The following is a 54,705-nucleotide window of genomic DNA, read 5'->3' as shown; positions in this document are numbered from 1 at the left end:
CTGGACTTATCCAGCGTGGACACGCAAATCCCTATCCGTGATGAACGTATGAAAGCGATGCTGTTCAAGGTGTCGGACTTCCCCAAAGCAATGCTGGAAGGCGAGGTTGACATTACCGGGCTGGCGGATCTTAAGCCGGGAGAAACCCTGACTCAGCAAGTGTCTCTTAAGCTCAATCTTCATGGTGCTATCAATCCGGTGAATGCGGATTTACGAATTACACGTCTGGTTGACGGCACGCTGATGGTCAGCAGCCAGAGCCCGATTATCATTGATGCTAAAGCATTCGGCTTAGAAAAGGGAATTACCGCGTTACAAGAAGTCGCGAATTTGAATGGAATATTGCCAAGTGTCCCAGTCTTTGTGAATCTGGCATTTGTGCCTGAATCATAACCCTCTGAATTATTTTGACCTTGGCGGTCACGCTCATTATGCTCTGCCATATTCACATTGAATACAGGGAGTGGTTATGAAGAGCGTGACGGTCAATGGTAAGCAAATTCAGCCGGGAAAAGTGATCTGCATAGGGCGAAATTATGCCGCCCATATAGAAGAGCTAGGTAATGAAATACCCGAGGAGATGGTCATTTTCATGAAGCCTAACACGGCGATTGGCGATGAATTACACGCGACTCATGGTGGTGAAGTGCTGCATTATGAAGCCGAGATTGCGTATCTCTATCATGGCGGCCAGTTCAGCGCAGCCGCTCTTGGGTTGGATCTTACCAAGCGTGATTTGCAGTCTAAGCTGAAAGCTAAAGGCTTGCCGTGGGAGCGCAGCAAGGTGTTTGAAGGAGCCGCATTGTTCAGTGAGTTTGTCGCTTTGCCTGATTCGGATTCCCCGCTTGGATTATCGCTGCACATAGATGACACCCTGGTTCAGAAGAGCGACACAACATTCATGCTTTACTCACCGGAAGTTATCCTGGCTGAAGTGCAGAAGGTCATTCCGCTTGAGGATGGCGACGTGGTAATGACCGGGACACCCGAAGGAGTTGGTCAGGTGATAGCCGGGCAAGACTTTCTTGGTGCATTAACCTGTAATGAGGAAGAGCTGGTCAGTTTTGGCTGGACAGCAAAGGACTGACACCTATTTCAGCTGAAGACAAGTTAACACAAAGCGGTACGCATCCATGTTCGAAAAACGTGATTTAGTCAAACTGGCCAATATGAAAATGCCATTTGGTAAGTACAGTGGTCGGGTACTTATCGATTTACCTGAACCTTATCTGCTTTGGTTTGCCAAGCAGGGTTTCCCGGATGGCGAGCTTGGTCGATTGCTGGCGATAACGCTTGAAATGAAAATTGAAGGGTTAGAAGAGGTTATCAGGCCATTGAAAGGTTTTCGCCTGGATGCTCAGGCTTGATCAACATCAGCTATCAGAAATTAACAGGGAGCCGTCTGGCTCCCTGTTGTGTTTACTGGCTCAGAAAGGCGTAGCCTGCCACAAAAGCATTTTCCTGAAACTGGCGCAATCCTGTGCCGCGGAAATCTACTGACAACGGGCTTCTTTTCAGCTTTTCTTTGATATCGGCATTGCTGATAAAAGTGACATCCAGATCGTCAATCAGCTGAATAGCGGTTTCCATTTTGAAGCTTTCAGCGCTTCCCGCGTGCTTGCCACGTGTTTCACGGGTTTTAATGACGATGTGCTCCACCTGGTAGTCTTCGACCAGTTTTTTGAAGCTTTTCTGAAATTGACGCATCTGTTGGTTGTCAAAGGCATCGCTTAGCACCAGTTTCTGCGATCGGCAGTCAGGAATTGAAAACATCCCTTGTTTCAGTGACAGCAGACAAAGGTTAGCTTCTTTACCTTTCAGCTCAACGGCAAAAATTTTCATGGTATATCTCGAATAATGACTATGGCGGCTATTGTAAGCCAAGATAAGACAGGCTGTCAGTGATAATCACTGCGAGAAGCTGAATTTTTACCGGGTTTCGCTGTGTAGCATTTGGGTGAAACAAGAGAAAGGTTAAGGGGTTTAACATTTTTTAAACAATCTTTTCTGCTTGCGTATAAATGTGCTTATACTTTTCATATCAAGCTGTTGACTGTGTTAAGGGATATAAGATGAGATTCAGACTTACGCCCCCTTTAGTGTTTTTAATTACCCTGGCTGCAATGTATTTGCTGGCTCAGTATTTTCCGGTATGGCGTTTCAGTTTTCCCGGCAAGATTTTATTAGAATGGGTGTTCAGTTTATTGGCTGTTGGTTTCGGGCTGGCAGGTATCATGGCTTTTGCCCGCGCGAAGACGGCACTAAGCCCTCGAAAAACAACACGGCTGGTGACGTCTGGCGTCTATCGGATATCAAGAAATCCGATTTACCTGGGGTTGCTATTGTTACTGATAGCGGTTTTTCTTAATTTGTCAGCCTTTTCCAGCCTGATAATGATTCCTGTGTTTGCCATTTACATGAATTATGTGCAGATTGCGGCAGAGGAAAGGGTACTGAAACACGCTTTTGGCCAGCAATATCAGGAGTATTGCCAGCATGTCAGGCGATGGTGCTGATAAGGCATCTGGTCATAAAACAGGGAGCTATGCGCTCCCTGTTTTGGTTCTGGTGACTAACAATCCGCAATGGAATGCTTAGGCATTAACGGCTGGCCGGCAAAGCGAATACCGCGCCAACCATATTTCATGAATGTCCGTATATTCATATGATCTGTGCCATCAGGGTTATTCAGTACAGCATCAAAATAGTGGTGTCCAAAACAGGCAAGTGTTTCCTGTTCAGAGAGTTTGTGTTGCTGGGCAAAGGCGAAAATACGGCACGAGCCTTCATTGCTGCCCGCTTCGTTGGCAAGCGTTTCATTGCCCAGACCGTTGCTGAATGCTGTCGGCCTGTAATCGTAGTGCTGGTCAATGACACTCAGAACGTTGTCGAAGATAACGCTCGTGGGTGATTCCTTGATGGTTGCGAGCAGCGTATCCATGCTGTTCTCCTGCTTCAGTTATATGGGGGGAAAACGGGGGGAATCCCCCCGTATCAGCCCTGCATAACCGGCATCATGCGTCGGATATGCAAAAGCTATTAGTGAATTCAGGTTTATTGTTGTATTGCTTAACGTTTACCTGATTTTTTGGACTGTTGTCTTAGCGCGTCGTCCAGCTCTTCCGGGTACAGGATAATGCCTTCCTGCTCCAGGTTTGGAAACACGACAATCGCCAGTTCGTCGTCTTCCAAGCCTGGCGTCCAGCGGCTGTGCCATTTATTAATTGAAATCGATTCAGGCTTGCATTCGGCCCAGTCTCCTGTCGCCCAGGCTTGTGCGAACTCCTGATTTGGCCAAATTGGCACACAGTCTTCATCCTCGCTGTTTAACATGACACAGCCGTGTTCGTCGGTCAGAATCCAGATCTGCCCCTGACTGGTCACTTCTTTCAGCAGGTATTGACATCTTTTTTCCGCATCGTACTGCAAAATAGTGTCAATTTGTTCGGTGGATAAAGGGGTGGTGGACATAGTTGGACCCTGTTTTCGGATGTTGATTATTATGATCAGTTGACTTGGCGGAGCTATTGGCAACATTCAGAAAAACGGCCCTATCGATCGCCCAGAATCAACTGCTCTAAGCATAGTGGAAAGCGGGATGGGAAGAAAGGGGGGGAAGGCCTGGCGAAAAAAATGCCAGTAGAGACTGGCATTTCTGATGAGAAGTCTGAAGTTATTTCAGCGTATAAGGTATCCGGACTGTCAATTGGAAATCAGGGGCATCAGCCGTTAACCCCGCTGCTGCGCCTACGTTGATGGTGGTTTCTCTGTTTACGGCATAGTTGGCACCGAACGAAATAGTATCCAGTTGCAGTAATTTCGCATCGTCAGGATACCCTCCGTTCACTTTCGATTTCAGTATGGTTTTGTGGTTCAGGCCAATGCTGAATGAGAATTTGGGGTTGACGGCAAAACCCATACCTGCACCCAGTGAGATGGTGTCCCCCAAGTCAATGGTATTGATTTGCGTACTTGGGGCTTCATCCGTAGCAGGAATTTGAATGCTGACGTCATCTTTAATGTTCCAGATATAGCTGGCATTAAGAAACAGCACGGCAGGGTCAAGCGGCATGATCATAGTGACGCCCGGTTCTATGCTTGGAAAGCCTGAGCCTGTAGGTAACTCTTTGAAATCATTGGTGCTATCAATAGGTACATCATAGGGTGAGCTCCCTGTGGTACTTTTGAAGCGAAGACTACCTATCCAATAGGGAGCTTCGAGCATATTGAACTGGTACTTAAATGCTGCTTCTATATCACCCAGATCGTTACCTTCAACTGTTTTAGTGGTGGGACTGTTGGAAGGTCCATTGATATCCCGCTCAGAAATGGAATCGTTACGGTAAACCCAGGGAATTCTGGCTTCGACTTCTAACCGGTTGGTGATCCCGTAACGCCCGGTGAGGCCAAAGGTCATGGTGGTTCTGTCAATATCACTGGCCCGTATCAGGCCAACAATGAGTGATGGCAGTACGGTATAACCTACCACCGAGACGGTATTGGAGGAGTTCTGGGTATAGGTTAAGGAAGAATCAAGAACGAAAGACCCTTTCGGTGTCAGTACCCCTGGCCTTTCCAGAATGTCTGTAACTGTCTGAACCTGACGCGACTTTTGTTGGGTTGTTGTAGATTCCTCTGCAGCAACCGTGGTTGAAAAGATCGCTATCAGCGCTAAAAGGCTGTGTGTGTTAAACTTTCTCACGATATCCTCACTTTGTTTGCAAAGGTCACCCCAAAAATGGCAGTCAGTTGCACTGACTTGTCATAAGAATAGTCAAGCATCCGATAAAAAGTGATCAATAAAAGGTTATTTTTGTCTTACTTCTGAATCCTGATAAAAACAGTATTAATCTCAATACAATTATTAGTAATGAGAATGGTGAATCCATTCTTAGAAATAAGCACGCTCAGACAAGGTGAATAAAGGAATGCGCGTGTTTTTATTGCCATCGTTTTTATTAAAAATAATACAAACTAAAAAGTGGCGAAAACTAGTATTAAGTTATCTCTCGTGGCAACACGGGAGAGCAATAAAATAAAAACTCAACATATTTGGAGTCTTAATCATGCGTAAATCTAATCTCGCGCTGTTAGTGGCAGTCGTAGTTGCATCTCCACTGGCTCTGGCTAGTGGCTATCCTCAAGCACCTAGCTACGGCGGTGGTGGTTACGGTGGTCATAATGGTGGTTATGGTGATAATGATTCATCCATCGTTGATTCATTTAATGATGATATCACTAAGACAGCCACGCTGACTTATGACAGTGATAAAACCATTACAGATAGCTTCAATGAGGACAACGATACGCTGAAAATGAAGGACATCAATAACGATAAAAGCTTTAAGTACACAGATAACAGTGATAACAGCAAAAAGTTCCACTTCGAAAGTAACTTTAAGCACACTGAAACCTGGAAAATCGATATTGATAAAAACTTCTACATGGCGAAATCCGACCTGAAAGGTGAAGTCATTGGTAATGACGTCACATACGGCGGTGCTTGCTGTGATGATAAAGACTGGGGCCATGGTGGTTATGGTAACAGTGGTTACGGTAATGGTGGCAATCACGGCGGTGGTAATGCTGGTTCGCTGACAGTGACCCATGTGAATGATATGTCTGGTGCCTTTGCCGGTGCTTCAGGTATCAGCCTGGCAGGTCAAAACGCCGGTAACAACTCGCTGGTTCAACAAAGTGCTAGCACTAACGCTGTACTTCTGGGCCAATAACACATTAGCTGAGGGGTGTCAGAGACAGCTCTCAGGAGGACGTCATGAGATATTTAACGCTGACCGTAGCTGTACTGTTATCTTGGGGTGCAGTTGCTGATGAGTTGGATATTCTAACAAGTTCCGATACGTTGAGTGATAGTTCAATGTATGAGACTCGAGGTGGGCAGTACGAGCTCAACATTGACTACATGCAAGCCGATTCGGATATGTACGGTGATGTCGTGGGTAATGGCGCGTATGGCAATACAACTGGTAATAACGTAATTGATGGCGGAGCCTTCAGCGGATCATCAGGGGTATTCAACGTAGTCCAAAACACCGGTAATAATGTGTTAATTCAAAATGCGACCGTGGTTAACCTGACATTGAAGTAACACTGTTAGTGTATCTAAGCTGGATTATTTAATCCGGGAATAAAACTAAATGTTAAATTACTAGTAATTGATATTTGGTTTCGCAGGGCTAACATCATTGCTTCAACATCTATAACATTTACCCAGCATGAGATTTATTTAAATCTCATGCGTTATGGGGAACATAATTGGAGTAACATCATGCGTAAATCAAACGTGTTGTTATTAGCAGCGATTATTGCATCGCCTATGGCGTTTGCAAATGGTTATCCAGATGCAGATAATATCGAAGGCAGCTTCAATGATACTGTTGAGAAAACATTGACTGTCGATATCAGCAAATCAAAAGAAATCGATTATTCTTTCAATGAAGATAACGATGATCTTTATATGCGTGATATCGGTAATGATAAATCCAAAACCATTAAAGATAACAGCGATAATTCCTGGGTTGTGAAGAAAGTGTCTGATGTAGAAATCGACAAAACTTTCAAAAAATCATACAGCATGGATAAAGTACTCGCTGATTCGGAAATTGATGGTGAAGTGATTAGAAACGAAGTGACCTATGGCGGCGCTTGCTGTGACGGTAAAGCCGGTACTGTTGATGTTGAACACTATAACACTATGGTCAACTCGTTTAGTGATGCGTCTGGTATCAGCATTGCTGGTCAGAACGCAGGTAATAACTCTATGGTTCAGCAATCTACCAGCACCAACGCTACACTGTCTGGCTCTGCTAGTTACTAACCAAACCGGGCCGTCGCAAGGCGGCCCTTTCATTGTTTTTACCTATGGAGCCTTTCAATAGCCTTGAGAATCTCCGATAGATAAGAATGATTTCCTGCCTGACGACAATAAGAGCGGCGTCAGGTTAATAACAGCGAAGGGTGTGGTGATGAAAATAAAACTGGCAACCCTGGCATTGGCAGGATTAATGGTCAGCACAACCGTGAGTGCTCTGGACTATTTCCCAAGCCGAGGCGCATACAATGTAAAAGTGCAAAGTTATCAGGAGAAGCTCTTTGGTGATGTCATGCGCCAGCAGTACGACTTTAGTTGCGGCTCTGCGGCGGTGGCTTCACTGATGACCTATCACTACGGCATTGAGACCAATGAAAATACGGTATTCAAGTCGATGTTTGCAAATGGTGATCCTGAAAAAATAGAGAAACAGGGATTTTCCATGTTCGATATGAAGGCTTACATGCAGTCTGTTGGCCTGGATGCCAATGGTTATCGTCTTCCGCTTGAGAAATTTAAAACACTCGGGGTGCCCGCCATAACCATTGTCAATTTCGATGGCTATATGCACTTTGTGGTGATTAAAGGTATCAACAGTGAACAGATTATTCTGGGCGATCCGTCGCGTGGCACTATGGTGATGAAGCTCAGTGAATTTAAACCTTATTATCGCGGCTCGGTATTGCTGGTGAAAAATAAAGTGAAAGAGGGGCGCGAAAGTTTCATTACCCAAGAAAACTACAGTGTGTACAACCCTTCACCAGTATCTGATGCTGTCGCAAGGGACTCGCTGTCAACGTTCAGTATTACATTGCCGGGTACAAACGATTACTAAAAGGCAGAGGCTAGTATGAACAAGCTATCTTACTATGTTGTAGCAGCCACCCTGGGAGGTGCTGCTGTCATGGCAAATACTTCCGCGAACGCATTCACCAAGCCATCGAGTTTGTTGGTATTGAATGATTCGGGCATGATTGCCATGACACAATCGGAAATGTCTGCAATACGAGGTGGTTTCTCGGCGGAAGGTTCGCTGATAAGCATCGGGCTGAGTATTATCACGGCCCTTAACGGCGAAGAGATATTACGCTCGCATATTGCCAATTTCACCATCAGCAACGGGATGCTCACCACTACCGCAGGGTCAGCCTATTCAAGTGGCGAAATGCTCACTTTGAAGCAGGTGGGGGATAACAACTCTTTTGAACGGCCCAGTTTATTGCCCAACAGCATCATGCAGGTGGTGCAAAACAGCCTGGATGGCAGCAATATTCGTATTGAGAGAAACATAGACATTGATGCTGATATTAACGGATACATCCAGCATAGTGTAATGAAAAGCCGACTTGAGAATGCGATTTTGCATACAGGGTATTGATAGTTATTTCCTTCCAATTTGTGTTGTTAGTGTCAAGGTACAGCAGGCTGCTGTACCTTTTTTGTATGCAGTTTTATCCAGCCAGGTATACGATCGTAAAAAGTTCCAGAAATGCCTAGAATCTTAAATTGTTGAATATTGGCCTATTATGTTGTGAGAAGACGCTTATTAAGACAATTCTTACTATTGATACCACGCGTATCAGTGGTTTCTTGCCTATATTTTCAATGAACATTAATAATAAATGTGCATTGAAATGAAGGTGACTTCTGATGGTAGGTCAATGTCAAAATAAAGCACTAAATGGCAGACTAGTGGCAATAGGATGTAACTACGAGCCTTGGATAGCGCTTCTCGAACAGTCAGGTTGGAAAACCCAGTGCTGTTATGATTTAAGAACGGTTGATTCAATCCTGGAAGAGTTCAGCCCATGTATTTGTATCGTTGATTTAAGCAATAATGATTTTAGCTTAAACAGCATATCTTTGAGGGCAAATAAAACCAAACAAGTGAGATGGATTGCTCTGATTAAAAAAGAGCAATTGAAAACAGATGCAATATGTCAGTTTATCAATAATTTTTGTGTCGACTATTTCACTGTACCCGTACCAGGCAGCCATCTGCTGGATACTGTTGGTCACCAGCTAGGCATGCTGGATATTGAATCCAGTTCCTGGCATGAGATTACCACCCAGCACGAGATGGGCTTGTTTGGTGAGTCAAAAACGATCAAACAATTACGTGACATGGTTCGTCGTGTGGCGTTAACAGAAGTTAACGTGTTTCTTACCGGGGAGAATGGCACGGGCAAAGAGCTGATAGCCAAATCTGTTCATAACCTGTCCAAACGTAAACATGCCCCCTTTGTGACGATTAATTGCGGGGCACTCAGCAAAGATGATGAAAAGCTGAACTTCCTCAGGCATGTGTCAAAGCCTGATGAGGAAGGCACAGGCTTTAACGGCACCATCATGCTGGATAATGTGGAAGAGTTAACCAAAGAATTTCAGGAATTACTCTTGTCCTTCATTCAGGCTCCTGGCAATGATTCTCTGGACGGCGATTCAGCCTGCGATGTTCGCATTATTGCGGCAACCAGCGCAGATCTGGACGCCTTGGTAGCTAAAGGGGAATTCAGCAAAGAATTGTTTTATCGTCTGAATGTCTTCCACATAAAAGTACCGACCTTGCGAGAGCGTGGTTCTGACATTTTCTTGTTAGCAGAAACCTTTTTGCAGAAGTTTGCCAAGGAATACAGCACCATGGCATCGAGTTTCTCGGAAGACTCCAAGCAACTCTTGCTGCGCTACAGTTGGCCGGGAAATGTCCGTGAGCTGATTAATCAGGTCAAACGGGCAGCGTTGCTGGCGGAGGGGAACGAAGTAAGGGCTGAGCATTTTGATTTGCCCAGCAAGGCTAATTTCAAGCAAAGTTTGCGTAATATTAAGGATGAAGCAGAGAAAGACGTGTTGGTGGCGGTACTGGAAACACACCGGGGTCAGGTTGCTTCGGCAGCCAAAGATTTAGGTGTGTCACGTGCAACCATGTACCGGTTACTGAACAAGCACAATATTGTGCCTGATGTACGTCACTATAACTCGTCGTTTATGCGTGAATAATCCGTAAGCAGGAAGTGAAACACCCCGCACCAAAGTGCGGGGTGTTTGTTTATATACGGTTTGAACGAGATGAGTTCTTAGTGAGACAACAAAATGATTTCGTTGTGCTCATCTGAATCTGTATTGGTGTAGACACACTCTGGCTGGTCAACCATAAGCTCATCCATGGTTGGCACAACGAGTGTTGCCAGGTTGATACTGTCCATTTGTGTTCCTTACTGCTTATCGTTTACTACTAATCATGGTTTCTGTTTTTGTCTGTCAGAAACACTATGTGTTTGAGATGACATTAACATGACAATGCGGCGATGTGCAGAGTCGCTTGGCTATCATTGACTCTTGTTCACAAATTCGTCGCCTATAAATCAATCGCCCACAAATCAGCCCGAGACCTTAGTATCCGCTTTGTTTAAAGGCCGGAGCCCGGTAGCAAAGGGATGTCCAGTACCAGCGGGCAGTGATCCGACAGCGTTAAGCGGCTGACATCTTTTTGGGAAAACGGATACTGATAGACCTTTCCCTGCCTGAGGGCATCAGCAATGTCGGCAGACGCCACAAAGTGATCGATCAAAGCGGTGTATCGCCGGTATTCTGCCTTGCGTTTGGAGCGGTTCAGACGAACATAGCACGAGGCGTTCACGTCTTTTGTCAGCAGATGGACAGAATGACGATCTGAAGAAGGGGCGCTCAGGGAACGATACAACCAGTCACCGCTGTCTGCCATCCGGTGATTAAAGTCGCCACTGATCAAAAACGATTCTTTAGCTGCCAGACGTTGATCAATCCAGTTTTTCAGTACGCCAGCCTGATAGCTCAGGACACGGCAGGACGCAGACTGTCTGTTGATCTTGCTGGTGTAGCAGCCCGATTTTAAATGTACACTCAGCAGATGTATGGGCGTGCCTGACTGAGGATGAACAATCACATACGTTCCGTAGCGAAGGCGGCCTTTTCTGGCTCGTTCGCCTGATTTGGGCGCGGTGCGGATATTCAGACTGGCGATATCTTGCGGGTCACTGACGGGCAGGGATTGCCGGATAGCAAAGCCAGTGTACTGATTGCCGTCTCTGAAGCTTTCGCTGGCTTTGCCGTGCCGGTCGGAAAGGTACAGCGAGTACTGATCTTTGGGCAGGATTCGCTCAACGGCTTCCTTACTGTCTGCTTCCTGAAACGCAATAATGTCCGGTGAGACCCGGCGGATCACATCAGTAAAATAGGCATAATCGGCATCGGTGCGGGGTACCCGGGGCGTGCCAAACCATTCCAGATTCCAGCTCATAACAGTCAGTGATTGCCGTTGTGGCTGTTCGCGGCCAAAAGAGGACAGGCTGTCTGATGCATAGCTGAACATACTGAAAAAACTGACACAGAGGATCAGGATGAACGTCATTCCAACGTCTGGACGAATTCTGTTTACCCTTGTTAACCTTGCCGCCATCAGACGCTCTCCTGCACTGAAATGAAACACATATCAAAGTGTAACCGACATTTAAGCATTCCTGATTCAGATCAAAGCAAAGCTGCGGCATCTGTCGCTTAATGCACAACATATTGTGTCTTGCGCTAAAAACAGTGTGCTTATTTTGTGTTTGTGGGGTGTGTGGTGACAGTGAACAAGGACAGCGACAACAGGCTGGAAGCGATGTTGCAAGATATTCGCGGACTGATGGGACAAACCCATGCTGAACTGCTGAATGAAAACGCGAATAAAGACAGCAGAGTCATTCCTACTCAGCGGGATTTATTGGCGGGGATAGTGGCAAAGCACTATGCTCGTCAATTTTTGTTGCCTCAGGATATTGCCGATGCGCACGACAGTGGCGATCTGCACTTTCATGATCTGGATTATGCCCCTTTCTTCCCCATGTTTAACTGCATGCTGATCGATCTTGAAACCATGCTGACCCAGGGTTTCAAGATGGGGAATGCCGATATCGCAACGCCTCGCTCTATCTTAACGGCAACAGCGGTGACTGCTCAGATCATCGCCCAGGTCGCCAGCCATATTTATGGCGGCACAACGGTGAACCGTATTGATGAAGTATTGGCACCCTATGTCACCAGAAGTTATCAAAAGCACCTGGACATTGCCCGGGAATGGGAGATCCCCGATGCCAGAGCATACGCCCGGCAGAGGACGGAAAAAGAATGCTTTGATGCCTTTCAGTCGCTGGAATATGAAGTGAATACCTTGCATACCGCTAATGGGCAGACGCCTTTTGTCACTTTTGGTTTTGGTCTTGGCACGTCCTGGGAATCACGTCTTATCCAGGAATCCATGCTGAAAAACCGTATTGCCGGCCTGGGAAAAAACAGAAAAACCGCCGTGTTCCCCAAACTGGTGTTTGCCATTAAAGACGGCATCAACCATAAACCGGAGGACGGCAATTATGATATCAAGCAGCTTGCGCTGGCGTGTGCGTCAAAACGCATGTACCCCGATATTCTGAATGTCGAACAGGTAGAATCGGTGACGGGCTCGTTCAAAACGCCCATGGGGTGCCGCAGTTTTCTGGATCGTTTTGAAGCCGATGGCAAGATCGTGCATGAAGGGCGGTGTAATCTGGGCGTCGTCAGCCTGAATTTACCGCGTATTGCGCTGGAAGCCTGTGGCCAGGAAGAGGTCTTCTACCGGTTACTGTCAGTGCGGTTACAGCTCGCCAAAGAAGCACTGGCGTACCGAATATCATCGTTAAACGGTGTGAAAGCCAAAGTGGCGCCCATTTTGTACATGGAAGGCGCCTGCGGCGTACGGCTTGGCCCTGAAGATGATGTCAGCGATTTATTCCGCCACGGCCGGGCATCAATTTCGCTGGGCTATATTGGCTTACATGAAACAGTCAATGCACTGTATGGCAGTGATGTGCATATTTTTGATAGCCAGAACAGGCAGGAAAAAGCGCTGGCCATCGTTCGTTTTCTGCGACAAGCCGTGGACAGCTGGAAGCAGGAAACCGGTTACGGATTCAGTTTGTATGCCACACCCAGTGAAAACCTGTGCAGCCGTTTTTGCGCGCTGGACAGAAAACAGTTTGGTGAAGTGAAAGAAGTGACAGATAAAGGTTACTACACCAACAGTTTTCATCTGGATGTCGAAAAGAAAGTGAATCCTTACGACAAAATTGACTTTGAAATGGCTTACCCCGCAGTGTCCAGCGGGGGATTCATCTGCTACGGCGAGTATCCGAATCTGCAGCATAACCTGGAAGCGCTTGAGAATGTGTGGGATTACAGCTATGCCCGGGTACCTTATTACGGGACAAATACCCCTATCGATGAATGCTACGAGTGTGGCTTTTCGGGGGAGTTTTGCTGCACCAGCAAGGGGTTTACCTGCCCTGCATGCGGCAATGGAGAGCCTGCCAGAGTGTCTGTTATTCGACGGGTCTGCGGTTATCTTGGCAGCCCGGATGCCCGGCCTTTCAATACCGGAAAGCAGGAAGAAGTCCGTCGTCGTGTCAAACATATGTAACGCCGGGAGTGAGAGTGAACTTTCATCAATACTATAACTGCGATGTGGTCAACGGCTCGGGCACACGCTGTACCTTGTTTGTCTCAGGTTGTGAGCACCAGTGCCGGGGTTGCTATAACCAAGCGACCTGGCCGGTTAGCAGCGGCAGGTATTTCGATCAGAAAATGGAAGATGCCATCATCGCTGATTTGCAGGACACGCGTATTTTACGCCGGGGCTTGTCGCTGTCTGGTGGCGATCCGCTTCATCCGGCTAATCTGGGCAGCATCAGTCAATTAGTGAAACGGGTCAGACAGGAATGCCCGGATAAAGATATCTGGCTGTGGACCGGGTATCTGATGGAAAACCTGACCGCAGAGCAAAGGCGGGTGACATCTTATATTGACGTAATGATTGATGGCCCGTTTATTCAGGCACTACATCATGCGTCACTTATCTGGCGGGGCAGCAGCAACCAGCGGGTATTGCGCAAAGCCGGGCCGTCAGGTGTATGGGTAGAAATGAATAATTATCAACAGTTAGGATATTAACCCATTCAATTTTCATGGGTTTTACTGATAACTGCTAAAGTTATCCACTGTTTCTGTGTATAACTGTGGGAAAACATAGTGCATGAATGATACAGAGGTGGATAAACCCATGGTTAAAACACCGACCAGTGCTGGGCTTAGCGGGGAAATTTCGATACACTTCGCCACCCGATACAAACCAAGAACGACTCGAGTCCTGCTATGTCACGAACAATTATTTACACCTATAAGGATCAGGAAAAGCACATCAGTTTTTCCTACAGCCAGTTTCGCTCCATTCATGAGGCGGTTGCCGCCGCAGAAGGAATTGATTTAACAGGGTATCTGAAAATGGAACAGCAGGTAGAAGCTGTGTCCAGCGGCGAGAAGGCAGTAAGAGATTTTCGTGACAGCCATTTCCGTAAGCTGGGGTTCGGCAAAATAACGCTGGCACCGAAACAACATCGCGGAATTGGTGAAAAATAATTTATCTTTTTGCTGTACGCAATTGCAGTAAGCGGTAAATCCACCAACCTGCCAGAGCGGCCAACAAATGCTTGATGCTGTGGCCGCTGATCCACCCTTCAGTCAGCATAAATATACCTGTGTCTTGCAGCTCCGCAATCTTGGCGAATCCATATGTCACCAGTGCCGCCAGATAATATCTGCTACCGGGGCGCCTTTCTTTATACAGCATCAGAATCAGTGGCAAATGCACAATGGGCAGCAACTGAATCAGAATATACGCACTTAAATCCGCTGCATCTCCCTGAGTGGTCGTCATCAAATACCAGTACACAACGGCAAGCAGCCCGTAGACATTCAATGGGAACAGCAATCGCTGTCCTAACCTCGGCGAAATGTACTCGCTTAAAACAATGCAATACAAGTTAACAAAAGCCAGGCTGATCGGAATGCGATCTAACATTAACCCGAACGGATCGGGCGAGAGATGGTAAAACGCTGAGCCAAGGCTGGTGGCTAACAGGGCCTGAAAAAACAGAAAATACGCGCTGGATATTTCAGGTTCGATAACCTGATCAGCCTGTCGCGACGGGATCTGGCTAAGTAGCCTGATACCCAGCAACCCGACCACGGCAAACGGCAGGTTGGACATGACGTTGGTGAAGTTGTTGATACCCAATCGCTGGTGGTTATCGGCATAATCGTAGAAACTGGCTGGCTGGGTAATCGGTGCCCAGTACAGGGTCACAACAATGAGCAACAGTGCTGACCCAATCAACAGCCCCGCTTTTCGTTGATCCGAACCAGGCATGACAGTCAATGGCTGCTACTTTTTCATCGCAATGAAAGTATGAATGTGCCATTGGCGCTTTTCGCCCGTCAGCTGCGAAGAGACTTCATGGCGTTGCTGCCAGGACACGACGTAGAACTGGCTGAACAGCCGCTCCAGCTCAGGCTTGCTGTGCGTCATTATCTTGTCTGAAAAGTCGGAATCATCACCATTCATGCCCAGAAAGTGACCACAGAAGATGCCCCCCGGATTGACGCACTGTACAATTTTCTGCCATACACCATAAAAATCGGCGCGCGGACAGAAGAACAAAGATGCACTGGCATTCACCAGATGGGCTTTAGGGAAGCGGTATTCGCTGAAAGAGCAGTGCTGCAGATCCAGTAGCGGGTTGGAGGCAGCAAGAGGGTGCGTGGATAACTGCCTCAGGCTCTCCAGATTACTGTCAAAGGCATACACGCGATAACGCTGTTCTAACAGATAGAAGGTATCTCTGCCATGGCCGCACCCGCAGTCAACCGCCACTTTCCCTCTGAGTCGCTCACCCAGTAATTGATGCGCTTCAACCAAGTGCGTACGGGGCGCTTGCAGAGAGGATGGAAAAAGATAGGTTTGCCAGTCTATTGTGGCCATGTATACCTCGATAATGCTCACTTCGTGGTCATTTCAAGTATAAGCGGTGCGTGCTGAAGCCAGCGTTCAATAGTTAGACACAGCGACAATCTCTGTTCATCCTTTGCTTGCGAATTCTCAGACCAGTAATCAATGGCCCTGGCAGACGGACAGAGGTAAAGCCGTTGTGCCGCATCAAGAATTTGATCTTACATTGCGCACAAACTTTGCTACTATTTGCGCCAACAAGCCCGCGAACCAGCGAGCCCCCACTCAAGAGAGAAATCATCATGACGAAATTAACTGCAGACGTACAGGCGAATGCTGAATTGTTCTTCACTGAGTCTAAAGAGACGCATGTGGTGTACGGCCTGTGTAATGAAGAAGGGGATTGGTTGTCAGTTGACTCAAGCGAGTTTGAAGAGTCGGAAGTCATGCCGTTCTGGTCCACTGAAGCGGATGCAAAATTTCATTGTGTGGAAGAATGGGCTGAATTTCAGCCATCTCAGCTGCCGTTAGACGTGTTTGTGCAGGACTGGATGATCACACTTTCTGAAGAAGGAGTACTGGTTGGTCTGAACTGGAACCAGGAACTGGAAGGTGCTGAAATGGAGCCGCAGGAAGTGGCTAAACAGTACCTGTAATCCCCTTCGAATATACAGTGAAAACCGCCGGCAGGCGGTTTTTTTGGCGCTATTTTTTATAAAAGCAGGCGATTTATGGATTCAAAACGTTATCAGGCCGGGCTGGCGAGGCTCAACGAACTCGACCCGGATGCAGAGCAGCATTTGAAGGAAACCTTTCAGGCAATTTGTCCAGAGCTGGCCGATTTTATTATCAGCTTTCCGTTTGGTGACGTGCTTTCCAGAGACGGGCTGGATTTCCAGACCCGCGAGCTGGCGACCATTTCGGCGTTAACGGCGATGGGCAACTGCCAGCCGCAACTGGCCAGTCATATCAAAGGGGCACTCCATATTGGCTGCCAGCCTCAGCAGATTGTCGAAGTGATATTGCAGATGGCCGTCTATGCCGGTTTTCCGGCCGCGATTAACGGCATGACAGTGGCAAAAAGCGTGTTTCAGGAGTCAGGCATCATTCACACTGAGCTGAGCGACTAAGCAGAAGCAGCCTGAAACCAGTTTGAATTCGCTCATTGTAAGATCATGTTTTTAAAGATAATGAAATCGAAGCGTCATTAAGATTACGCCCAGTTGTAACACTATGCGCTCAGTATGTGTGCCCGTTCATACATAAAAACTGATAATGCACTTAACTGGGGAAGTCTGATGAGCAAGGCAACATTTGATCCAACATGTTATAACAAAAGTGGCAATGAAACGTTTCAACAGGTGCTTGATAAGCACCTTTCCCGCCGTACCGCACTGAAAAGCACGCTTGGTCTGGGTGCGCTGACTGCCTTGAGCACTTTTGGTCTGGCCGGCTGTGGCAGCGACAGTAACTCTGGTAAATCTAACGGCGGCTCGGGGACAAATCCTGAAGTGCCAAACCGAAGCACAGCTGTGCTGAATTTTGATTCCATTCCCGGCTCTTTACTGGACGCCGTAGCAGTACCGGCCGGTTATTCCGCCCAGGTGTTGGTGCCCTGGGGCACACCTCTGAATAATAAAGCCAGCGCCTGGGATAACACAGGCAATAACTCGGCAGAGGACCAGGCAAATGCGATGGGGATGCATCATGACGGCATGCACTTTTTCCCGCTTAACGACGCCGCCGATGACGGTTTACTGTGTATCAATCATGAGTACATCGATTCGAATGCGCTGCACCCTCACGGCCCGAGTAAAGATTCTGGCACCAATCTGCGCACCAGTGCTGAAGAAATCCGCAAAGAGATCAACGCTCACGGCGTCAGTGTGGTTCGCGTAAAATTGAATGGGAATCAGTGGGCGATTGTCGATAACGATCCGCTTAACCGACGTTTTACGGCGGCTACTGTGATGGATATGGCAGGCCCGCTGGCGTACACCTCTTACCTCGAAACCCGCTTTTCACCCGATGGCAGCCAGACCCGTGGCACACTGAACAACTGCGGTAACGGCTATACCCCCTGGGGCACCTATCTGACGTGTGAAGAGAACTGGCCGGGTTATTTTGTCAATAAAGGTACCAAGACCGAAGAGCAGAATCGCATCGGTGTATCAGGCTCGGCTACACGTTATGGCTGGGATGATCTGGCCGGTGATGCCGATGAGCGCCTTGATGAATTCACGCGTTTTAATGTTACACCAACCGCAGCAAGTGCCGCCGCCGATTACCGCAACGAAGCCAATGGTTTTGGTTATATCGTTGAAATCGATCCGTACAGCCAGAATGCCCGTGCGGTAAAACGTACCGCTTTGGGCCGTTTCCGTCATGAAGGCTGCGCCTTCGGCAAGCTGGAGGAAGGAAAGCCGATTGTTTTTTACTCGGGGCATGACTCTAAATTCGAATACATCTACAAATTTGTCTCTGACGCGGTATGGGACCCGGCAGATGCTAATCCGTCAAACCGCCGCGCTGCGGGCGATAAGTATATGGATCACGGCACCCTGTATGTGGCGAAGTTTTCAGAAGACGGTGCAGGTAGCTGGTTACCACTGACGATGAACAGCCCGACTACAGGCGGTGGTGTGCTCGGCGATACGTTCGATTCATTGGCCGCTATTTTGCTCAATACCGCCGGGGCGGCTGATCTTGTGGGTGCAACGCCAATGGATAGACCGGAATGGGCTTCGATAGATCCCTTCACCGGTACTGTGTATATGACGTTGACCAACAATTCGAGCCGCACAGAAGCCAACGTCGCAAACCCGCGCCTGAACAACTACTTTGGTCATATTATCCGCTGGGACGAAGGCAGCGATGTGACCTCGTTCAGCTGGGACATTTTCCTGTTTGGCTCACCCGCCAGTGCAGACGCCGACACTAATCTGTCTGGCCTGACTGATCTCAATATGTTTGCCAGCCCGGATGGCCTGGCATTTGATGAGCGCGGTATCCTGTGGGTGCAGACGGATAACGGCGCGGCGGATGTCACCAGTTACACCAATGATCAGATGCTGGCGATTGTACCCTCAGCTATGGTGGACAGTCAGGGTCAGCAGCAAGCGGTCACCGGCGCAAACCAAAGCCAGCTGAAACGTTTTTTTGTCGGCCCTAACGGTTGTGAAGTGACGGGCTTTGCTATCAGTCCTGACTATAAGTCTGTCTTTATTAATATTCAGCATCCGGACAATTGGCCGTATTCTGATAACGCGACGATAGAAACCCCGTCGGGCCAGACGGTTCGCCCTCGTGCCGCCACTGTAGTGATTCGTCGTAATGATGGCGGAGAGATTGGCATTTGATGTCACGGTGTCCTAACCCTTTATCAACCCGCAGTCTGACTGCGGGTTTTTCGTTGTGATTTCTTTTGATTTCTTTCTTTCAATCTCTTCCCTTTGATACATTTTTTCGCGACTTTCCCTGACGAAGATTCCATTAAAATTCACCCTGATGCATAATAGATCTCTGATTTTTAAAGGATGTTTTGAAGTGTCTTCCAGATTGGCCGGGGTCACCGTCAGGATTGATAGCGAATGAGAAATGCAGGTGTGAAGGTTGTTCTGCTGCTTGTTATGACTGTGGTATCTGTCGCTGTTAAGGCTGCGCCATCACAGCCGCCGGGATGTGTGATCCTGTTGCATGGTCTTGCCAGAACAGCAAACGCGATGGATACCATGACAAAGGCACTGGAGCTGGCAGGGTATCAGACTGTGAATATGGATTACCCGTCGACAACGGCAAGTATTGAGTCCCTTGCGGCGTCCGTCATTCCAGCAGCTCTGTCTCAGTGCCAGCACATTGAACCGGTTCATTTTGTTACACACTCAATGGGCGGCATCTTAGTCCGGCAGTATCTGTCGGCAAATCGCATAGCAGGCCTTGGCAGGGTCGTGATGCTCGCTCCGCCTAACAAAGGCAGTGAAATTGTGGATGCCATGCGTGATTTAACACTGTATCAGTGGATTTACGGCCCGGCGGGACAACAGTTGGGCACGGATAAGGTCAGTGTGCCTAATACGCTCGGACCAGTTCAGTTTGAGCTGGGCGTGATTGCCGGCAATTACAGTATCAGCCTGCTGACCTCCTGGCTGTTGCCTTTGCCTCATGACGGTAAAGTGTCGGTCGTCAGTACCCAGGTCGAGGGGATGAAATCGCATCTGGTCCTGCCGGTCAGCCATACCTTTATCATGAACAATCATGAAGTGATTGCTCAGACCATGGCATTTTTACGTCAGGGCCGCTTTATAGATAATCATTAAAAGATTCAAGGATCGCCCGCATGTTTGTACTACCTACACCACGGCTAGCCTTAACGGATTTCCTGCCGTCAGATACAGATGCGTATCTGGCGATGGCACAAGATGAAAAGTATCAGCGTTTTTACAGTGAACAAGATTGCAATGAGAAGGCTATGCGTGATCTGGTCACTCTGTTTGTTGAGCAGGCCAGAGAACGCCCCCGGGAAAAATATCAGTTAGCGATCCGTCTGGCACAAGGCAAGGAGCCAGTGTCTCCTTTGATCGGTACTGCGGGATTACGCATAGATAACAGCGGTGATGCGTCGGTTGGCTGCGGTTTGCTGCGAGCCTGTCATGGGCAGGGCATTGCTGAAGAAGCAATGATAGGGTTAGTCAACTTTGGTTTTGAAGAGTTAGGTCTTCACCGAGTGTATGCAGAAACGTTGGCGGCCAATAAAGCGGCAATAGCACTTTGTCGTCGTCTTGGTATGATCGAAACCGAACGGCTGCATTCCCACCGTTACTTTAAAGGGCGCTGGTGGGACGCTGTCACTATGGAAATGGATCTTCACCGCTGGAAAAAAACGGGGCTGTCTTTCGCTGCACCCGGATGTGGAAATAGCCTCACCTGAGCGGATTGTGCCGGTGAGGTCTGTATGTTCAGGCTGAGGTTCAGTTTGCCTGAGAGAGGTTGTTATGAAAAAAGTGATACAAGTCGTTGCTGCTCTGGCCATACTGCTGGCTGTTTTCTGGGCAGGTATGCAATTTGAACGTTTTCGCTATGAAGATGTGTGTTTGGATATGGGCGGCGGCAGAAACCCGGGTGATTTCCCGATCTGCGTGATTCAGACTCCTTGATCACGCTTGTCTAGAGACAGTATTTAGCAGGTAAAAGAGTATTTTGATTGTAGGGTAACTAATATGGATGTGATTGAGATTCAGGACGTTTCACCTTTTAAGGCGCAGTTAATTCCGCTGTTGCAAAACTGCGTGGATGACGGTGCTTCAATAGGTTTTTTGCCACCGTTCAGCGATGAGGAAGCCGAGGCTTACTGGCTTGGGGTGGCGAATGACATAGGTGACGGGCGTAAATTGTTTGTGGCCTGTGAAGGGGATGCAGTCATTGGCACAGTGCAGCTTGCTTTGACGTCAAAACGTAACGGGTGCCACAGGGCTGAAGTGGAAAAACTGATGGTTAACACGGCTGCCCGCGGCAAAGGGGTAGGAAAAGCATTGATGACCACAGCTGAATTATGCTGTCAGCAATTGCAGCGCAGCCTGATTGTGCTGGATACCCGGGAAGGGGATGTTGCTTCATCCCTCTATCGTAAGCTGGGCTATACAGAAGCGGGAAGAATCCCTGATTTTGCCCTGAGTGCGTCAGGTCAGTTCGATGCAACGATATTTTTTTATAAACAATTAACGTGTTAAAACCTTGTGGGCTTTAATGCTACAGGCAGCACCGGGAGTGGGTATAACGTTGTCGGTCTGTTGCTGAGCAGCCTTTAACTCTTTGACAGCGAGCGTTTTCTTGCCTGAAAACGGTTCAGGGAATTTGCCTCGAAGGCTTGTTCTGGCCGCAGAGACAGGCATTGTTGATGAACCGCCAAAAAATGTTTACCCCCCTGATTACCTGTGTTGCAACGAGTAGCCAATGGCATTCAGCTAAGACAAGATGATATATTTTGCCTTAGCTGAATGAGAAGTTGTTGAATCGTAGGATCGGTCACTATGCTAGCACCAGAGAACCCCAGAAACGAAGTTGAGCGTTTGCAATGCTTGCGTTCCTTGTCTTTGCTGGATACGGATCGGGAAGAAAGGTTCGACCGGATAACGCGTCTTGCCAGGCGGCTTTTCAATGTGCCGGTTGCAACAGTGACGCTGGTTGGTGATGACAGACAGTGGTTTAAATCCTGCTGCGGTGCTGAACTGATAGAAACCAGCCGGGAAGTGTCATTTTGCGGACACGCAATCCTGGCTGATGGCCCTTTTATTGTTTCTGATGCATCTCAGGATAAACGGTTTCATGATAACCCTTTGGTTTCCGGCCCTCCCCATATCCGCTTTTATGCGGGTGTCTCTTTGGTTTACGACAATAAATACAAGCTGGGCACCTTGTGTATCTTCGACCATCAGCCCCACTCGATGAGCAAAGATGAAATCAGGGATCTGGTTGATCTGGCCAAGATGGCCGAGCAGGAGTTGTCTGCCCTGCATGATGCAACCATTGATGAATTGACTCAGATATCCAACCGCCGCGGTTTCATCAAACTGGCGACCAAGAGCCTGGAAAACAGCCATCTTCATGGCACGCCGTTTTCACTGGCATTTTTCGATCTCAATAAATTCAAAGACATTAATGATCAATTTGGCCACCAGGCCGGTGATAATGCGCTGAAAGATTTTGCCTTGCTGATCAGCCAGAGTTTTCGCTATTCCGATTTATTTGCCAGAGTTGGCGGGGATGAGTTTGTCGTACTGTATTCAGGGATGACGGAAGAGGAAACGCGACAGACTATAGAGCGTTTTCAAAAGACGGTCGATGTGTTCAATACCCGGCAAAACCGCCCGTATCAGTTATCTTTCAGTGCCGGCGTCTACAGCTTGCCGGCAGGTAAAGTGATGAACCTGGACGAGATTCTGGCGAAAGCGGACTCAAGAATGTATCTCAGTAAAATGCAATCCTGATGGCTTTAAAACACCCTCCAGCTGCTGAGGCTGGAGGGTGTTGTGTCCTATAATAATTATTTTTTCAATGTTTTTGGTGCAGCACTGCGGCTACGGATCGCTTTTTGTAATCGCATCCGGCGCTCTGCAGCAGATTGATCCGGATTATTGGTACGGCCTTTGCGATCACGGTATGAGGCTTTGGTGTTCAGTTTCTCAATCAGTGCGTCACGTTTAGCAGGCTCATAACCTTCAAGAATGACCCGGCGAATGCGTTGCTTGATGAGTTTTTCAACTTGCAGCAAGGTCAGTTCTTCTTCGCGGCTGACAAAGGAAATGGCATGGCCTTGCTGACCGGCACGACCGGTACGGCCAATGCGGTGTACATAATCTTCGGCAAGAAATGGCATGTCATAGTTCACAACATGCGGTAAGCCTTGAATATCCAGTCCGCGTGCAGCAACTTCCGTCGCAACCATCACCCGGGCTTTCCCTGTCGTAAACTCTTCCAGCGCACGGCGACGCGCACTTTGTGCTTTATCACCATGACAAAGAACGGCTTTGATACCGTCGAGTTTCAGCTCTGTCACCAGGTCATTGGCGGTTTCTTTGTAATTCACAAACACCAGTACCTGCTGCCAGTTCTTTTTACCAATCAGCTCAGAAAGCAGCTCGCGTTTGCGATCTTCATCAACAGGGTAAACCACATGCGCCACGGTTTCTGCCGTGGAGTTTTCAGGTGTGACAGAAATACGCTTTGGCTTATTTGTGATGTCGCCAGCCAGTTTGTTCATCAGGCTGGAGAATGTGGCAGAGAACAGCATGGTTTGCGGATGGCCCTGAATGCCACTCATAATAGTGCGGATATCGCTAATGAAGCCCATATCTAACATACGGTCAGCTTCGTCAAACACCAGAAATTCCAGGTTCGTTAACGACAGATTACCTAAATCCAGGTGCTCAATTAAGCGGCCTGGTGTTGCAACCAGAATGTCGACGCCACTTTCAAGCTGCTTTTCCTGACTCGACATTTTCTTTCCGCCGAAAACAGCAGCAACACGTAATTCCAGATACTGGCTGTAATCTGAAATATTACGTGCAATCTGCTCTGCCAGTTCACGTGTCGGCGCCAGGATCAGCGCGCGCGTCGTATAACTTTTTCTCGGCTTGGGGGTGTCGGCAATTTTCTGAATGATTGGCAGCGAAAAAGCGGCTGTTTTGCCCGTACCAGTCTGGGCATTTGCCACAATGTCCTCACCACGACGAGCAGCAGGTATCGCTTTTTGCTGAATGGGTGTCATTTTTTCATAACCACATTCATCCAAAGCGCGAACAATTTCCGGAGCAAAATTTTGTGAAGCAAATGACATGTTACATTCCTACAGACGGTATACCGAACGAAACGCTAAGCTGAGGATTCCGTTTGGTATGACTGACCAAAACCACGGATTATAGAGCAATAATCATAGCCTGTGGCAGATGATTTGAGCTTTAGCTGAAAAATTACGCAATAAAGGCGGATATCCGGCCTGAAATAAGCCCGGCTTATTTCAGGAAAGAGGAGAGAGCAGAAGTGGCGGGTTGTCAGTAATAATGATATCGACGCCCCACTGGTAAAATTGTGCAACCAGTTCCGGTTTATTCATGGTCCAGATATGAAGATCCAACCCGGCCTGTTTGATCGTGCTCGCCAGTGTTTCGTTCAGTAACCGATAGTCCATATGGACACTGAACAGTTCAAGTTTCTCTGACAATCCCATCAGATCTTCCGGCACGCTGTCGCAGATCAACCCTCGGCGGATATGAGGCATCACCTGCTGGCAACAGGCGACAGCGTTAACGGAAAAGCTCGACAATATCAGCGATTCCTCAGGGAAACCATTGGCCGCAATGGTGTCTGCAACCTTACTGATCAGTAGCTCGGTGTCTGCTTCATCATGAATCTTGATTTCCAGATTGAGCTTAAGTTGGTATGCACGGCAGGCAGTGAGCGCTTCTTCCAGCGTCAGAATGCGTTCATTGGTAAAGTTGGTGCTAAACCAGCTACCGGCGTCAAGTGCTTTCAATTCAGCCAGATTCAGTTCACGTACATAACCCCGGCCGTTGGTGCAGCGGTTCACTTTTTTGTCGTGAAATATTACCGGGATAAAATCCGCACAGAGTTGGGTATCCATTTCAACCCACTGAACCTGATGTTTAGCGGCTTCCTGCAAGCCTGCCAGGGTGTTTTCAGGAGCCAGCGCAGCGGCTCCGCGATGTCCGGAAATCATGTGTGATCAGTACCATCAAGAAAAATGAGACAGGTAACGACTGTATCTGTGAATATGCCTCAGGATTATAACAGTTCAATGACGGTAAACGTCCAGATATTGTTCAGCGATCCGTTGTCGCTGCCCCCACATAGCTGCCGAGTTTGATGAAATAGTGTTTGCTGCAACGGCTGCACTGGAACTTATGACTATTTTTGTTAATGATTTTATCTAACATCGTTCGGCGAATACGCAGTGGAACACTCTTGCTTTTGCAATGTGGACACATAATCGTGCTTTTTTTCTATGAAATAGTGGGCGTATTGTATTCGACAAATTAATCAATTCAGTGATTTACGTCACAAATCACTATTGCATATGCGGCAGGGTGTAATGCATAAGTTGAATATTGCCTAAATGTCAGTCAAATGAAGGTGAAATCTTGCTTTTGTGTTCGGAGAAGAAAAATGAAAGCTCGGTATGAGTGTGTTACCATTCGCCGACTTTTAACCGTGTAGCCGACGCCGCCACCTTAAGAACTGAGGGATGCAGCGACTTTCCGCTTCGCACGATGACGATAGATTGATGAGGAATTTAGTATGAAACTGACTGTGCTGGATCAGGCATTGTTTGACCACTTGTATCGTGACATTAGAGAGTTTCGTACTACGTTTGATCTGGACATTGAGAATCCATCGACGCTGAATGAGCAAATGGACCAGTTACATACCTCGCTGGCAGTAGAAGAACTGACAGAACTGGCGGAAGCTGATTCTCTGGTTGAGCAGGCCGATGCCATTGTCGACACTGTGTATGTGCTGATGGGACGGCTGGTGCACCTGGGTGACAGCAAGGTTCAGGACAACTTGGGTATCAGTTATATGATTGACCTGTTACTGCAAATTGCCAAACGACTCAATATCGATTTCGTTCCCTGCTGGGACGAAGTGCATGCCAGCAATATGAGCAAGGTGTGCCGTAACGAGCAGGAATTTTCGGAAACACAGGCGTTTTATGCCAAGCAGGGCGTAGAGATTACAGGTAACCAGAAAGGCGATTACATCATTGCTAAATGTGCCAAAGATGTTGAGTTGGAAGACAAAGTCATACGCAAAGGGAAAGTCCTGAAATCTGTGTATTATCGTCCCGCCGATCTGGTGACATTAGTAACTAACTAATTTCTGAGTTTCATCATCGCTTGATCCCTGCCACATAGGCGGGGATTTTTCCGACTACTTTCACTCACTGTCTTCGTACTGACGTACCAGCCCTTTACACTTTTCTTTTTTCTGACGAATTGCTGATTATGCCCCGATCTAATGCCACTGATTCCACCCATGCAGGTTCGCTGTCGCGACAGCTGTTTTCTATGACCTGGCCGATGATGTTCGGTGTACTTTCGTTGATGAGCTTTCAACTGGTCGACAGTGCCTTTATCGGACAATTGGGTGTGTTGCCACTTGCTGCCCAGGGCTTCACGCTACCGATACAGATGATCATTATCGGTCTTCAGGTTGGACTGGGTATTGCCACGACGGCGGTGATCTCACGGGTGCTCGGCAGTGGTGACGAGCGGCGTGCCAAGCAGTTAGGTGGACTGGTTGTTCTGACCGGTGCTCTGATAGTCGTTGTTGTCGGGATTGCCATCTGGTTATTGAGAGGACCAATCCTTTCATTGCTGAGCGCGCCGGATAACGTCCGGCCACTCATTGATGCTTATTGGCCGTACTGGCTGTGCAGTGCCTGGCTGGGTGCCATGGTCTATTTTGCCTACAGTTTGTGCCGGGCCAATGGCAATACAGTGCTACCCGGTATCATGATGGTGGTAACCAGCGTGCTGAACATGGTGTTGGATCCGCTCTTTATTTTCACGCTGGATCTTGGGCTTGTCGGTGCTGCAATGGCAACCATAGTGGCATTTGCCATCGGCATGCTGGTGATGTTTCCTGTTGTTATCAAACGGCATTGGATGTCGTTGAACTGGCAGGGCCTGCATGTCATGGCATCGATAAAAGAGCTCCTGAACATTATGGCGCCCGCCATGCTCAGCCAGCTGATGCCGCCGCTGGCTTCCATGCTGGCAACAAAACTGGTTGCCGGCTTCGGTGCTGCTGCCGTCGCCGCCTGGGCGTTAGGATCCAGACTGGAATTTTTCTCTATTGTGGTAGTGCTGGCGCTCACTATGTCTATGCCGCCTATGGTGGGCCGCTGTCTGGGACAAAAGGACATGGCATCAATCACGGCATTAATCCGGCTGGCGGTGAAATTTATCATGGTCTGGCAGTTTGCGATCGCTGCGATTTTGCTGATGTTGTCTGTATGGCTGCCGTCCGTGTTAAGCAGCGATCCATCCGTCAGCCAGCTTCTTTCTGTTCATCTTCGCTGGGTGCCCGTCAGCCTTGGCCCGCTTGGGGTGTGTATGCTGATGGTTTCGGTGAGTAATGCGCTGGGGATGCCGATGCGGGCATTGGTGATTTCCTGTTTAAGGTTATTTGCCTGTTTTCTTCCGTTGATCTGGCTGGGCGCGCACTTTGGCGGAATAAAAGGCCTGTTTATCGGGGCGATGTTTGGTAATCTTGCCGCCGGATTGATGGCCTGGCTGTGTTTCCAGCAAGGCATGCATAAAGTGGTCGCGAAATTCACACCTGCGACTATGGCAGAGCAGAATTAATACCAATCTGGATAAGTCAGTGTTCAATCAATGCGCAGGAAAAATCGCTCAGAACAAGGCATGGCGTGCAGCTCGCGAGCGGTTCTAACGAGAAAATCCACAAGGCAGTGGTTATCGGTTTTAACCAGCAAGAATGATCAAAGACTTATGTAGGTTGGTATAAGTACAAAAGAAGACTTGGAGAAACAATGAACCGTATTTCCCCGCAGCAAAGGCATCGATTTAAGAGCATCAGTTATCAGGACATTGGGCAGGGTCCGGTGATCCTTCTGGGCCATGCTTACCTGTGGGACAGCACTATGTGGCAACATCAGACAGCAGCGCTCAGTCAGCATTTTCGTTGTATCGTGCCAGATTTCTGGGGGCACGGCGAATCTGATGCCGCGCCGTCCGCCAGCGCGACGCTGGCTGATTATGCCAGTTTGATCAATGAATTACTGGAACACCTTGGCCTGGATCAAGTGGGTGTTGTTGGTCATTCGCTGGGTGGAAGCTGGGCGATTGAACTGGGTGTGCTTGCCCCTGCTAAAGTGAAAGCTCTGGCGCTGCTGGACAGCTTTGCCGGATTAGAGCCTGAAGTGGTTAACCTGAAATATCAGGCGCTGTTACGTGAGGCTGAATCTGCTCAGTGTTTCAGCCAGGCATTTATCGATTTCTTTACCCCTTTGCAGTTCGGCCAGAATGCAGAACGGCGTCAGCCTGAACTGGCTGCGCAGTTTCGTACCCGTTTAGCGCAATATCAGGGCGGTGCGGTCAGTGCGCTGACCCAGGCCGGGCGTATGTGGTTTGGTCGCCGTGACAGTTTTGAAGATGCCGAAAACTTTGCTCTCCCATGCCTGCTGCTAGTGGGGGTGCAAGACAGAGTTCGTTCTGTTCTGGAATCGCACCTGATGCTGGATGGTGTGACAGGAAGCCGTCTTGAGCTGATTGCAGAGGCGGGCCATTTAACACCCCTGGAGCAACCGGAAGAAGTCACAGGCCATTTGCTGCCATTTTTCCGGCACACCATGGAATGACATTAGAATAATTGAGGGAATAAGATGCTAGGGATTGTGATCAGACTTTTTCCGCTGTGGGCTGTGCTGCTATCCGGTTATGCCTATGTGCAACCGGCTTTTTTTGTTGAGTTGAAAGCCGCTATCGTACCTTTGCTGACATTTGTGATGTTAACAATGGGGCTGACGCTGAAAATGACGGATTTTCTGGCGGCAGTACAGAACAAACGAGCGGTGAGTGTCGGTGTACTGCTACAGTTTACCGTCATGCCTCTGGTGGCCATAGTGCTCAGTCTGGCATTGGGGTTTAACCCTGAGCAAACCGTTGGTATGGTGTTGGTGGGCAGCGTTGCCGGTGGTACGGCATCTAATGTGATTTGCTATCTCGCCAAAGGGGATGTTGCGTTATCCATTACCATGACGGCAATGTCGACCTTACTCGGCGTGTTTCTGACACCGCTGCTGACCGGCTCCCTGGCGGGGCTGAGTGTCGAAGTCCCTATGATGGCGATGCTCTCCAGTCTGGTAAAAATGGTCTTGCTACCTGTGCTGGGCGGGGTGCTGATTAATCATTTTGTTGCAGGCTTCACGCGTCGGCTTGCCCCTGTTTTGCCTTTGCTGTCTGTGGTTGCCATTGTCATTATCATTGCGATTGTCGTGGCGCTCAATGCTGAAAGCCTGACGCAAATCGGGCCGGTGATCGCGCTGGCGGTTATTCTCCATAATGGTATTGGCCTGGCTGCCGGGTATTTTTCCTGCCGTCTGTTGGGATTCAATGAGACAGTCTGCCGTACCATTGCCATTGAAGTTGGCCTGCAAAATTCCGGTTTGGCGACGGCGCTGGCGATGAAATTCTTTTCCCCGGTTGCGGCGATACCCGGTACGCTGTTTTCAATCTGGCATAACATTTCAGGTTCAATGCTGGCGGCGTACTGGTCTAAAAAAGCCCCTGCTCAAAGTGTGGATCCGTTAGCAAGCTGAACCGACAGGGAAGAGAAAAAAGCAGTCAGTTATCATCACTGGCTGCTTTTTTCATTAAGCAGCCTTTCTGACTTAATCTGACACAACGCCAAAATGGTTCGTTACAGTGTCACTGATATTCAACGAGAGAAAAGACATGCAATCAACAGTTCGTGCCCTGATGGTTCAGGGGACTACATCTGATGCAGGAAAAAGTGTGCTGGTTGCCGGATTGTGCCGGGTGCTGGCAAGAAAAGGCATTCAGGTCGCGCCGTTCAAACCGCAAAACATGGCACTGAACAGTGCGGTTACCGCTGATGGCGGTGAGATTGGTCGCGCTCAGGCAGTTCAGGCTTTCGCCTGCGGTATTGAGCCAACAGTAGATATGAACCCGGTATTGCTCAAACCGAACACGGACACTGCCGCCCAGGTGATCGTGCAGGGCAGGGCTGTCGAGGACATGGATGCCATTGGCTTTCAGGGTTATAAGCAATTTGTGTTGCCTTCAATTCTGGCATCTTTCGCCCGCCTGCAGCAGCGCTACGACACTGTGGTGATTGAAGGGGCCGGTAGTCCGGCTGAAGTCAATCTGCGCGAAAACGATGTCGCCAATATGGGCTTTGCCGAACCTGCCGATGTGCCGGTTATCATTGTGGCCGACATAGATCGCGGCGGTGTTTTTGCGCATCTGTACGGCACGCTTGCCTTATTGTCTGAGTCGGAGCAGGCCAGAGTAAAAGGCTTTGTCATTAACCGATTTCGCGGCGATATCACCTTATTGCAATCCGGGCTTGACTGGCTGGAGCAGAAAACAGGCAAACCTGTACTGGGTGTATTGCCGTATCTGCATGGCCTGATGCTCGAAGCGGAAGATGCGATTTCTGTTCAACAGGTGGAAAAAGTAGACAAACCCTTGCAGGTTGCGGTGCCTGTATTAACCCGAATCAGTAATCACACCGATTTCGATGCATTGCGGATGCATCCTCAGGTCAATGTTCACCTGACAGGTAAAGGGGAGCCATTGCCTGCTGCCGATCTGATTATTCTGCCCGGTAGCAAAAGCGTGCGCAGCGATTTAGCTTACCTGCGTGAACAGGGCTGGGATAAGCAGATTGCCCGGCACCTTCGCCTTGGCGGCAAGGTCATGGGTATTTGCGGCGGTTACCAGATGCTGGGCGAATGGGTATCCGATCCGCATGGCCTGGAAGGGGAACCGGGTCAAAGTCCGGGTTTAGGTTACTTGCCAATTACGACGGTTTTGGAGCCCGAAAAGCAGCTTAAACGCTCTCAGGGCACATTACGTCTGCCAGGCATGCCGTCGGTTGAGGTCAGTGGTTACGAAATTCACGCCGGGGTGACATCGGGTGTGACGCTGGACTCAGCACCGGTTCATTTGCACACAGACAGCGGGAATCTTGCTGATGGTGCAATCGGTGTTGATGATCAGGTGTTCGGTACTTATTTACACGGCGTGTTTGATAAACCCTCAGCCTGCAGCGCTATTCTGAGCTGGGCCGGTTTATCGGACTGCCAGACGCCAGACATGGAACAAATCAAAGCGGAAAACATTGAACGGCTGGCTGATGAAATCGAAAAGCATCTCGATCTGGCTGCGCTTTGGCCTGAATGGAAGCATTTGTTTCAAAAGGTATAATTTTTTCTGGCAACTCAATCTGCTGCATAATAATTAATAGGCAGAGTATTTTAAGGTGATACAGGAAAAATGCCTGTAAATATCGTCTTACAGGTCTGTGTTGGCGAATGGCATGAAAATCAGGCTGAAAGTATAAGAATAGCGTTTGTCATTCATTTTCAATTAGCGTTTGCACATACAGGATGAAGGCGATAAGTTAAATGCCTGTTGGAGTAGATGATCGGCCTGATACTGACCATATCAGGCCACGATATGTAATTGGAAGTAAGCAGTATGCACAAAACAGACGACGTAAGAATTAAAGAAATTAAAGAATTATTGCCGCCGGTAGCCGTGCTGGAAAAGTTTCCGGCCACTGAAAACGCATCTGAAACTGTCTATGAAGCGCGTAAAGCCATTCATAACATTTTAAATGATGAAGATGATCGCTTGCTGGTAGTGGTTGGCCCTTGCTCCATTCATGATACGAAAGCGGCTATTGAGTATGGAGCCCGCCTGAAAACATTGCGTGACGAACTGAAAGATCGTCTGGAAATTGTTATGCGTGTCTACTTTGAAAAGCCACGTACTACAGTTGGCTGGAAAGGTTTGATTAACGACCCGTATATGGATGACAGCTTTCAGTTAAATGACGGCTTGCGTATGGGTCGTAAACTGCTGCTGGATTTGACCGATATGGGCATGCCGACAGCCGGTGAATTCCTGGACATGATCACACCACAGTACATGGGTGATCTCATCAGTTGGGGCGCAATCGGTGCGCGTACCACTGAGTCCCAGGTTCACCGTGAACTGGCCTCTGGTTTGTCTTGTCCGGTGGGATTTAAAAACGGCACAGACGGCAATATCAAAATTGCCACTGATGCTATCGGTTCCGCCAGTGCGCCACACCATTTCCTTTCCGTAACCAAGTTCGGTCATTCCGCGATTGTATCAACGGCGGGTAATGAAGACTGCCATATCATTCTGCGTGGCGGTAAAGAGCCGAATTATAGCGCGGAGCATGTGAATGCTGTGGTTGATCAACTCGAAAATGCGGGTCATCGTCAGAAAGTGATGATCGACTTCAGCCACGCCAACAGCCTGAAACAGTATAAGCGCCAGGTTCTGGTTGCTGAAGATGTGGGTCAGCAGATTGCCAGCGGTAACAAAGCTATCTTCGGGGTGATGATTGAAAGTCATCTGGTTGAAGGTCGTCAGGATATTGTCGATGGCAAGGTTGCTACTTACGGCCAGAGCATCACGGATGCCTGTATTGGTTGGGAAGACACTGAAAACGTGTTGCGTGAGCTGGCAGATAAAGTCGAACAGCGTCGTCAGAAGTCATGATCTGATATCGGTGCGGCCACTCAGCGCCAGCGATGATTGAAAAAGCGAGAGTCTGACCGGGCTCTCGCTTTTTTTTGTATTCAGGCATGGCGTTTGAGGTGATATCAGCCGCCCTGACCGGGCGGGTACTGTGTGAACATTTCACTGACCTGTTCCTGTATGAAGTTGTCTCTGGCTGTCGGGGTCATGCTTTCTGTCAGTTGACGACGGGAAATAGAACGCCAGATAACTTTATTGGTTTTGTTATCAATTAATTCAACGATCAGCTTGCCATAGGTGTATTCACGGAATCTGACAGGGGCTGAATAGGCAATGCTGCTATAACCGTAACCAACTCCGAATCCGACTGAGGTGCCGTAAGAGTCAAAATCTGTCATTTCCCGGATATAGGGGTGAACCGTGATATCAGCCTTTGGCTCTGCTTCCAGTACCGGTTGCAGACCTTTATATCTTAATTCCCGTTTGATGGTGTCTTCCAGCCGCGCTTTATCAAGACTGACAATCGACGATTTTCCAGGCTCAGCAAACTGGAAGGTCTTGTACTGGCCGAAGTTGACGTTTGCATTGTAGTCAGTGGATACCTTGGCGCTGCACCCGCTCAGCAGAATCAGGACACTGGGAATAAATATCAGTAGTAAAGCTCTCATGCCATCTACCCTCGCTAGCTGATGGGATCGCGGTTGCTTTGAGTATAGCGTTTTGGCGGCTTCTATAATCAATACATCTGAGAGTGACATTTTTCATCCGGGAGCAAGAATGAAAGTCGCAGGTGGTTGTTTTGCTGTGCTAATCATTTTCGTTGCTGCTGGTAGTCGTCTGTTGGCGGAAAACCCTGCGGCACAGGGGGCCGAGACAGACATTGTCAGCCTGTCGGTTCATTTCATCGACCAGACCAGAGTGAGCGATGCCCAGTCAGACAAAGCAGAGCGAGCAGATAAGACAGAGATACCCGGCCTTCTTTTTCATCCGCTAGACGGCTATGTGGAGTATGAGCGTATTTGGTGCCTGTCCGGTGATTTTTCAGTTAAAGGCTACCAAGCGCGCATTCAGGCGTTTTGTCGTCGTCAAAAGGGTCGAATGGAAGGGGAATGGTGCCGGGCAGCAGATGTACCGCTCTTTAGTGCCTCCATTGCCCTGATGGGGGAAACGTGCACCCCGGCAGGTGAAACAGCGGTTGTACATGTTTATCAGCCGCTTACCAGCCCGGACTCTGCCGACTGGCAGCGATTTGCTGATGTCATGGGCTATCAGGCGGTAAAGAAGTAGCTCCTGTGTGGCACCGGGCAGAGTTTCATCATCTGCCAGCTGATTTTATCAATCAGTCAGGTACACTTATCTGGACTGACCAGATAACAAACAAGGATGTAGCATGTCAAACTGGCAACGGCTTTTGGTAACAGAAGAAGAGGGTATTGTTACCGTCTCTTTAAATCGGCCTGAGAAACTGAATGCGCTGGATATCAGGTTATTCAAAGAACTGGATAGCGTCAGCCAGTCTTTGCGTAAGCGAAAAGATATTCGTGCCATTATTTTAACCGGTGAGGGCGGTAACTTCAGCAGTGGCCTGGATGTTAAGAGTGTAGCGACCTCACCGAGCAAGGTGTTGGGAGTGCTCAAAAAATGGATGCCGGGCAATGCCAATCTCGCCCAGCGGGTATCGCGCAACTGGCGCCGTATTCCCGTGCCAGTGATTGCTGCGATAGAAGGGCGTTGTTATGGCGGTGGCATGCAGATAGTGCTGGGGGCCGATTTTCGTTTTGCCACACCGGAATCTGAACTGTCTATCATGGAGATACGCTGGGGCCTGGTGCCAGATATGGCGGGCTTACTGTCACTGCGCGAGTTGGTGGCAAAAGATGTGGCGATGAAGCTCACGATGACCGGCGAAATCGTATCCGGCTCTCGCGCGCAGCAACTTGGCCTGGTCACGGAAATTCATGATAACCCACGCCAAGCCGCGCAAGTGCTGGCTCAGCAGTTCTGTCAGGCGTCGCCAGATGCGATTGCTGCCATCAAATCAACCACAACCAGCAGCTGGTCTCGCAGCGAACGGTATTTGCTGGCCAAAGAAACCATCAGCCAGCTGAGGTTGATTCTGGGGAAGAATTTTCACATCGCCGGATACAGGCAGCGTAACAAAGCGGATAAACCCTATCGGCAACGCCAGTCATTTTGGTAACAAATCCATGGGCTTATCTGTTCAGCAGGCTTATACTTTCTAAAGACCCCGCTGGAGGAGAGCCTGTTGGATCAAAGTGACAAAGACGCCATCTGTTTTATTGGCGCAGTCGTTGTGGTTTGTTTTGTCGTACAGGTTGTCAATGTACTGCTGAATGGCTACCTGCTGGATTTTGGCTTGCTGCCAAGACACCTTAACCATGCGATAGGCCTGTTAGCCTATCCGTTTATCCATGGCTCGTGGGCACACCTATTCAGTAATATGGTGTCATTTTCAGCCCTGGCTTATCTGGTGTCACGTTCAGGGACGGCCAGATTGATCTCTGTCTTTATGATCAGTTGGGCGGTCAGCGGGGCAGGCGTGTGGTTATTTGGCCGCATGCATTACCATATTGGCTTAAGCGGTATTATCTACGGACTCTGGGCGTATCTATTGGTTTATGCCGTGCTCAGACGTAGTATCAAGTCGATGGCGATTGCTTTGATTGTGATGTTTTTTTACGGCCCGATGCTGACGGGGATCATTCCCGCGCATAGCTGGATAAGCTACGAAAGTCATTTGTCCGGTGCGCTGGCCGGTGTGATGGCCGGCTATGTGTTCGCCCGGCGGGATAAAGCCAAAGCCATAGCAAATGTTGAACAATAAGAGGATGACGCATGTTAATTACCTTTCACTCCCAAGCCAGTGCCAACATCACCATGTTTGGCGATGTGGCAAAACAACTGATTCATATGATGGGATACTGCGAAAATATTCCCGGTATCATTGATGTCGATGACGTGCCGCAAGCGTTGTCGAATCTGCAAAGTAAACTGGCAGAAGCAGAAAAACAAGAAGCGGTTCAGCAGGCTGAAACAGAAGCGGAAGAGGATCCCTGGGAAGATCAAGAGCCACAGATCAGTATGATGACAAGAGCCAGACCACTGATTGAGATGCTGGAATCTGCCATCGCGGATGAGGTCGTGGTGATGTGGGAATCAGACAACTGATTCACTCGACCAGATGAAGTGGTGCAAAAGGATCGTCGTCCGGATCGTTGCGCCACAGGTATTCTGCGTCAATGGCAACCTTACGTGCTGCTTCCTCCCCCATTAAAAAGGCAATGAGACCAAGCGACATATCCAGCCCTGCGGCAGTGCCGGATGCGGTAAAGGTGTTCTCATCCTGAACCCATCTGGCAACAGGCTGCCATTGCACGTTATGGTTGAGCTCACTGACCCAATGATACTGGTGTTTGCTGGTGGTTGCGGCTTTGTGATCCAGCAGTCCGGCCTGAGCCAGCAGTGCCGATCCGGTACAAACGGCACAGCAAATTCTGGCTTTGCGGCCCTGGCGGCTTATCCATTGAAGCAGCTGAGGGTTGTTCAGACTGGCTTTGACGCCTTTACCACCAGGTACCAGTAACAAATCGCAGAACAGATCGTCATTAAAGTCGGCCTCAGTCATCAGGCTGACACCCTGCTCACTGATAACGGCTGAGGCGTTCTCAGAGACCAGAGTCACTGTAATCTCTTCTTCGAGCGCGTTCAGCAGCGTCAGCGGGCCACTGACATCCAGCAGGCAAAACTCTGGAAATAAGGGGATCACAATACTGATTCCACGCTGTTTGTCTGGGGCAAGGGCTTCTGTCATCCTGTCACACTTTAAATTGCTCAACCTAACGTAAAGCATAGTTGTTTAACTGGTTATCCAAAAAAATCCTGCCAGACCAGAGGTAATATTTTCTCTATGGTATGGCAGCCCTGAGACAGAGATATCGCTTACATGACGGTCAGACTATCGATTCGAAGTTATTCTCTGGTAATGCGTGCTCATTTACATACGTATCATCAGTTAGTGCTGCCCCTGCATGGCAATATAACCATGACATTGCCTGGTTACTCTGGAAAGGTCGGACCTGGGCAGTGTGTGGTTATCCGGGCTGAAATGATGCATGAGTTTAAAGCGGATGAAAAATGCCGTTTTCTGGTTGCTGATCTGGACAACTTGCCAGAGAGCATGCAGCAGTTACCCCGACCTGTATTTGCGACTTCGCCTGAACTGGTCGCCTATTGTCAGTTTCTGGAACTTCAACTGACACAGTCGGCACAGCCCGGTTTGATAGAGTCAATGTCAGCGCTGTTTTATCACTTATTGCAGAATCAGGTCATTCCCGCTTGTCGTGATGGCCGGATAAGTGAAGCCGTACGTTTTCTTAATGAAGACATCAGTCGAACACCGTCTCTTGGTGAACTGGCGGTACGGGCCTGCCTCAGTCTCAGCCAGTTCAAGACGCTGTTCAAGCAGCATATGGGGATGACGACGGGGCAGTACTTGCTCACTCAGCGTATGACAAAAGCCAAAGCGCTGCTGGCGCATTCAGATTTACCTGTTTCCCTGATTGCCGAGCGGGTAGGCTTTACGGATGTGTCAGCATTCAGCCGTCGTTTTTCGGTGTATTGGGGGGAAACGCCCCGACAGATACGCCAGCGGTGAGAGTTCGGCTTCTGGCAATACAAAACCGGCTTTTCAGCAAAAACGGCGGAATAATTCTGCGCTAATTTCTAACCTCTTTTAATCAGTGAGGCAGGAAAGAGTATGGATATTTGCTGGCAGGATTTCGAAAAAGTGGATCTCAGAATCGGACAGATCATTGCCGTCGAAGCTTTTCCGGAAGCAAGGCGGCCGGCGTTTAAGCTCTGGTTGGATTTTGGTGAGGACATAGGCCAGCGTAAAAGCAGCGCGCAAATTACCGACTTATATGACGCAACAACGCTGGTCGGTAAAAAGGTGATGGCAGTGGTCAACTTTCCGGCCAAACAGATCGGCCCCTTTATGTCGGAATGCCTGGTGACCGGATTCTATCGCGAAGATGGCTCTGTCGTGCTGGCTGTGCCGGATCAGGATATCCCCGTTGGTGCGCGGCTCGGATAAAGCAGTCAGAAAGTGGTCAGGGCAGACAGCGGATAGAGTACCCGCTGTCTGTGGATGATTTATGGTTTGTGAATTTTACCCAGATAGAGGTAGGTGTCGTAGTCGAAGGTCAACTGTCCGTCGATCTGGTGAGTATGAAATAAAGTCGTCAGGGCATCAGTGAGCGCATGGTAAGCGGCGCTGTCTTGCGGCGGGCAATAAGACGCTGAACGTACTCTGCCGATAAAACCGTCTAAGTCGAAATATTGCCGGTATTCAAAGGCCAGTTTTTGCATTTGGCCATCGGCAAAGAAATGACTGAGATCGCCGTCGGTCAGATTCATGTGATTGACGCTGGTGTAATCCGTGCCGTACTGGGCCAACAGGTCATCATACTGCTGTTGAATCGGTGTGCAGAGCTTGCGCTGATTCCAGATTAACGCGAGATGCGCGCCTGGTCTGGCAATGCGCTGAAACTCGCGACGGGTTTGCTCATTGCAAAACCAATGAAAAGACTGGGCGGCGGTGATCAGATCAACCGACGCATCAGCTAAACCTGTGCGTTCAGCAGGTGCGGCCGAACTGGTATAGCCAGAGTATTCTGCCAGTTGCTGATCAGCAGCAAACCGCATGGCGTCATTGGGTTCAATGGCGCTCACCTGAAGCCCTTTATCGAGCAGCAATTTTGTCAGTATGCCGGTACCCGCGCCGATATCGGCAATCTGTGACTGACTATCGAGATGGGTTTGAGACACTAACGTCTCGATCAAGGCGAGCGGGTAGCCGGGGCGATATTTCAGATAGTCATCGACCCGGTCTGAAAAGCGTTCTGTATTCCCTGTCATAGCAGATGATTCCTTGCATTTAGTGATACGATTACCGGTTATTGAATCAGTTGCAGCCATTGTGCTGGCTTTTCAAACATATAAGCGGGATGCTCAGTTTCCAGCTCTTTGCTTGAACCATAGCCCCAGAGCACACCGGCAGATTGCAGGCCATTCTTGCGGGCCGCTGTCAGGTCAACCGCTCTGTCGCCAATCATGAGTGAATGCTGGCTGATCGTGAACCGCTGCCGCAAGTCTTGCAGTTGCTGCCACTTTTCAATCCCGACATCGCCACCATTGATAAATTCGAACAGGCCGTCCAGGCCGAACAGCGTCAGAATCTGTTTGGCAAAGACAGCAGGCTTTGACGTGCAGATACCCATGTGTATTTTCTGATTGTGCAGGGTAAGCAGGGTGTCTTTTACACCGTCATAAAGCCTGTTTTCAGAATAACCTATGTCTGCGTATCGCTCACGGTAGCGGGCCACCAGATCGGCGATGAATTGTGGGTCATGATTGCCCGTTAACGCGATAAACGTCTTGTCCAGTGGTGGGCCAATGTAGCTGGCTATCTTCTGCTCGGGCAATTCGGGCAGCCCGCCATGGGCGAGGGCGTAATTGAATGATTTAACGATCCCCTCTTTGGGGTCACTGATGGTGCCGTCCAGATCAAAAATCAAGATGTCATGCTTCATTTATGCGGTCTCCTGAACCTATAGCGTCTAATTATGTGGTGGGTACACCAACAAACAGTGCCATGCTGAACATTATCCAGTCATTGATAATATGGGCGCCGGTAGAGACCCAGATACTTTTGGTCTTGAGGTAAGCAAGGGATAACACCAGCCGGGCGGTTCCTATGACTAACAGACATTGTAAGAGGTTCCAGCCATAGGTGGGTAAATGCGCCAGGCCAAAAATGACGGCGGTGATCACCCATGCCAGAATAATCGAGCGCGTTCTTGAAAAGTGGCAGTGGGAATAGAAAACATGCATCAGCGCCAGGAAAGGCAGAATAGTGAAAATTTCTTCGCCAAACAGCTGTGGCAAGGTCTTGAGAAAAAACAATACTTTTTCTACGGTCGTCATGTCTGACAACTGTGCCAAAGCATGATTAGGGTTGGCACCAAAAAGTTTGACGACCAGTAAACCGAGCAAGACGCTGATTACTAGATTTAACAGACCAATACCTATCATCCATTTGAGATGATTAAATGACATCGGGCGAAAGATTGCGCGCCAGTGGAAGGGAGCTATCCGGGCAAGATAGAAAAGAGGAATGGCAAAAAACAGGATGGCGGGAATGAATTGTCCAAATGGGGTGGCAAAGAGTGGGATGGGAGTAATCAATACCGCAAACCCAGCAAAGACTAGTACCACAAGGAGTAGCCACTGGCGGGGGCTGAAGGCAGCAGGTTTGTCGTTATAAAAAGGAAAATCGTCAATGGTTGAATCATTCTTGTCTATTTTCATTGCTTTCCCTACTTATTTATGTGCGTCTGATTGTACATGGTAAATGCGTGCTGGTCAGCATTCGTTAACTTGCGTAACATGGACCACAGAACTGATTGATAAGGAATTTATCATGCCTCAATTAGACTGCGTTGAAGTCAATCCTAAGGTCAAACCCACTGCTTCTGTTATCTGGTTGCACGGATTGGGATCGAATGGCCATGATTTCGAAGCCATTCTCCCTGAATTAAAGTTACCTGCTAATTCCCCTGTGCGCTTTATTTTTCCTCATGCACCGTCGTTGCCTGTGACAGTTAATGGCGGAATGGTGATGCCAGCCTGGTACGATATTCTCGAAATGGGTATCGGCCGGAAATTGGACAAAGAACAGTTGCTGGAATCTGCCGACAAAGTGGCGGATCTGATTGACCGTGAACGTGGGCGGGGCATTACGAGTGATCGGATCATTCTGGCCGGTTTCTCTCAGGGAGGGGCTGTGGCTTATCAGGTCGCGTTAACCTATCCGCATCCATTGGCCGGTTTACTGGCGCTGTCCACCTATTTTCCGACCGCTAAAAGCATTGATGTGGCACCTGCTAATCGCCACCTGCCTATCGAAGTGATGCATGGCAGCTTTGATCCTGTCGTGCTGCCATCCATGGGTAAATCGGCAGCAGAAGATTTACAGGAGCTCGGCTTTCAGCCCCAGTGGCGGGTTTACCCCATGGAACATCAGGTGTGCATGCAACAGGTTAAAGATATTGCAGACTGGCTGAAGCACACCTTAAATATCGATAATTAGCCTCGCTCGTACCCGGTTCGTTATTGACCCGACTGAGCCGGGACTATTTCCCGGCAATTTTACTGGCAAGTAATCCTTGCAGCTGGTAGATATTGGTTTTGCTGCCAAATTCCATACCGATTGGATCATGCTGGCCTGAAATCCAGATTTTTAACTCTGCGTCTAAGTCAAAATTGCCAGTCGATTCCACCAGAAACATGGTAATCGACTTATAAGGTATTGAACGATATTCCACTTTTCGCCCTGTCATACCTTGTTTGTCTATCAGCAATAAACGGCAGTCGGTCAGGATCAGCATGTCTCTTATCAGCTTGTAGGCCAGCTCAATCTTTTCATTAGGCCCCAGAATGATCTGAAGCTCTTCCGTCGCTTCAGAAATCGCCATTTCTCCGGCATTGCCCAGTAGTTTATCCAGTAGGCCCATGGTGTTTTCCTTTTTAATTATTGAGTTAGTCAGTAATTTGCTTTGTGTGGCGCTGATTAAACAATACGCATCAATGCAGAAATATACCAGCTCGGTATATTGACAGGTCAGAATGGACTTGTATATTTATACAGTGCTTTTTTTTGTTGTTCATTAACTGGAGAATGATAATGCAAAAGGAAAAATTGTCTGCGAACTGGCTTGCTTATGTCGAAGTACAGGGGCCATACGGTGAGAATTATGATCCGGCATTAAGCACCCTGTTTGGCTGGGCGGCACAGCAAGGGCTGCAGGGAGGGCGGTGTATTTTCGTCTACCTTGATGATGTGGAAAAAACACCACCGCAAGAATGCCGCACCCGTGTCGGCATCACTGTGCCTGAAAGCACTCAGGTAGAAGGCCCGATTGCGCTGACTCATTTACCGGGTGGCGATTACGCAACGTTACGTAAACAAGTAACAGATAAGACGCAATACGGGAGGTACTGGCAACAGCTGCATCAGGAGATAGCGGAAGAGACCAAAATGCAGTTCGATGATGAGCGACCGTGTTTTGAGTTGTACCACAGTGTGGATGAAGCAAATGATATTTGTGACACCAGTTTCTGCATTCCGGTTAAGTAGGGAACTACTGTTGGTATCGCAGCCACCAACCCAGGTGAAATGTCGGGGGCTGGTGGCTGTAACCGGATAACGGTATACCAGAAATCAGAACAAATTAGCGTTTATCTAAATCCATGTATTCCAGCATTTCAGACAATTGCCGGTTGCGTTCAGCCGTGAGTATTCCCAGCCAGTCCTGCATGGTCAGGGTAGTGTTCAGAGAAGCCAGCATCATTGCGGTTTGTTCTCTGTAAATCAGCCAGGCTCTCTGTACGCTTTCAACATCCCGAGCAGTGACTTCCAGGTTAAAGTCTTCAATCGGCCCCATTTTCAGGCGCTGAATCAGGCTGTCATAAGTCTGGCTTAATGTAGAATCGGCTTCATCTAACGATGGAATGTCTTCTGGCTGGTTACCCGCTAACGTGTCCAGAATTTGCGACAGATATCTGTCGTTTTGGTTAGATACCGATTCAATGCGAAAGGCCGTATGGCTGCTGCCACCGTGAAGTTCTTCATGTATTGCTCTGTGCTCAAAGAAGTCTTCTGCCATTCTGACCGCGTTTTTAATGGTTTGCTGCTGAGAAACAGGCAACTGTTGGATAGCGGTATCCTGTCGTTGTTTTCTTTCAATATGCTGTTCACCGGCAAACCGATTGGCACAGAAAGCCGAGCCAACACCGCTAGTGATGTATTGGCACAAATCAAATGTGAATGGCTGATTATGTTGCCAATGATCAAACGCATCCTGTACGGCATACTTCTCTTCTGCAGGCGCGAATCCGCCTTCGCAGATGAGCTGTAGCGTAAGCTGATTCTTTTCTGTCAGGGGGTAAGTGGAACCTGTTGAGACCTTCTCTGCTATTTCCCACACTTGGTACAGTGTGTTATCAGCCTGTGCCAGCAGATAAGCCTCGCGGTCTGCCGGCGTTAATGCTGCCAGCTCAATATGACCCACTTGTGAACACATTTGTTCAATACTGAGTTCTGGGTGATCGCCAGCCAAGGCTGATAACGGGTAAATAACGGAAAGCGTAATAAGAGACAGGGCTGAAGCCTGAATTAAAGGGATGCCTTTGATGGTGTGTCCTGACATGGTTAAGGTGTGATGGAACGTAATGAATGGCGATAAGATCGCAGGTTGTTCGTGAAAGAACAAGGGGTGAAATCAAAAATAAGCAGGAAAATTGCAAAGCATTGGCCTGATGCGATTCGGGTCATAGAAAAAAGTCGCAGCAGGCCAAAAACAGGGAGTCTGGTTACTGAGCTTGCGTCAGTAATTGTTCGATACTTTGCGTCAGTTTAGGATCGTTCGGCTTGGTGGTACTGGCAAAAACGGTGAGTACTTTGCCATTGCGATCGACCAGATATTTGTAGAAGTTCCATTTGGGCGTGATACCCAAGTCGTTAGTCAGTTGCTTAAACACAGGGTTGGCGTCGCTGCCGCGAACAGCGCTGCGATTCATCATGGGAAACGTTACGCCGTAATCCAGGTAGCAGACTTTTGCCGTGTTTTCTTCATTGCCTCTGTCCTGGAAGAAGTCATTGGACGGGAAACCGATAACGGCAAACCCCTGGTCTTTGTAAGTCTGATACAAGGTTTCGAGACCTTCATACTGAGGGGTGAAACCGCACTGGCTTGCGGTATTGACTACCAGCAGAACCTGACCTTGAAATTGCTGGCATAAATTCACGGAATCAGCACTGTTAAGTTTAGTGAACTCATGGTTTAACAATGGCGGACATTCAGGTTCAGCGGCTTGCACTGTAGTGAAAGTCGCTGACGCAGTGGCAATAGCAGTCGCTAGAATCAGGTGTTTAGTCATTGGGCGGAGCATAAGTGAATCCTGTCGTGTGAACCAGCCACAGCCGAGAGGCTATTTAAAGCTGTATGTTGATAAATTCTAACGTCTTATCGCAACATTGCGAGACATTCACCAGATTTATTTGGCATGCAGTAAGAATTGATGCACAAAGTCTTGCAATCCGACAGACAAGCTTTAACGTGTGGCAGTTATTGATAGACACTTTAATTGTAGGAGGGCGCTTGAACAGACCCAAAAACAGCGGATGGCAGCGATTGCTGACGGCTTTTCAGTCCGTGATGGACTTTCAGCAGAGGATCTGGGTCGTCAATGTCCGTGAAAGCCGTTTCCAGGATGAGTCATTCATAGTGAGTGAAGACAGCTTTACAACACCGCTCCAGTGGATGAGCAAGAAAGGTTACAGTGAAGCGATGCTGAGTGAAGTAGAGAGCATGAAGCGCTCTCAGGTGCTTGAGTTTACATTAGGCGATAGCCATCATAGTGTCATGCGAGTGAAGTAACTCGTTTCTCCTTTTCTCTGCTGTGAATAATGACCAGCGCAGCCTTGTTTAAATCAGCCCTATCTCTTTAGTCTTCTGAAAAATAAATCAAATTTAAAAATTATCAAACATTTTCACTTTCGAAAGTGCGCATTTTTATGCGTTTTTTCGTCTTCTTTGTGATAAAAAAGTTATGGTTTAGATCAAATTTTTAACATTAAGAAGATAAAAAATGCTCGTAGTCGCAAATACTAGATGCAGTGCAACTGAAGTGACTGTTGCGCCACATGAAAGAATAATGTTGATAACGAAGAAGAATGACTATGAAGACACTTTCGACCTACCTCACCTTAGCAACACTCCTTGCGGCGGGTTCTGCTCAGGCCGCGTTGAGCGATTACAAAGTCGTCCTGGTTCATGGCTTCCAGCCTGGGCAGTTGCAATCAAAACCCGACAGTAGTCAGGTTAATCTGGACGGGGCCTCGTACTGGCAAGATTATTGGCAATCCCGTGCTGATGCCCGTATCGACTGGCCATCTCACGAACGGATTACGGGAAAAATATCGACAGATTACGTGTGGCCTAAGCTGAAAGCGTTTTCGGAGCAAGGTTTATGTCATCCAGGTTGCGTGTTTGTCACCCATTCAACCGGTGATCTGGTGACGCGCTATCTGATCGATAACCAGGCAAACTGGCTGGAAAATGCCGGCCTGCAGCCACTCAATATTATTGCGACATTTGATTTTGCGGGTGCCGGTGGCGGGTCTGAATTAGGTGACATGGCAGTGAATGTTGCTGAAGGCAGCGGAACATGGAACAGCATGCTGAAATACGCAGTGTCCTTGTGGCTGGGAGAGATGCCCAGCAAAAACAATACGGGCGTATTGAACGATCTTCGTGTTGCCAATGCGCGCCAGCTTGCTGCCTTGCCGGACAGCCGTGTTCCCAGAATTCGATTTACCGGCGACAGCAGCGATTACCTGGGGGTCACTTCAGGGTATCTGCCCGGTAATGATGACGGGGTAGTGGCCAGTCATTCCACTTGCGGTGCCAGTAACGCGGGGGATTTTAACAGCTGCTCGGTGAATGTGGGCTATAACGGTAAGCTTACAACACAATCTCGAGGTGTCAGCCAGTTCATGCCTTATCATTACCCATTACTGATGGGGGAAGGCTACAGCCACAGCGGCCTGATCCATAATAAGCATGAAGGACAAGTTACAACGGCTGCGGAGCAGGTCAGCTTGCTGGATGGAAAAAGTGTCCGCGTGAATTATACCGATGAGTGGTTCTGGCTAAATGGCGCCTATTACCGTTATGTCGATGGTTCGGATACCCTGACTATGTCTGAAATTGTGCATTCTTTCTTGTGATCTCTTCATGGCTTTGGCACAGGCCAAAGCCATCCTCAGCAGGTTGGATATGAAAAAGAAAAGGATAATAGTCGTCGGGCTTTCAGGCACTGCTGTGTTGATGTTTGCCATCTATAGCATTTGGCCAACTCAGCACACGGATACGGAATCTGTGCAGGTTGCAGCCAGAGAAACTGTTAGTACCAGCAATAAAGCCGCTTTGGTGGCGACCCAGCCAGCAATAGTGACACCCCACTTATCGGTTTCAGATGACAGAAAAACTGCACCTGGGCAGAAGGAGATAACGCTTCCTGTTGATATGGCAGATCAATTTGTTGTGATTTCAAGTGTATACGCTGCAGAACTGGCTTATCCGTCTTACTCCAGGCCACTATCGGTTCAGGATACCCAGTGGCTTGAGCCGAACCGGTTTGTCGCGGTGCAGGCTCCCGTCATGGACGGTAATCATACTGCGTCGTTATTTCTTGATTCCTTTCGGCATTTTTATCCTGATCCCGTGAGCCTGACGGTGCAGAGCAGTTTGCCGGTTGAGTCGATATCTGTTGAGCTGATTGATGTCAATACACATCAAAAGCTGGCCGCTGAACAATCACTGGGCAATCAGGTTTTCTTTGAGTCTGACGAGAGCTGGCCGTCAGAAATACGAGCCAGAGCAAACATTTACTTCACAACAGGCTCCGACATACTTACCGCTGATTTTCGCTATTACATACCGGTGGCAGAAGTTGTTGCAGTCGCTAAGCCAGTTTCCGAGCGTGCTGATATGAGTATTCCGGTCACATTGTCGGTTAAGCGTGATGGGATATACCGTGTCAGAGCCAACCTTTATACCCAGAGTGGGAAGCCTGTCGCCGTTCTGAGCGCCAGGCAATCGCTTTTTGCAGGTGAACAGACGGTCACATTGAAAGCGCACAATAGTGTCCTGTCTGACACAGATGACTATGAACTGAGAACGTTTCAGGTAGAGAAAATGTCGGGCTTTCCCGGTGAAGAAACGGAATATGGTATCAGCCAGAAACCCGTCTGGCCCTTGGGCACCATAGACGTGTCTCTGTTGAGTGATGAACCGTATACCCCCACACCAGAAGAGCAGCAACGCATGCAGTTTTTGCAATCGGCCGCCTCAGACTGAGGCGGGCGGAATGTCACTGAGAATCCAGTCAAACAGCAGGGACAAGGATGCATTCGGAGTCACGTTTGGCCGAACCAGATAATATCGTTTACCCGAAGGCACACTTTGCGGGCAGGGCATGATTAACCGGCCGGCATCTAAGTCTTGCTTGGCCAGTTCAACATCCCCCACCGCGATACCAAAGCCCTGAATAGCCGCACTTACTGTTAAATCCAGAGTGGCAAACCGCTGGTTCTGGATGGCGTGTTTACCCACATAACCCATATGTGTCAGCCATAACCGCCAGTCGGTATGCTGTGGCGTTGCATGCAGCCAGGTATGCTGACTGAGCTGCTCCGGCGAAACGGGCAGTTGAGAGTGTTGAAATAACACTGGTGAGCACATGGGTGACAAGTATTCATCAAACAGACGAAATGTTTTTACTTCTTTATGGGGAGGTTGCTCGTCATAGCAAATCGCCGCATCAAAAGGTTCGGACGAGAAATTCACGCTGTGCATGATGGCAGAGGTTAACTCGACATCAATATCAGGGTGGGCCTGCTGAAATGACATCAGTTTTGGCAGCAGCCAGGAGGTAATACAGCTGGGGGCTTTTAACTTGATCTGCTGTTTCTCATTCGACACCTGATCGACTGCCTTTTGCAGTTGGGTCATGACATGCTGCACCATGGGTAAAAATGCATGCCCTTTGGTTGTCAGCGTCAGCCCGCGGGCATGGCGTTGAAACAGTCTGACTTTCAACTGTTCTTCCAAAGCCAGAATCTGGCGGCTAACAGCGCCTTGAGTGACATTCAGGTGTTTAGCTGCCATCGTAAAATTTAAGTGTTCAGCGGTTATCAGGAAAGCCTGAAGCTCTCGGGTAGAAGGAAGTCGCATCAGTGAATCAAACCTCTCAAGCCATGCGTTTTTCTCATGGCTAGTATGCCTACTTTTCGATTCTTATTTCAAATTTATTTGTTTAATTTATGTAAACGGAAAATATAAAGATTCTCAGGTTGAATGTTTAATCATAAATCTGGGTTTAATTTTGTTATTCATGCATTGCGAAGAGGTGTGTTGTGACGTCGCTAGCTACGAAATTAGTTCCAGAGGTAGTAAAAAACCTCATACCCTATCAGTCTGCTCGCCGCATTGGCGGGAAAGGACATATCTGGCTTAACGCCAACGAGCTGGAGCAGAGTGAGCGTTACGGCGAATCAGAGAGTTACAATCGCTACCCTGATTTTCTTCCGCACGTTATTGAAAAAGCGTATCTGGAATACAGCGAAAATGTCTTAGGTGGCGCAGCGCTGCAATGTCAATCGCTGGCGGTTCGCGGGGCCGATGAGGGGATCGATTTATTGATTCGGACGTTTTGCCAGCCGGGTAATGATCAAATCATTGTTTGCCCTCCCACTTATGCAATGTATGAGTTCTGTGCCGATTCAATTGCAGTGAACACAGTGAAAGTGCCTTTGGCAGAGGACTTCAGTCTGAATGTGGAGGCGATTACCCCTTATCTGAAAGACAGTAAAATTCTGTTTTTATGTTCGCCTAATAATCCGACAGGTAACGTTATCCCTCACGAGCAAATTGTGGATTTGCTTGAAGCGAGCAAAGACTCCACTCTGGTGGTGGTTGATGAGGCCTATATTGAGTTTGCGCCGCACACCAGTGTGGTGAATCTGATAGCCGAGTATCCGCATCTTGTTGTGATTCGCACCCTGTCCAAAGCGTTCGGACTGGCCTCGATCCGAGTAGGGTTTTTACTGGCTGACACGAGTGTGATGGATTATGTTGCACGCTTGATTCCTCCTTATCCGATAGCGGATCCAAGTGCGCTGGTCGCCAAAAAAGCACTCCAGGAAGAAGGACTTGAGGCCATGCGTCGTCAGGCGGATGAGCTGGTGTCCATTCGAAACTGGTTTGCTGAGGAAGTGGCAGGGCTGGCTTTCGTCGAGAAGGTGTATCCGTCTTCCACCAATTTTGTTCTGATTAAATTCAGTACCGACGATTGTCTCTATCAGTACCTGCTGCAAAAAGGCATAGTGACCCGTAATCAGGCTCATGATCCGCGATTGGCTCGCTGTGTCCGTATTTCTATCGGTACCCGAAACAGCATGCAGGAAACACTGGATGCGTTAAAAGAGTATCCATTAAATTAAAGAATAAACACGACAGTGTAAGAGGGGACAACAATGAAAAAGCAACTAGGTCTGGGTCTGATCCTGGCAACAGCAATGATGGCGAATGTTCAGGCTGCGGATAAACCGGTACGTTTAGCATCCGATTTTACTTACCCGCCATTTAACTACAAAGACGCGAATGGCACCCCGAAAGGGTTTGATATTGAAATTGCCGATGCACTCTGCCAGGAAGCGAAACTGGACTGCGTTTGGGTAACGCAGAGCTGGGACGGTTTGATTCCGTCGCTGTTAGCCCGTAAGTCAGATGCAATCATGGCATCTATGCGTATCACAGAGGAACGTAAGCAGCGGGTATTGTTTACCGACAAGTATTATCAGACTCCGGCCCGGTTTGTTGCTCGTAGCGATGCTGGTATCAGCATAGATAAAGCCGGCCTGGAAGGGAAAAAGATCGGTGTTCAGCTGGGCACTATTCATGACCGTTATGTCACTGACATGTATGGCGATGTAGCGAAAATTCAGCGTTACACAGGGCAAGACGAAGTGTATCTGGATTTAACTACCGGCCGTCTCGATGCCGCCTTTGGTAACTCGGATCAGCTTGCGCTGGCTTTTCTGGAAAAAGAGCAAGGCCAGAATTTCGAGTTTGTCGGTGAAGCAGTAACAGACAAAGCTTATATTGGCGAGGGAACAGCCCTGGCACTGCGTAAAACAGACAAAGCACTGGCGGATAAATTCAACAAAGCGATTCAGGCTATCCGTGAAAATGGTACCTATGACCGTATTGCCGGTAAGTACTTTAAGTTTGATATTTACGGTGAGTAAGGATTTCCGTTTACTCTCTGAAAAATCCGAAGCGGTTGCTTCGGATTTTTTTTGCGCTGGGGTTGGGTGAGTTTGTCGCGTATTTGATTCTGTGGCTTATTTGACATTGTCAGATGCGCGCCAGGTACTCTTTAAAGGCAAAAAGAGTACCCAGAAATGCCTTTTGTTCTTTGGTGTGGTCCGGGCCGATTGTAGGCGCTCCCGGCGCCGACAACCTAAAAATTCGTCCTGAATTTTTCCCTGGGGGAGAGGCAAACCTCAAACTTCTCATTTCTGCTTTTAAAACACACGCCAAACATAGTTAAATTAATTATAATTCAATGTCTTACTGTCATTCCCGCGTAGGCGGGAATCCATGCAGCGAGTGCGATTTCTAAGGCTGGGTGGGTATGTCGCGCTTGAGTTCGGTGTGTCATTCAGCATGGTTTGATGCGCGCCAGGTACTCTTTTAAGGCAAAAAGAGTACCCAGAAATGCCTTTTGTTCTTTGGTGTGGTCCGGGTCGGTTGTAGACGCTCCCGGCGCCGACAACCTAAAAATTCGTCCTGAATTTTTCCCTTGTGAGAGGCAAACCTCGAACTTCTCACGACTGCTTATAAAGTACACGCCAAACCTGGTTAAGTTTATTTAATTCAATGATTTATGGTAATTCCCGTGCAAGCGGGAATCCATGAGGTAAGTGTACTTCTGTGGCTTCTTTGTGCTGGGTAAGTGACCGATGTCGCTTTTCTCACAAGACGAAGTGTCGCTGATTTTTGGGGTAAGTCATAAAATACAAGAAAAGTATGGAATATCAGTTGGTTAACAGAAGCAGATTGAGTAGGATACACGACATGGTGTCGTATATCTTACTGATAGATTTATCTGGTTAAGCGAATTTAATTAAATATAATCAGATGCTTAATTGGTTTTTGATTGAAAGAGTTATATGACAGAGTTATACGACATGGTGTCGTTGAATAAAATGTTAAGCACAATCGGAATATATGAATGAATGATTTTGACCCAAAGATCATCGCTGCTCTAATCTCAGCTGTAGTCACTGTTTTTATGTTTATTGCTTCTTCGATAGTAAAATCTATTTGGGATAAGCACTTTCATAATTTCAAGTTAAAGGCTGATCACAAATATGAGCAAAGAAAAAAAATAAAAGAAGCGATATCCAAACACAAGGTTAGGCTTATGGATTCTAGTGAATCTCTAAATCATAGGCTTTGGAATTTTTCTGATAACTGCGATAAGAAGTGGCACAAGCTTCGTGATGATAAAACCATCAATGAACTTTATTATTTGGAATCTTTTACCTACCGTTTTTTATCTTTCTTTGCATGGTGTAGGAAAATCGAAAAAGAGATGGTTTATTTAGATAGCACCATTAGTGACTCAGAAGATTTAGAGTTTATTAAGTACTTAAAAATATTCCCGCAAATGTTTTGTGATACGGCTCTATTTGACGGCCATGAATATGATGCTTCTCATGCCACTGATCACTTCTTTAAAGATGACTTCCTCCATATGGTTGATTCATTAATTACGGATGAAGGTGTTATTACTTATTCAGAATTTAAGAAAAAAAGTAATAGCGCCGAATACACGAAAATGGTCAATTATATAGATGGGGTATCGGATGAAAAGGCCTGCTTGAAGTGGCATTCTTTGAGTCTGTTTCACTTTGTCCTTATGGCTTTCTTAACTAAATTTGGCTATGACTTTCAGCAGACTTCTAAAGATAAGTTGAAATTGCTATCAGGCAAGATTCCAGAAAATATTCTGGCGAATAATCTTTCCAGAATATTAGAGAGAAATCATCTTAATAAGACAAGTGAAATAAAGTCTGTACTCAAGGTGGTCAAAAGTGCTTAACAAGCGCATGTTGTCGGACTGGTTTTCCGCTGCGCTCCAAACCAGCCGCAAATGCGGGCGTTAACTGTATGAAGCACCGAGTACGAATGTCGAATAAAACGGTTTTGGAAAGGCTTTTAGTCGAAATTGACCAATACGACAAAAACCGAAGCAATCGTGATGCTTTCGCGCAGAGAGTTTACGAATCAATCGAAGCGCTAGAGGGAATACCTTACTCAGTGCATCAGCAGGTTAGGGATTGGCAATATAAAATTGAAACCGAGGGTTACTTCGAGGAAGAGGACTTTGAGTCAAAGCTAGAAGAAGTAATACCTAAACTAAAAGCATGGGTTAATGAGCTTATTCAGACCCACAGTTAACAAGGCCAGGCACAGCGACGGCTTTTCCGTTGCGGCTTCGCCTTCACTACAAAGCCGCGCGTGCTGGCGTCGTTATGTTCTTAGGATGGAACCATGGTAACTCCAATAATAATTCTTTTAATTCTTTCTTCTCCGCTGGCTATGGCCTTTGCTTACTCTAAATTCATGAAGGTGCCTGTTGATATTAACAAGTATGCTTGTTGGGGGTTAGGGCTAGCATTTATTTTTTTCTTTATAGGTCACATCGTAAAAACAGATGGAATGGTTGAAATGCTTCCTTCTTGGGTACCTTTCAAAGTTTCATTAATATATTTTACGGGGGCTCTCGAATTATTAGTTGGTATTGCTCTTTTCAAACATAAGCTCCAACCCATTGCTGCAAAACTTGGTATTCTCATTTTTGTATTGTTTTTTCCTGCAAATATATACGCTGCATTAAATAGTGTTGGGCTAGGTGGTCATCAATGGGGAGCTGTTTATTTGTTGATACGAGCACCATTGCAAATCATATTAATCGCATGGGCGTATTTCTTGTGCGTAAAGAACATAACAAGGCATTTAAACGGAACTAAAACAGTTGGTTAGGTTCCGCTTCGCTACACATTATAACCAACTATTTTAGTCCGATTAATGCGGCGTTATGCACAGTGAAATTTGAGAGAGTAATTTGAAACGAGAGAAAGTTAAGCACGAAGCTCCTTTAATTGAGTGCTTCGAAGAAATCATTGTTTCAGACCCTAAGTTTGGAATTAAGACAGCTATCAATATAGGTGATGATAATGCGACCTGTTCAGATATTGAATATTTAAGTAAGTCTGGTGAATATTTGATAATTGAAGCTAAAAGTCACGAGTCTAAAGATGCTTATAACACTAGGCATAAAATTTTTGGACAACTCCTAAAAGAGCATGGAAAGGTAAGTTATTCTCGTAAAGAGCATAATGAGGTCATCACTCTAGGAATATTAATTCCAAAAGATAAAACATCATCAGGAAAGTCTAATACCAAGAAGTCTGGGTATGATTTTTATCGCGATGGTTATGTTAGCATTCCTAAAGAGCTTTTTTCTGGGTTCGGAGAACTTGTAAAAGCTAGGTATATTTTTGTTTGCTCAGTCATAGAAAAAACTATTGATGTATATTGCTGGAATGGCTTTCATCAAGGTGATAAACCAATTTACAGTATTGGAAAAAGTGCATAACAAGCGCGTGCAATCTGACCTCCGGCCACTGTCACCCTTTGTGCAAAAACCAGCACAAAAGGCGTCAGTAGCCTCCGGCAGTTGACGCGGGCGTTATGTGCAAGTCAGGGCCATGAGTAACTGCTTCCTTTTTGACAACGACGGAACATTGGTTGATAGCGAGTACCTTTGTAACGTCGGACTAGTGTTGATGTTTAGGCGTCATGGTATAGAGCTTGATGCAGACGAACTTGTTATAAGATTTCGTGGTTGGAAGCTGGCAAGTTTGCTTTCAATCTTAGAGGAAGAGCACGAGATAAAGCTGTCCGCAAATTTCGTCAAAGATTATAGAAAGATAGTATCGGAGCTATTTGACAATGAACTGAAGCCCGTCGAGGGTGTAATTGATGTGTTGGAGTCTCTGAAAGGCCCTAAAGCCGTAGTATCGAGCGGGCCAATGCATAAAATTAAGCAGGCGCTTGATTTATGTGGCCTATCCAAATACTTTGGTGATAATTTGTTCAGTTCATACGAAGTGGGAATCTGGAAACCTGATCCTGGCATTTATCTGCATGCGGCAAAGGAAATGGGCTACTCACCAGAGCGCTGCATAGTTATAGATGATGGGCCTGTCGGTGTAAAAGCAGGTTTCGAAGCAGGTATGAAAACCTATTTTTTCAATCGCTTTAATGAAGAGTGCGATTCTGCAGGTGTTGTGAGTTTTCGAAGAATGGCAGAACTTCCGGAGTTGGTCGGCACTTAACAATCAGCGGCAGAGCGACAGCCAACGCTACGCACCTTTTGTGTTACTCGCTGGCGCTCAAACATTAACACAAAAGGTGCTCCGCGCTGGCTGCGCCTGCGCTGGGCGTTATGTGCCAGAACACTGAAGGAACATTATTCGTATGAAAGGAAGCTGTTTGTGTGGTCAGGTTCAGTATCAAATAGAAAAGCTAGAAAGCCCAATTCAACACTGCTCCTGCAAAACCTGTAGAAAGGCGCATTCAGCTGCATTTAATACAGCTGCTGCAGTTTCAAAGAAGAATTTTAAGTGGGCAAAGGGTGAGGATAAAATTTCAGGTTATGAATCTTCGCCTGGAAAAGTTCGGTACTTTTGCTCAAATTGCGGATCTCAGCTAATCGCTGAGAAAGAAGGTAGTCCAAATTACGTTCTTCGTGTGGCTACTTTAGATGATGATCCTGGGGTTAAAGCCGAGTTTGGTATCTGGAAATCTCATGAGGTTTCTTGGTTGGAGTACGGTGAGCATATTCACGCGCACCCAGAGTGGCAGCCAGGCCGATAGCCCGTAGCACATAACAAACAGCGGCAGAGCGACAGCCAACGCTACGCACCTTTTGTGTTACTCGCTGGCGCTCAAACATTAACACAAAAGGTGCTCCGCGCTGGCTGCGCCTGCGCTGGGCGTTATAACCACCGAATGAAATGGAGCATTTATGATTGCTAGGGAATGGAAAGCCACTTGCCCCAAACATTATGAAAAAGGGTTCATTGCCTATTTGTATGAAACAGGCATTAAAGATACTTCAGGGACTTCAGGTTTTCTCGGAGCACAAATCTTTAATCGCGACATAGGTACAGATGCTGAAATCACTTTGCTAACATACTGGGAAAGCTTTGAGTGCATAAAAGCTTTTGCTGGTGAAGATATTAGTGTTGCAAAGCTCTACCCAGAAGATGAAAAATACAAGTTAAAACCTGATCTTCATGTTAACCATTACGATGTTCACGAAAATATGTGGTTATAACAAATAAGGATACGTGTCGCGCAGCCGACACTTCTATCCGGATGTTGAACAAGCCCGGACAGCCTTAATAAGCAAATTGCTCGATTGGGATTCGGTGGGGATTGCGCCCGCGGTTTTCT

Annotated in this window: 65 protein-coding genes and 1 pseudogene (1 of these 66 only partly in view); 47 read left to right on the top strand and 19 right to left on the bottom strand. The window is 47.8% G+C overall.

Annotation, left to right across the window (positions count from 1 at the left end):
* The 3 genes from Q4491_RS18360 to Q4491_RS18350 form a co-directional block, all read left to right on the top strand.
* Positions 1-393, top strand: partial view of a YceI family protein gene (locus Q4491_RS18360; RefSeq protein WP_192014219.1) — the 3' portion only. The gene continues 195 nt to the left of window position 1, outside the view; the window shows 393 of its 588 coding nt (coding positions 196-588); the start codon falls outside the window, past its left edge; it ends in the stop codon at positions 391-393.
* A gap of 76 nt (positions 394-469) precedes the next feature.
* Entirely contained in the window at positions 470-1,087 is a 618-nt protein-coding gene (locus Q4491_RS18355) for a fumarylacetoacetate hydrolase family protein (RefSeq protein ID WP_303459702.1), read from the top strand.
* 46 nt (positions 1,088-1,133) lie between these two features.
* Positions 1,134-1,367, top strand: a complete 234-nt coding sequence (locus Q4491_RS18350) for a DUF3820 family protein (RefSeq protein ID WP_192014215.1) — start codon at positions 1,134-1,136, stop codon at positions 1,365-1,367.
* A gap of 52 nt (positions 1,368-1,419) precedes the next feature.
* Here Q4491_RS18350 and Q4491_RS18345 read toward each other — a convergent pair whose 3' ends face one another.
* The gene (locus Q4491_RS18345; RefSeq protein WP_218386605.1) at positions 1,420-1,842 is read right to left on the bottom strand and encodes a DUF3010 family protein; all 423 of its coding nucleotides are present in this window, start codon (positions 1,840-1,842) and stop codon (positions 1,420-1,422) included.
* Between the two features lie 230 nt (positions 1,843-2,072).
* Between Q4491_RS18345 and Q4491_RS18340 the strand changes: the two genes are divergently transcribed.
* The gene (locus tag Q4491_RS18340; RefSeq protein WP_192014211.1) at positions 2,073-2,516 is read left to right on the top strand and encodes an isoprenylcysteine carboxylmethyltransferase family protein; all 444 of its coding nucleotides are present in this window, start codon (positions 2,073-2,075) and stop codon (positions 2,514-2,516) included.
* Between the two features lie 56 nt (positions 2,517-2,572).
* Here Q4491_RS18340 and Q4491_RS18335 read toward each other — a convergent pair whose 3' ends face one another.
* The 3 genes from Q4491_RS18335 to Q4491_RS18325 form a co-directional block, all read right to left on the bottom strand.
* Positions 2,573-2,941 (bottom strand): HopJ type III effector protein, encoded by a 369-nt coding sequence (locus Q4491_RS18335; RefSeq protein WP_192014209.1) that lies wholly within the window; start codon positions 2,939-2,941, stop codon positions 2,573-2,575.
* Positions 2,942-3,069: 128 nt separating this feature from the next.
* Positions 3,070-3,471, bottom strand: a complete 402-nt coding sequence (locus tag Q4491_RS18330; RefSeq protein ID WP_192014207.1) for a DUF2750 domain-containing protein — start codon at positions 3,469-3,471, stop codon at positions 3,070-3,072.
* Positions 3,472-3,673: 202 nt separating this feature from the next.
* Complete coding sequence (locus tag Q4491_RS18325) at positions 3,674-4,702, bottom strand: transporter (RefSeq protein WP_192014205.1); 1,029 nt, start codon at positions 4,700-4,702, stop codon at positions 3,674-3,676.
* A 364-nt stretch (positions 4,703-5,066) separates the two neighbouring features.
* On the opposite strand from Q4491_RS18325, the gene Q4491_RS18320 reads away from it, so the two are divergent.
* The 6 genes from Q4491_RS18320 (at position 5,067) to Q4491_RS18295 (ending at position 9,829) form a co-directional block, all read left to right on the top strand.
* The gene (locus tag Q4491_RS18320; protein ID WP_218386610.1) at positions 5,067-5,732 is read left to right on the top strand and encodes a hypothetical protein; all 666 of its coding nucleotides are present in this window, start codon (positions 5,067-5,069) and stop codon (positions 5,730-5,732) included.
* A gap of 44 nt (positions 5,733-5,776) precedes the next feature.
* Positions 5,777-6,109, top strand: a complete 333-nt coding sequence (locus Q4491_RS18315; RefSeq protein WP_192014201.1) for a carbon storage regulator — start codon at positions 5,777-5,779, stop codon at positions 6,107-6,109.
* Positions 6,110-6,289: 180 nt separating this feature from the next.
* A complete protein-coding gene (locus tag Q4491_RS18310; protein WP_192014199.1) occupies positions 6,290-6,838 on the top strand; it encodes a hypothetical protein in 549 nt (182 codons plus the stop codon).
* Between the two features lie 148 nt (positions 6,839-6,986).
* On the top strand, positions 6,987-7,667 hold the full coding sequence (locus tag Q4491_RS18305) for a C39 family peptidase (protein ID WP_192014197.1): 681 nt from the start codon (positions 6,987-6,989) through the stop codon (positions 7,665-7,667).
* Between the two features lie 15 nt (positions 7,668-7,682).
* Entirely contained in the window at positions 7,683-8,210 is a 528-nt protein-coding gene (locus Q4491_RS18300) for a hypothetical protein (RefSeq protein WP_192014195.1), read from the top strand.
* Positions 8,211-8,482: 272 nt separating this feature from the next.
* Positions 8,483-9,829 (top strand): VpsR-related response regulator, encoded by a 1,347-nt coding sequence (locus Q4491_RS18295; protein WP_192014193.1) that lies wholly within the window; start codon positions 8,483-8,485, stop codon positions 9,827-9,829.
* Positions 9,830-9,906: 77 nt separating this feature from the next.
* Here the strand turns inward: Q4491_RS18295 and Q4491_RS18290 are convergent, their stop codons facing one another.
* On the bottom strand, positions 9,907-10,035 hold the full coding sequence (locus Q4491_RS18290) for a hypothetical protein (RefSeq protein WP_255558089.1): 129 nt from the start codon (positions 10,033-10,035) through the stop codon (positions 9,907-9,909).
* A 203-nt stretch (positions 10,036-10,238) separates the two neighbouring features.
* Entirely contained in the window at positions 10,239-11,267 is a 1,029-nt protein-coding gene (locus Q4491_RS18285; protein ID WP_303459691.1) for an endonuclease/exonuclease/phosphatase family protein, read from the bottom strand.
* Between the two features lie 210 nt (positions 11,268-11,477).
* On the opposite strand from Q4491_RS18285, the pseudogene nrdD reads away from it, so the two are divergent.
* The 3 genes and pseudogenes from nrdD to Q4491_RS18270 all read left to right on the top strand — a co-directional run.
* Positions 11,478-13,301 (top strand): annotated as a pseudogene (gene nrdD, locus Q4491_RS18280) (anaerobic ribonucleoside-triphosphate reductase); the annotation flags it as partial.
* A 14-nt stretch (positions 13,302-13,315) separates the two neighbouring features.
* Positions 13,316-13,831 carry an anaerobic ribonucleoside-triphosphate reductase-activating protein gene (gene nrdG, locus Q4491_RS18275; RefSeq protein ID WP_303459689.1) on the top strand — a complete coding sequence of 172 codons (516 nt, stop codon included), beginning with the start codon at positions 13,316-13,318 and terminating at the stop codon, positions 13,829-13,831.
* 201 nt (positions 13,832-14,032) lie between these two features.
* A complete protein-coding gene (locus Q4491_RS18270) occupies positions 14,033-14,296 on the top strand; it encodes a DUF2960 domain-containing protein (protein ID WP_120512255.1) in 264 nt (87 codons plus the stop codon).
* Between the two features lies 1 nt (position 14,297).
* Here Q4491_RS18270 and Q4491_RS18265 read toward each other — a convergent pair whose 3' ends face one another.
* Positions 14,298-15,086, bottom strand: coding sequence for a ceramidase domain-containing protein (locus Q4491_RS18265; protein ID WP_225445021.1), 789 nt, complete (start codon positions 15,084-15,086; stop codon positions 14,298-14,300).
* Between the two features lie 15 nt (positions 15,087-15,101).
* Complete coding sequence (locus Q4491_RS18260) at positions 15,102-15,698, bottom strand: class I SAM-dependent methyltransferase (RefSeq protein ID WP_192014544.1); 597 nt, start codon at positions 15,696-15,698, stop codon at positions 15,102-15,104.
* Between the two features lie 269 nt (positions 15,699-15,967).
* Here Q4491_RS18260 and Q4491_RS18255 point away from each other — a divergent pair, with 269 nt between their 5' ends.
* The 8 genes from Q4491_RS18255 to Q4491_RS18220 all read left to right on the top strand — a co-directional run bounded on the left by Q4491_RS18255 (position 15,968) and on the right by Q4491_RS18220 (position 22,648).
* On the top strand, positions 15,968-16,321 hold the full coding sequence (locus Q4491_RS18255) for a DUF2750 domain-containing protein (protein ID WP_027254236.1): 354 nt from the start codon (positions 15,968-15,970) through the stop codon (positions 16,319-16,321).
* Positions 16,322-16,396: 75 nt separating this feature from the next.
* Complete coding sequence (locus Q4491_RS18250) at positions 16,397-16,795, top strand: carboxymuconolactone decarboxylase family protein (protein ID WP_192014187.1); 399 nt, start codon at positions 16,397-16,399, stop codon at positions 16,793-16,795.
* 168 nt (positions 16,796-16,963) lie between these two features.
* A complete protein-coding gene (locus Q4491_RS18245) occupies positions 16,964-19,024 on the top strand; it encodes a PhoX family phosphatase (RefSeq protein ID WP_303459680.1) in 2,061 nt (686 codons plus the stop codon).
* Between the two features lie 231 nt (positions 19,025-19,255).
* The gene (locus Q4491_RS18240; RefSeq protein WP_303459677.1) at positions 19,256-19,981 is read left to right on the top strand and encodes a triacylglycerol lipase; all 726 of its coding nucleotides are present in this window, start codon (positions 19,256-19,258) and stop codon (positions 19,979-19,981) included.
* A gap of 20 nt (positions 19,982-20,001) precedes the next feature.
* Positions 20,002-20,592: a GNAT family N-acetyltransferase gene (locus tag Q4491_RS18235; protein WP_303459675.1), complete on the top strand. Its 591-nt coding sequence runs from the start codon at positions 20,002-20,004 to the stop codon at positions 20,590-20,592.
* A gap of 64 nt (positions 20,593-20,656) precedes the next feature.
* Complete coding sequence (locus tag Q4491_RS18230) at positions 20,657-20,818, top strand: hypothetical protein (RefSeq protein WP_303459672.1); 162 nt, start codon at positions 20,657-20,659, stop codon at positions 20,816-20,818.
* Positions 20,819-20,881: 63 nt separating this feature from the next.
* Positions 20,882-21,391 carry a GNAT family N-acetyltransferase gene (locus Q4491_RS18225; protein WP_303459669.1) on the top strand — a complete coding sequence of 170 codons (510 nt, stop codon included), beginning with the start codon at positions 20,882-20,884 and terminating at the stop codon, positions 21,389-21,391.
* Between the two features lie 300 nt (positions 21,392-21,691).
* Positions 21,692-22,648, top strand: a complete 957-nt coding sequence (locus tag Q4491_RS18220; protein WP_303459666.1) for a sensor domain-containing diguanylate cyclase — start codon at positions 21,692-21,694, stop codon at positions 22,646-22,648.
* A 56-nt stretch (positions 22,649-22,704) separates the two neighbouring features.
* On the opposite strand, the gene Q4491_RS18215 is transcribed toward Q4491_RS18220, so the two are convergent.
* Positions 22,705-23,997, bottom strand: coding sequence for a DEAD/DEAH box helicase (locus tag Q4491_RS18215; RefSeq protein WP_192014181.1), 1,293 nt, complete (start codon positions 23,995-23,997; stop codon positions 22,705-22,707).
* Positions 23,998-24,177: 180 nt separating this feature from the next.
* On the bottom strand, positions 24,178-24,897 hold the full coding sequence (locus Q4491_RS18210; RefSeq protein WP_303459663.1) for a glycerophosphodiester phosphodiesterase family protein: 720 nt from the start codon (positions 24,895-24,897) through the stop codon (positions 24,178-24,180).
* A 578-nt stretch (positions 24,898-25,475) separates the two neighbouring features.
* Between Q4491_RS18210 and Q4491_RS18205 the strand changes: the two genes are divergently transcribed.
* From Q4491_RS18205 to aroG, 6 genes are all read left to right on the top strand, one after another.
* Positions 25,476-26,054: a nucleoside triphosphate pyrophosphohydrolase family protein gene (locus Q4491_RS18205; protein ID WP_218386631.1), complete on the top strand. Its 579-nt coding sequence runs from the start codon at positions 25,476-25,478 to the stop codon at positions 26,052-26,054.
* A gap of 128 nt (positions 26,055-26,182) precedes the next feature.
* Positions 26,183-27,547 (top strand): MATE family efflux transporter, encoded by a 1,365-nt coding sequence (locus Q4491_RS18200; RefSeq protein ID WP_225445002.1) that lies wholly within the window; start codon positions 26,183-26,185, stop codon positions 27,545-27,547.
* Positions 27,548-27,735: 188 nt separating this feature from the next.
* The gene (locus Q4491_RS18195; protein ID WP_192014174.1) at positions 27,736-28,563 is read left to right on the top strand and encodes an alpha/beta fold hydrolase; all 828 of its coding nucleotides are present in this window, start codon (positions 27,736-27,738) and stop codon (positions 28,561-28,563) included.
* Positions 28,564-28,587: 24 nt separating this feature from the next.
* Positions 28,588-29,523, top strand: coding sequence for a bile acid:sodium symporter family protein (locus Q4491_RS18190; protein ID WP_237795281.1), 936 nt, complete (start codon positions 28,588-28,590; stop codon positions 29,521-29,523).
* A 136-nt stretch (positions 29,524-29,659) separates the two neighbouring features.
* The gene (locus Q4491_RS18185) at positions 29,660-31,156 is read left to right on the top strand and encodes a cobyric acid synthase (RefSeq protein WP_192014170.1); all 1,497 of its coding nucleotides are present in this window, start codon (positions 29,660-29,662) and stop codon (positions 31,154-31,156) included.
* Between the two features lie 273 nt (positions 31,157-31,429).
* Entirely contained in the window at positions 31,430-32,485 is a 1,056-nt protein-coding gene (gene aroG, locus Q4491_RS18180; RefSeq protein ID WP_192014168.1) for a 3-deoxy-7-phosphoheptulonate synthase AroG, read from the top strand.
* 104 nt (positions 32,486-32,589) lie between these two features.
* Here the strand turns inward: aroG and Q4491_RS18175 are convergent, their stop codons facing one another.
* A complete protein-coding gene (locus Q4491_RS18175; RefSeq protein WP_303459656.1) occupies positions 32,590-33,132 on the bottom strand; it encodes a DUF4136 domain-containing protein in 543 nt (180 codons plus the stop codon).
* A gap of 109 nt (positions 33,133-33,241) precedes the next feature.
* Here Q4491_RS18175 and Q4491_RS18170 point away from each other — a divergent pair, with 109 nt between their 5' ends.
* From Q4491_RS18170 to Q4491_RS18155, 4 genes are all read left to right on the top strand, one after another.
* Complete coding sequence (locus tag Q4491_RS18170) at positions 33,242-33,751, top strand: hypothetical protein (RefSeq protein WP_303459654.1); 510 nt, start codon at positions 33,242-33,244, stop codon at positions 33,749-33,751.
* A gap of 103 nt (positions 33,752-33,854) precedes the next feature.
* Complete coding sequence (locus Q4491_RS18165) at positions 33,855-34,664, top strand: crotonase/enoyl-CoA hydratase family protein (RefSeq protein ID WP_303459652.1); 810 nt, start codon at positions 33,855-33,857, stop codon at positions 34,662-34,664.
* Positions 34,665-34,730: 66 nt separating this feature from the next.
* A complete protein-coding gene (locus tag Q4491_RS18160) occupies positions 34,731-35,309 on the top strand; it encodes a rhomboid family intramembrane serine protease (RefSeq protein WP_225445001.1) in 579 nt (192 codons plus the stop codon).
* 11 nt (positions 35,310-35,320) lie between these two features.
* Positions 35,321-35,653, top strand: coding sequence for a DUF1840 domain-containing protein (locus Q4491_RS18155; RefSeq protein ID WP_192014163.1), 333 nt, complete (start codon positions 35,321-35,323; stop codon positions 35,651-35,653).
* A gap of 1 nt (position 35,654) precedes the next feature.
* Here the strand turns inward: Q4491_RS18155 and Q4491_RS18150 are convergent, their stop codons facing one another.
* Positions 35,655-36,296, bottom strand: a complete 642-nt coding sequence (locus Q4491_RS18150) for a DJ-1/PfpI family protein (protein ID WP_303459647.1) — start codon at positions 36,294-36,296, stop codon at positions 35,655-35,657.
* A 132-nt stretch (positions 36,297-36,428) separates the two neighbouring features.
* On the opposite strand from Q4491_RS18150, the gene Q4491_RS18145 reads away from it, so the two are divergent.
* Both Q4491_RS18145 and Q4491_RS18140 read left to right on the top strand, forming a co-directional pair.
* Positions 36,429-37,139: an AraC family transcriptional regulator gene (locus Q4491_RS18145; protein ID WP_192014161.1), complete on the top strand. Its 711-nt coding sequence runs from the start codon at positions 36,429-36,431 to the stop codon at positions 37,137-37,139.
* Between the two features lie 102 nt (positions 37,140-37,241).
* Positions 37,242-37,577, top strand: a complete 336-nt coding sequence (locus Q4491_RS18140) for a tRNA-binding protein (RefSeq protein ID WP_192014160.1) — start codon at positions 37,242-37,244, stop codon at positions 37,575-37,577.
* Positions 37,578-37,636: 59 nt separating this feature from the next.
* Here the strand turns inward: Q4491_RS18140 and Q4491_RS18135 are convergent, their stop codons facing one another.
* The 3 genes from Q4491_RS18135 to Q4491_RS18125 are packed head-to-tail and all read right to left on the bottom strand — an operon-like array spanning position 37,637 to position 39,853.
* Complete coding sequence (locus tag Q4491_RS18135) at positions 37,637-38,401, bottom strand: class I SAM-dependent methyltransferase (protein ID WP_192014159.1); 765 nt, start codon at positions 38,399-38,401, stop codon at positions 37,637-37,639.
* Positions 38,402-38,439: 38 nt separating this feature from the next.
* Positions 38,440-39,075 carry an HAD family hydrolase gene (locus Q4491_RS18130; RefSeq protein WP_303459643.1) on the bottom strand — a complete coding sequence of 212 codons (636 nt, stop codon included), beginning with the start codon at positions 39,073-39,075 and terminating at the stop codon, positions 38,440-38,442.
* A 31-nt stretch (positions 39,076-39,106) separates the two neighbouring features.
* Positions 39,107-39,853 carry a CPBP family intramembrane glutamic endopeptidase gene (locus Q4491_RS18125; RefSeq protein WP_192014155.1) on the bottom strand — a complete coding sequence of 249 codons (747 nt, stop codon included), beginning with the start codon at positions 39,851-39,853 and terminating at the stop codon, positions 39,107-39,109.
* A gap of 112 nt (positions 39,854-39,965) precedes the next feature.
* On the opposite strand from Q4491_RS18125, the gene Q4491_RS18120 reads away from it, so the two are divergent.
* Complete coding sequence (locus tag Q4491_RS18120; RefSeq protein ID WP_303459638.1) at positions 39,966-40,634, top strand: alpha/beta hydrolase; 669 nt, start codon at positions 39,966-39,968, stop codon at positions 40,632-40,634.
* Positions 40,635-40,677: 43 nt separating this feature from the next.
* Here Q4491_RS18120 and Q4491_RS18115 read toward each other — a convergent pair whose 3' ends face one another.
* Positions 40,678-41,058 (bottom strand): PH domain-containing protein, encoded by a 381-nt coding sequence (locus Q4491_RS18115; RefSeq protein WP_161455251.1) that lies wholly within the window; start codon positions 41,056-41,058, stop codon positions 40,678-40,680.
* A gap of 170 nt (positions 41,059-41,228) precedes the next feature.
* Here Q4491_RS18115 and Q4491_RS18110 point away from each other — a divergent pair, with 170 nt between their 5' ends.
* Positions 41,229-41,681, top strand: a complete 453-nt coding sequence (locus tag Q4491_RS18110) for a GyrI-like domain-containing protein (protein ID WP_192014151.1) — start codon at positions 41,229-41,231, stop codon at positions 41,679-41,681.
* 94 nt (positions 41,682-41,775) lie between these two features.
* Here the strand turns inward: Q4491_RS18110 and Q4491_RS18105 are convergent, their stop codons facing one another.
* Both Q4491_RS18105 and Q4491_RS18100 read right to left on the bottom strand, forming a co-directional pair.
* Positions 41,776-42,753 (bottom strand): hypothetical protein, encoded by a 978-nt coding sequence (locus Q4491_RS18105; RefSeq protein ID WP_303459630.1) that lies wholly within the window; start codon positions 42,751-42,753, stop codon positions 41,776-41,778.
* A 163-nt stretch (positions 42,754-42,916) separates the two neighbouring features.
* On the bottom strand, positions 42,917-43,483 hold the full coding sequence (locus Q4491_RS18100) for a glutathione peroxidase (RefSeq protein WP_303459725.1): 567 nt from the start codon (positions 43,481-43,483) through the stop codon (positions 42,917-42,919).
* Between the two features lie 278 nt (positions 43,484-43,761).
* Between Q4491_RS18100 and Q4491_RS18095 the strand changes: the two genes are divergently transcribed.
* The 3 genes from Q4491_RS18095 to Q4491_RS18085 all read left to right on the top strand — a co-directional run bounded on the left by Q4491_RS18095 (position 43,762) and on the right by Q4491_RS18085 (position 46,467).
* A complete protein-coding gene (locus Q4491_RS18095; RefSeq protein ID WP_192014539.1) occupies positions 43,762-43,983 on the top strand; it encodes a hypothetical protein in 222 nt (73 codons plus the stop codon).
* Between the two features lie 302 nt (positions 43,984-44,285).
* Positions 44,286-45,335: a hypothetical protein gene (locus Q4491_RS18090; RefSeq protein WP_303459628.1), complete on the top strand. Its 1,050-nt coding sequence runs from the start codon at positions 44,286-44,288 to the stop codon at positions 45,333-45,335.
* Between the two features lie 49 nt (positions 45,336-45,384).
* On the top strand, positions 45,385-46,467 hold the full coding sequence (locus Q4491_RS18085; RefSeq protein WP_303459625.1) for a hypothetical protein: 1,083 nt from the start codon (positions 45,385-45,387) through the stop codon (positions 46,465-46,467).
* On the opposite strand, the gene Q4491_RS18080 is transcribed toward Q4491_RS18085, so the two are convergent.
* Positions 46,459-47,343, bottom strand: a complete 885-nt coding sequence (locus Q4491_RS18080; RefSeq protein ID WP_192014143.1) for a LysR substrate-binding domain-containing protein — start codon at positions 47,341-47,343, stop codon at positions 46,459-46,461. The two genes, Q4491_RS18085 and Q4491_RS18080, sit on opposite strands and share 9 nt — an antisense overlap.
* A gap of 182 nt (positions 47,344-47,525) precedes the next feature.
* Here Q4491_RS18080 and hisC point away from each other — a divergent pair, with 182 nt between their 5' ends.
* From hisC to Q4491_RS18035, 9 genes are all read left to right on the top strand, one after another.
* Complete coding sequence (gene hisC, locus Q4491_RS18075; RefSeq protein WP_303459620.1) at positions 47,526-48,611, top strand: histidinol-phosphate transaminase; 1,086 nt, start codon at positions 47,526-47,528, stop codon at positions 48,609-48,611.
* Positions 48,612-48,644: 33 nt separating this feature from the next.
* On the top strand, positions 48,645-49,418 hold the full coding sequence (locus Q4491_RS18070; protein WP_192014139.1) for an ABC transporter substrate-binding protein: 774 nt from the start codon (positions 48,645-48,647) through the stop codon (positions 49,416-49,418).
* A 989-nt stretch (positions 49,419-50,407) separates the two neighbouring features.
* The gene (locus tag Q4491_RS18065) at positions 50,408-51,280 is read left to right on the top strand and encodes a hypothetical protein (RefSeq protein ID WP_303459616.1); all 873 of its coding nucleotides are present in this window, start codon (positions 50,408-50,410) and stop codon (positions 51,278-51,280) included.
* A gap of 86 nt (positions 51,281-51,366) precedes the next feature.
* Positions 51,367-51,639, top strand: coding sequence for a hypothetical protein (locus Q4491_RS18060; protein WP_303459613.1), 273 nt, complete (start codon positions 51,367-51,369; stop codon positions 51,637-51,639).
* Positions 51,640-51,732: 93 nt separating this feature from the next.
* Positions 51,733-52,224 carry a hypothetical protein gene (locus tag Q4491_RS18055; protein WP_303459611.1) on the top strand — a complete coding sequence of 164 codons (492 nt, stop codon included), beginning with the start codon at positions 51,733-51,735 and terminating at the stop codon, positions 52,222-52,224.
* 82 nt (positions 52,225-52,306) lie between these two features.
* Complete coding sequence (locus Q4491_RS18050; RefSeq protein ID WP_303459610.1) at positions 52,307-52,840, top strand: hypothetical protein; 534 nt, start codon at positions 52,307-52,309, stop codon at positions 52,838-52,840.
* A gap of 112 nt (positions 52,841-52,952) precedes the next feature.
* Complete coding sequence (locus Q4491_RS18045) at positions 52,953-53,582, top strand: HAD-IA family hydrolase (protein WP_303459608.1); 630 nt, start codon at positions 52,953-52,955, stop codon at positions 53,580-53,582.
* A 142-nt stretch (positions 53,583-53,724) separates the two neighbouring features.
* On the top strand, positions 53,725-54,123 hold the full coding sequence (locus tag Q4491_RS18040) for a GFA family protein (protein WP_248220172.1): 399 nt from the start codon (positions 53,725-53,727) through the stop codon (positions 54,121-54,123).
* Between the two features lie 151 nt (positions 54,124-54,274).
* Positions 54,275-54,586, top strand: a complete 312-nt coding sequence (locus tag Q4491_RS18035; protein ID WP_303459594.1) for an antibiotic biosynthesis monooxygenase — start codon at positions 54,275-54,277, stop codon at positions 54,584-54,586.
* Positions 54,587-54,705: the final 119 nt, after the last annotated feature.

It is taken from the genome of Photobacterium sp. 2_MG-2023, from assembly GCF_030547675.1.
Classification (GTDB): domain Bacteria; phylum Pseudomonadota; class Gammaproteobacteria; order Enterobacterales; family Vibrionaceae; genus Photobacterium; species Photobacterium arenosum.
This window is presented reverse-complemented; position numbering and strand designations above follow the sequence as displayed.

Bases quoted from the DNA above. Each gene is read 5' to 3' on its own strand.
- Q4491_RS18355 (WP_303459702.1), top strand. From the start codon at position 470: ATGAAGAGCGTGACGGTCAATGGTAAGCAAATTCAGCCGGGAAAAGTG.
- Q4491_RS18350 (WP_192014215.1), top strand. From the start codon at position 1,134: ATGTTCGAAAAACGTGATTTAGTCAAACTGGCCAATATGAAAATGCCA.
- Q4491_RS18345 (WP_218386605.1), bottom strand. From the start codon at position 1,842: ATGAAAATTTTTGCCGTTGAGCTGAAAGGTAAAGAAGCTAACCTTTGT.
- Q4491_RS18340 (WP_192014211.1), top strand. From the start codon at position 2,073: ATGAGATTCAGACTTACGCCCCCTTTAGTGTTTTTAATTACCCTGGCT.
- Q4491_RS18335 (WP_192014209.1), bottom strand. From the start codon at position 2,941: ATGGATACGCTGCTCGCAACCATCAAGGAATCACCCACGAGCGTTATC.
- Q4491_RS18330 (WP_192014207.1), bottom strand. From the start codon at position 3,471: ATGTCCACCACCCCTTTATCCACCGAACAAATTGACACTATTTTGCAG.
- Q4491_RS18320 (WP_218386610.1), top strand. From the start codon at position 5,067: ATGCGTAAATCTAATCTCGCGCTGTTAGTGGCAGTCGTAGTTGCATCT.
- Q4491_RS18315 (WP_192014201.1), top strand. From the start codon at position 5,777: ATGAGATATTTAACGCTGACCGTAGCTGTACTGTTATCTTGGGGTGCA.
- Q4491_RS18310 (WP_192014199.1), top strand. From the start codon at position 6,290: ATGCGTAAATCAAACGTGTTGTTATTAGCAGCGATTATTGCATCGCCT.
- Q4491_RS18305 (WP_192014197.1), top strand. From the start codon at position 6,987: ATGAAAATAAAACTGGCAACCCTGGCATTGGCAGGATTAATGGTCAGC.
- Q4491_RS18300 (WP_192014195.1), top strand. From the start codon at position 7,683: ATGAACAAGCTATCTTACTATGTTGTAGCAGCCACCCTGGGAGGTGCT.
- Q4491_RS18295 (WP_192014193.1), top strand. From the start codon at position 8,483: ATGGTAGGTCAATGTCAAAATAAAGCACTAAATGGCAGACTAGTGGCA.
- Q4491_RS18290 (WP_255558089.1), bottom strand. From the start codon at position 10,035: ATGGACAGTATCAACCTGGCAACACTCGTTGTGCCAACCATGGATGAG.
- Q4491_RS18285 (WP_303459691.1), bottom strand. From the start codon at position 11,267: ATGGCGGCAAGGTTAACAAGGGTAAACAGAATTCGTCCAGACGTTGGA.
- Q4491_RS18270 (WP_120512255.1), top strand. From the start codon at position 14,033: ATGTCACGAACAATTATTTACACCTATAAGGATCAGGAAAAGCACATC.
- Q4491_RS18265 (WP_225445021.1), bottom strand. From the start codon at position 15,086: ATGCCTGGTTCGGATCAACGAAAAGCGGGGCTGTTGATTGGGTCAGCA.
- Q4491_RS18260 (WP_192014544.1), bottom strand. From the start codon at position 15,698: ATGGCCACAATAGACTGGCAAACCTATCTTTTTCCATCCTCTCTGCAA.
- Q4491_RS18255 (WP_027254236.1), top strand. From the start codon at position 15,968: ATGACGAAATTAACTGCAGACGTACAGGCGAATGCTGAATTGTTCTTC.
- Q4491_RS18250 (WP_192014187.1), top strand. From the start codon at position 16,397: ATGGATTCAAAACGTTATCAGGCCGGGCTGGCGAGGCTCAACGAACTC.
- Q4491_RS18245 (WP_303459680.1), top strand. From the start codon at position 16,964: ATGAGCAAGGCAACATTTGATCCAACATGTTATAACAAAAGTGGCAAT.
- Q4491_RS18240 (WP_303459677.1), top strand. From the start codon at position 19,256: ATGAGAAATGCAGGTGTGAAGGTTGTTCTGCTGCTTGTTATGACTGTG.
- Q4491_RS18235 (WP_303459675.1), top strand. From the start codon at position 20,002: ATGTTTGTACTACCTACACCACGGCTAGCCTTAACGGATTTCCTGCCG.
- Q4491_RS18230 (WP_303459672.1), top strand. From the start codon at position 20,657: ATGAAAAAAGTGATACAAGTCGTTGCTGCTCTGGCCATACTGCTGGCT.
- Q4491_RS18225 (WP_303459669.1), top strand. From the start codon at position 20,882: ATGGATGTGATTGAGATTCAGGACGTTTCACCTTTTAAGGCGCAGTTA.
- Q4491_RS18220 (WP_303459666.1), top strand. From the start codon at position 21,692: ATGCTAGCACCAGAGAACCCCAGAAACGAAGTTGAGCGTTTGCAATGC.
- Q4491_RS18215 (WP_192014181.1), bottom strand. From the start codon at position 23,997: ATGTCATTTGCTTCACAAAATTTTGCTCCGGAAATTGTTCGCGCTTTG.
- Q4491_RS18210 (WP_303459663.1), bottom strand. From the start codon at position 24,897: ATGATTTCCGGACATCGCGGAGCCGCTGCGCTGGCTCCTGAAAACACC.
- Q4491_RS18205 (WP_218386631.1), top strand. From the start codon at position 25,476: ATGAAACTGACTGTGCTGGATCAGGCATTGTTTGACCACTTGTATCGT.
- Q4491_RS18200 (WP_225445002.1), top strand. From the start codon at position 26,183: ATGCCCCGATCTAATGCCACTGATTCCACCCATGCAGGTTCGCTGTCG.
- Q4491_RS18195 (WP_192014174.1), top strand. From the start codon at position 27,736: ATGAACCGTATTTCCCCGCAGCAAAGGCATCGATTTAAGAGCATCAGT.
- Q4491_RS18190 (WP_237795281.1), top strand. From the start codon at position 28,588: ATGCTAGGGATTGTGATCAGACTTTTTCCGCTGTGGGCTGTGCTGCTA.
- Q4491_RS18185 (WP_192014170.1), top strand. From the start codon at position 29,660: ATGCAATCAACAGTTCGTGCCCTGATGGTTCAGGGGACTACATCTGAT.
- aroG (WP_192014168.1), top strand. From the start codon at position 31,430: ATGCACAAAACAGACGACGTAAGAATTAAAGAAATTAAAGAATTATTG.
- Q4491_RS18175 (WP_303459656.1), bottom strand. From the start codon at position 33,132: ATGAGAGCTTTACTACTGATATTTATTCCCAGTGTCCTGATTCTGCTG.
- Q4491_RS18170 (WP_303459654.1), top strand. From the start codon at position 33,242: ATGAAAGTCGCAGGTGGTTGTTTTGCTGTGCTAATCATTTTCGTTGCT.
- Q4491_RS18165 (WP_303459652.1), top strand. From the start codon at position 33,855: ATGTCAAACTGGCAACGGCTTTTGGTAACAGAAGAAGAGGGTATTGTT.
- Q4491_RS18155 (WP_192014163.1), top strand. From the start codon at position 35,321: ATGTTAATTACCTTTCACTCCCAAGCCAGTGCCAACATCACCATGTTT.
- Q4491_RS18150 (WP_303459647.1), bottom strand. From the start codon at position 36,296: ATGACAGAAGCCCTTGCCCCAGACAAACAGCGTGGAATCAGTATTGTG.
- Q4491_RS18145 (WP_192014161.1), top strand. From the start codon at position 36,429: ATGACGGTCAGACTATCGATTCGAAGTTATTCTCTGGTAATGCGTGCT.
- Q4491_RS18140 (WP_192014160.1), top strand. From the start codon at position 37,242: ATGGATATTTGCTGGCAGGATTTCGAAAAAGTGGATCTCAGAATCGGA.
- Q4491_RS18135 (WP_192014159.1), bottom strand. From the start codon at position 38,401: ATGACAGGGAATACAGAACGCTTTTCAGACCGGGTCGATGACTATCTG.
- Q4491_RS18130 (WP_303459643.1), bottom strand. From the start codon at position 39,075: ATGAAGCATGACATCTTGATTTTTGATCTGGACGGCACCATCAGTGAC.
- Q4491_RS18125 (WP_192014155.1), bottom strand. From the start codon at position 39,853: ATGAAAATAGACAAGAATGATTCAACCATTGACGATTTTCCTTTTTAT.
- Q4491_RS18120 (WP_303459638.1), top strand. From the start codon at position 39,966: ATGCCTCAATTAGACTGCGTTGAAGTCAATCCTAAGGTCAAACCCACT.
- Q4491_RS18115 (WP_161455251.1), bottom strand. From the start codon at position 41,058: ATGGGCCTACTGGATAAACTACTGGGCAATGCCGGAGAAATGGCGATT.
- Q4491_RS18110 (WP_192014151.1), top strand. From the start codon at position 41,229: ATGCAAAAGGAAAAATTGTCTGCGAACTGGCTTGCTTATGTCGAAGTA.
- Q4491_RS18105 (WP_303459630.1), bottom strand. From the start codon at position 42,753: ATGTCAGGACACACCATCAAAGGCATCCCTTTAATTCAGGCTTCAGCC.
- Q4491_RS18100 (WP_303459725.1), bottom strand. From the start codon at position 43,483: ATGACTAAACACCTGATTCTAGCGACTGCTATTGCCACTGCGTCAGCG.
- Q4491_RS18095 (WP_192014539.1), top strand. From the start codon at position 43,762: ATGGACTTTCAGCAGAGGATCTGGGTCGTCAATGTCCGTGAAAGCCGT.
- Q4491_RS18090 (WP_303459628.1), top strand. From the start codon at position 44,286: ATGAAGACACTTTCGACCTACCTCACCTTAGCAACACTCCTTGCGGCG.
- Q4491_RS18085 (WP_303459625.1), top strand. From the start codon at position 45,385: ATGAAAAAGAAAAGGATAATAGTCGTCGGGCTTTCAGGCACTGCTGTG.
- Q4491_RS18080 (WP_192014143.1), bottom strand. From the start codon at position 47,343: ATGCGACTTCCTTCTACCCGAGAGCTTCAGGCTTTCCTGATAACCGCT.
- Q4491_RS18070 (WP_192014139.1), top strand. From the start codon at position 48,645: ATGAAAAAGCAACTAGGTCTGGGTCTGATCCTGGCAACAGCAATGATG.
- Q4491_RS18065 (WP_303459616.1), top strand. From the start codon at position 50,408: ATGAATGATTTTGACCCAAAGATCATCGCTGCTCTAATCTCAGCTGTA.
- Q4491_RS18060 (WP_303459613.1), top strand. From the start codon at position 51,367: ATGTCGAATAAAACGGTTTTGGAAAGGCTTTTAGTCGAAATTGACCAA.
- Q4491_RS18055 (WP_303459611.1), top strand. From the start codon at position 51,733: ATGGTAACTCCAATAATAATTCTTTTAATTCTTTCTTCTCCGCTGGCT.
- Q4491_RS18045 (WP_303459608.1), top strand. From the start codon at position 52,953: ATGAGTAACTGCTTCCTTTTTGACAACGACGGAACATTGGTTGATAGC.
- Q4491_RS18040 (WP_248220172.1), top strand. From the start codon at position 53,725: ATGAAAGGAAGCTGTTTGTGTGGTCAGGTTCAGTATCAAATAGAAAAG.
- Q4491_RS18035 (WP_303459594.1), top strand. From the start codon at position 54,275: ATGATTGCTAGGGAATGGAAAGCCACTTGCCCCAAACATTATGAAAAA.